Origin of the sequence: Streptomyces puniciscabiei, assembly GCF_006715785.1 — a bacterium.
Taxonomy (GTDB): Bacteria; Actinomycetota; Actinomycetes; order Streptomycetales; family Streptomycetaceae; genus Streptomyces; species Streptomyces puniciscabiei.
The window spans coordinates 1-54,163 of the sequence record NZ_VFNX01000003.1; the positions used below are offsets into that span (position 1 = coordinate 1).

Here is a 54,163-nt window from a genome sequence, read left to right on the forward strand (position 1 = left end):
TCCCTGCGTGTCGCGCAGAACGACAGCCCCCGCTACGACCACCGCACGTACGCGATGCCGAAGCGTCCGGGAGCGGACGTCACCCTGGACGTGCCGGACTCCGCTCGATCGGCACAGGCCTTCACGGCCGAGGCGACGGTGCGGGTGCCGAAGGACCGACCGGCCGCCTCCCGGCTGACGGCATCGCTCGCCGCGCCCGACGGCTGGAGCGTGAGTGCCACGAGCCCCACCTCGGTCAAGCGCGTGCACCCCGGCGGCTCGGCCACCTTCACCTGGAAGGTCCAGCCGCCGGCCGGGAAACTGCCCTCCGCGTCGGCACTCACCGCCACCGTGCACTACGTGCAGAACGGACGGCAGGCCGTCGGCGCTGACGAGCGCGTCGTCGGCGGGATCCCACCGGCTCCGCCGGCCGGGAGGAACGCGGTGAGCGACCTGCCGTTCCTGTCGTCCACCAACGGGTGGGGGCCGGTCGAGCGCGACACCAGCGTCGGCGAGCAGGCGGCCGGGGACGGCCGTCCGATCAGCATCGCCGGAGTCCGTCACGCCAAGGGCCTGGGCACCAACTCGGTCAGCGACGTCGAGCTCTACCTCGCCGGAAAGTGCTCGCGGTTCACGGCGGACGTCGGTGTGGACGACGAGACGGGTGGGGCGGGAACGGTGACGTTCTCCGTGATCGCCGACGGCAAGACCCTCGTCACCACGCCGACGCTGCGCGGCGGACAGGCCGCGCAGCCGATCGACGTCGATGTCAGCGGCGCCCAGGTGATCGACCTCAAGGTCGGTGACGCCGGCGACGGCAACGGAAACGACCACGGCGACTGGGCGATGCCGACGCTGACGTGCGGCTAGACGCTCGCTTGGACAGAGGGTGGCCCACCTCTGTCACGGTGCCTGGCGACGGCGGCCGCTCCCGCCGTCGTCGTCCGGCTCGTCCCTGGTGCGTTCGGTGGCCTCGACGCCTTCGAGTGGGTTGCCCGCCGTCGTACCGTGCTCGGGCAGGTAGCCCTCCTCGGCGCTCGCCGTACCCGGCACGGATCGCTCCCGGGCCTGGCTCTCGGCGCCCGAGTGCGCCCCGGGCTCGTCGCTGCGCGCCCGGTCGTAGCGGTCCTCTCCGTGGTCCTTCTGGTCGGTCATGTCCGCCCTGGTGATCGACGTGCGGGGCGTCAGCGGGTGGCGTGATGGCTGAGGGCCGCGTGCGGATCGCCGCTGCCGGGCGTGGGGTGCGGGTCGGTGTGCACGGTGGCGGCAGTCAGCCGGGGCACCGCATGGATCAGGGCGTGTTCGGCTTCGACAGCGATGGCGTGGGCCCGGGCGACGCTCAGCCGCGGGTCGACGACGATGTCGGTCTCGGCGCGCAGGCAGTGGCCGATCCAGCGCATCCGCACCGAGCCGACGTGTTCGACGCCCTCGACGGTGTGCAGGGCCCGCTCCGCGCGGTCGATCAGGGCGGGGTCGACGGAGTCCATCAGGCGCCGGCAGACCTCGCGGGCGGCGTCCTTGAGCACCATGAGGATCGCGGCGGTGATCAGCAGCCCGACGGCCGGGTCGGCCCAGCGCAGGCCGAGGGCGGCGCCGCCGGCGCCGAGCAGGACGGCGAGGGAGGTGAAGCCGTCGGTGCGGGCGTGCAGGCCATCGGCGACCAGCGCGGCCGAGCCGATCCTGCGGCCGGTGCGGATGCGGTAGCGGGCCACCCATTCGTTGCCGGCGAACCCGGCCAGCGCGGCGAGGGCGACGGCCCACAGATGGCTGACGTCGCGAGGGTGCAGCAGACGGTCGACGGCCTCGTGGGCGGCCAGCGCGGAGGAGGCGGCGATGGTCAGCACGACGGCGATGCCGGCCAGGTCCTCGGCGCGACCGTATCCGTAGGTGTAGCGGCGGTTGGCCGCCCGCCGCCCGAGCAGGAACGCGATGCCGAGAGGCACGGCGGTGAGCGCGTCGGCCGCGTTGTGGATGGTGTCGCCCAGCAGCGCGACCGACCCCGATACGGCCACGATCACCGCCTGCACGACGGTGGTCGCCCCCAGGGCGGTGAGCGACAGCCACAGCGTGCGCATCCCCTCGCGGGAGGTCTCCATCGCCGGGTCCACCTTGTCCAGCGCCTCGTGGCTGTGCGGAGTGACCAGGTGAGCGAGCCGGTGCCGGACTTCCGACCACCGCCCGCCTCCGCGGCTTTGATCATGATCATGCCCGTGACCATGACCGTGTCCGTGGCCGCCGTGGTGGTGCCCGTGCGGCTCATGGGTGTGCGTCTGCTCGTTCACGGTGCACCTTTCACGGACGGCGGGCTGGCCGAAGGTGGACGTCGGTGGACGTCGGTGGACGTCGGTACTGCGCTCCCCCCATTATGTGCACATGAACGCACGCATGCATCTGTCAGGTGCGCACCCCTCGCAACAGGCGGACGACGGCGAACGCCTCGCGGTCGCCGTGGAGGTGCTCGGCCTGCTCGCCGACCGCACCCGGCTGGCGCTGCTGCGGCGGCTCGGCGAGGGCGAGGCCGACGTCACGACGCTGACGCAGGCGACCGACGCCGCGCGGACGTCGGTCAGCCAGCATCTGGCCCGGCTGCGTCTGGCCGGGCTCGTGACCACCCGGAAGGAGGGGCGCCGGGTCGTGTACGCCCTGCGGCACGGACATCTGCGCCGCCTGGTCGACGAGGCGCTGAACATCGCCGACCACCAGATCGGCCACCTGCCGCCGCACGACTGACGCCCCGCCGCGAGGGGCCCGTCGGCCGGAGACGCTCAGGCTCCGGCGGCGGTGACCACTGCGTCCGTGGCGAAGCCGAGGAGCAGACCGAGGAGGACGCACCAGGTGGTGAGCGTCTTCAGCTGGGCCTTGCGGGCCACGGCGAGCAGTTCGATCACGACGTACAGGATGGAGCCGGCGGCCAGGCCGAGGAAGGCGATGGAGAGAGTGTCGTTCACGAGGTGCTGGCCGACGAGGGTGCCGAGGAAGGTGGGTCCGCCGCCGATCAGACCGAGCCGGAAGAGGGTGGGCCAGGTGGGGCGTTCGCCCTCGGCGGCGAGCGGCGCGACGATGCCGAAGCCCTCGGTGGCGTTGTGCAGGCCGAAGCCGATGATGAGCAGCACGGCGAGGGAGAGTTCGCCCTTGGCGGCCGAGTTGCCGATGGCCAGGCCCTCGGCGAAGTTGTGCAGGCCGATGCCGGTCGCGATCATCAGGGCGAGGGAGGCCGCCTGGCTGCGGGGGGCCGGCGCCAGCTCCGTCGCCGCGGCGGCGCCGGGACCGGCGGGACGCTCGGCGGCTGCCCGGCGGCGGGCGGTCCAGGCGTCGTAGTACACCAGCCCGGCGAGTCCGACGGTGAGTCCGGCCGCGAGGACCAGTCCCCCGGAGGCGACCGTCGCCCACTGGTGGTCGCTCAGCGCCGCGTCGACCGGTTCCCAGGCGTGGGTGAGGACGTCCCAGACGAGGAAGACCAGGATGCCGATGGCGACGGCGTTCAGCCCGGCCTTCAGGCGGGGCGTCGGGGTGCGCAGCCGGCCGAGCGGAAGGCCGAGGTAGATGGTGAAGCCCGCGATGGCGCCGAGCAGGGCGATGTTGCCGCTGGACATGGGGAGAACTCCGGGTCGTGCTCAGGTGGCGACCCGGTGGGGGCGGGCTGCCTGGGGACCAGCTCAGCATAGGTTAGGTGTGCCTTACCTAAGGGTCCCCTGTGCGGCGCTTGGCTGAATCTTGACGGACCCGTTGCCGGGCGGTGTCCCGGCCACCCGGCCGTACCCGGTCCTCCGTACCCGGTCCTCCTTCACTCGAGGCATCCCGTGAGCCGCTCGTAGGCGTGATGGGCGGTGCTGATCAGGTGTTCGGCCTCGGCACGGCTGCCGCAGTCGGTGACCTCGCCCGCGTCCAGGTGCTGCAGGCGGGCCAGCACGGCGGCCCAGGCGTCGCCCTCGGCATGCCAGCGGGGCAGGTCGCCGGTGTCGACGAGGCCGATGAAGGAAGGGTCCTCGGCCACGCACAGCAGCACGGGGGCGGCGGGCACGGCCTGGTTCACGAGGCGATGCAGGACGCCCAGCGGCCATGCGGGCACGGTGGCGCCGGCCAGGGCTGGTTCGGGCATCAGTACCAGGGCGTCCAGGGGCGACCCGTCGGCGTCGAGGGTGTCCGGGATCCGTCCGTGTCCGACCGGCCAGCCCGTCGAGGTGAGGCGGCCGGAGGCGCCGTCCTCGGACGTCCGGATGGTGGAGGAAGCGGTGGCGTCGATGTCGACGGTGATCCGGGGCATGACCCTGACCTCCTCGGACGTGAGCATGGTCAGCGGGTAGAGGCCATCGGCACCGTGTCGGTGCGGCCGGCGGCGCGCCCCGTCGCCGGATACCAGCAGTCTCCTGCCGGACGACCGCGGCGGCAACCAACCGGGGCCGTGGGCGGCAGGTGCTCCGACGGCAGAGCAACGGTGCACCGCCCCGCTGCCTCGGCATTCGCATCCCGCCCGCGGGCGGCCCTTGTGTCAGCGGCCGTCGGCCCAGGTGACCAGCAGCAACACCACGGACAGGGCCTGGATCGCGACCACCACCGTGATCAGCGCGGGGATCGAGTAGCCGTACAGCCCGCCGGTCAGCGCGCCGCCGGCCAGGCTCGCCGCGCCGACGACGCCCGCGAAGAGTCCGTACGCGGTCGCCCGCCGCCCGCTGGGCACCAGGTCCGCGACCGTCGCGCGCAGGGTCGACTCCTGGATGCCCATGGCCGCGCCCCACACGAGGGACCCGAGCACCGCGACGGCGACCGTGTCGGTGAACGCCAGCGCCACCACGCCCGCCGCGAGGACGGGCAGGGCGATCAGCACGCGGGGGCCGAGCCGGTCGTACAGCCAGCCGGTGGCCAGCGCGGCGACCGCGTCCACGGCCATCGCCGCCGCGTACAGCACCGGCACCCACGCGGTGGACAGCAGATGGCGCTGGACGAGGTGGTAGGAGAGCACGCCGAAGGTGGCGAAGCCGGTCGTGGTGGCCGCGGTGAAGGCGGCGTAGGTCCAGAACGCCCTCGGCAGCCGCCCCTCCCGCCCGGCCGGTGTCCTGGGCGCCGCGGCCGTCATCTCGCGCTCGTAGGCCTCCGGGTCCGGCACCCGGGCCCGCAGCCGGAACAGCAGCAGGAGTACGGCGATGCCGGGGACGGCGAGCACACCGAGCGCGGGGCCGTAGTCGTTCCCGGTCAGCGCGAGCACGCCCGCCACCAGCAGCGGGCCGACCAGGGCGCCGATCTGGTCCATCGCCTCGTGGACGGCGAAGCCGCGGCCCCGCCCGGTGGCGGCGGTGGCATGCGACAACAGCGTGTCCTTCGCCGGTGAGCGCACCGCCTTGCCGACCCGCTCGGCGATCACCAGCACGCACGCGGCCCACAGCACCCCGGCCACGCCCAGCAGCGGGACCGAGGCGACCGTCAGGGCGTATCCGGCGATCGCCAGTCCCCAGAAGCGGCGGGTCCGGTCGGCCATCGGCCCGGACACCAGCCGCAAGCCCAGCGCCGCGGCCTCACCGGCGCCGGTGACCACTCCGACGACGAGGGCGGACGCGCCCAGCGAGGCCAGCAGCGGGCCGGTGATCGAACGGGCGCCCTCGTAGACGACATCGGCGAGCAGGCTGACCGTGCCGAACCAGACCACGAACCGCCACGGCCCCATCCGGACCGACGGCTGATCCGCCCCCCGCTCTCCGGACACCGGCTGATTCATCCCCACAGCGCCTCCGCGTTCACGGACGTGACGAGCCCTGCCGCCGTGCCACCGCTGCTTCCCAGCCACCATGCGGCGCGTCGCCGTCGCTGGGCACCCTACCGCCCAGGGACGTTGCGAGAATGCCCGGATGACAGCCGGGACCGCGTACCACGGTGAGATGGGCGAACAGTTCGCGTCGCAGGCCACGGACAGCACGTACCACGCGCATACGGACCGGCCGGCCATGCTGAGGCTCGCCGGTGAGGTGACCGGACTCCGGGTCCTGGACCTCGGGTGTGGGGCCGGCCACTACCTCGCGGAATTCCTGGACCGGGGAGCCGCTCAGGTCGTGGGCGTGGACGGGAGCGAGACCCTCCTGCACCGCGCGCGGGAGCGGATCGGGGCCGATGCCGTCCTGCACCGTCACGACCTGGAGGAGCCGGCGGCCTTTCTGGCGGACCAGTCGTTCGACCTGGTCGTCATGGCACTCGTGTACCACCACATCGACGCGCGCCCACAACTCCTCGCCGAGATCCGGCGCGTCCTGCGGCCGGGCGGCACCCTGCCCGTGTCCACGACCCATCCCACCGGCGACTGGGGCTACTTCGGCGGCTCCTACTTCGCTCACGAACGCGTGGAACTGCCTTTCGGCGACGGTTTCGCCCTGAGCTACTGGCGGATGACGCTGGAGCAGTTCCTCGGTGAGCTCTTGGCGGCCGGGTTCGTCCTGGAGGCTCTGGAGGAGCCGCGCGCGCAGGAGTCTGCACGGCAGGCCGATCCGCGTCGCTACGAGAAGACCCACCGCCGGCCGCACTTCCTGGCCCTCAGGCTCCGTCGCCCCTAGAGGCGGTCACGGTACGCGTCTCGTACTACGTGACAAGTAGTATCGCGGTTCGTAGTATGCAGACCGGAGGAAGGAGGCTCATGCACAGCAACGACGCCCAGATGCTCGTGCTCACCGTCCTCGCGGACGGCCCGCGGCACGGATACGCCATCAACACCGCGATCGAAGAACTCACCGGCCGCAGACTCGGCCCCGGCAGCCTCTACGGCGCGCTGTCCCGCCTGGAGGGACGCGGGCTGATCCAGCCCGCGGACGAGGCGCCCGAGACCCGGGAACGCCACCGCACCATGCGCATCACCGACCCGGGCCGCGACCAACTGCGCGCCGAGCTCGAACAGTTGGCCCGCATCTCCGCCGCCGGCCTGCGCGCGCTCGGCATCACCCCGGCATGAACGCGGCCACGCTCCTGACCCGGCTCTACCCACCCGCCGTACGCGAGCGATGGGGCGAGGACATCCACCACGAGGTGTCCGCAGCCGGCATCCGCTGCTGGCCCGACACCCTCGCCGGAGCCGCACGGCTGTGGCTCCACCCCGGCGACTGGCCCGAGACGTCCAGCGGACAGACCCGCCGCGTGCTGACCGTCGCCCTGTTCGCGCTCACCGCCGCCACCGCGCTGCTGCTGCGCTCGGCCGAACCCTCCACCACCCTCACAGCCGACATCCACCACCCCCCGACCAGCCTCTGGCCCGTCCCGCTCCTGCTGGGCATCGCCCTCGCAGCGCCGCTCCCACCGCTGAGCGGCTCAGCACTCCGCGGCCTGACCGCCGCAGCGGTCCGCACCCTGGCCGCCCCGACCGCCGCGGTCGTCGCCCTGTGCCTGACGGCCTGGAGCGGCATCACCGAACACCTCACCGGCTTCGCCGACGCCGCCGCGGTCACCTCCTACTGGCTCACGCTCGGGTTCCTCGCACTCCGCCTGTGCATCCTCGTCGCCCGCATCTCCCGCACCGCCCACCTGCCCAGCACACGCCGGCTGTCCACGGCCCTCCTGTGCATCGGCACCGGACTGACGCTCGCGGCGAGCCAGAACCTCCTCGCCGCCCTCCACACCGCCGTCAGCCCCGGCTCCCTGGCCGAGAGCACGGCACTGGGCCTCCTGGCCGCCACGGCCCTCAGCGCCGGCCGGGATCTACGACGGAACAGGGCGTAGCTCCATGGCCCTGACCAAGCGGTGGACTTCCCGGGTTCTCCTCGTGGACGACGACGATCGTCTGCTGCTGCTGTGCGGCCGCGATCCGCGCAGGCCCGGAGCGAGATGGTGGTTCACCGTGGGTGGCGCCGTGGAGGAGGGCGAGAACTACCTCCAGGCCGCGGTGCGTGAGGTCTGGGAGGAGACGGCGCTGTCCCTGTCCACGGGACGGTTGAGCCCCGTCGTCTGGACCCGGCAGGCGATCTTCGGAGTCGACGGCCGAGTCTTCGACCAGTACGAGGAATACCGTCTCGCCCGCGTCACACCGGACGAGGCTCGCGCGATCAACATCCGGACGGAGGAGGCCCGTTACGGGCATCACTGGTGGTCCACGGCCGAACTGGCCATCACCGCGGAGACCGTACGGCCGAAGAGGATGGCAGATCTGCTGCCCGATGCCCTGGCCGTCGGCGCCCTCGACCGACAGCCCGTGCACCTGGGCGATTTCAACGAAGACACCGATCCGGAATAACGCGTACGGAGAGTTGACCTTGCCCCCAGGGGCAAGGTCTACGCTGCCATGGGCTGACGCTGGAACAGCTCGTATGCCGACCTGCCGATCATGGAGTCAGTGTGCCTGACCTGAACGCCACAGCCCTGCGTGGCGCCACCCTCCACTACGACGATCTCGGGCCCTCGACCGGGCTGCCGGTCCTGCTGATCCACGGGCACCCCTTCGACCGCACCCTGTGGGCGCCCCAGGCCGAGGCGCTGATCGCAGCCGGATACCGGGTCATCACCCCTGACCTGCGCGGGTACGGCCGCAGCAGCGTCACCCCCGGCAAGGTCCTCCTCTCCGACTTCGCCGACGACCTCGCCGCGCTCCTCGACCACCTGGGCATCGGGCGAGCGGTGGTCGGCGGTGTGTCCATGGGCGGTCAGATCGCCATGGAGTTCCAGCGCCGTCACCCGCGGCGGGTGCACGCCCTCGTCCTGTCCGACACCTCCGCCCCCGCCGAAACCGATGAGGGCCGGGAGTTCCGCAACCGGCTGGCCGACCGGCTCCTCGCCGAGGGGATGGACGGCTACGCGGGCGAGGTGATCGACAAGATGCTCGCCCCGTACAACGTCACCGCGATGCCGGACGTCGCCGAGCGAGTCCTCGGCATGATGCGCGCCACCGACCCCCGCGGCGCGGCGGCGGCGCTGCGCGGGCGGGCCGAACGCCCCGACTACCGGGACACGTTGGCCGCCGTACGGGGACCGGTGCTGATCCTGGTCGGGGCGGACGACGTCTACACGCCGGTCGCGGACGCCGAGGCCATCCACCGTCTCGTCCCCCATGCCACCCTGGTCGTCATCGAGAAGGCGGGTCATCTGCCCGGCGCCGAGCAGCCCGGGGCCTTCAACTCCGCCCTGCTGGACTTCCTCGCCGCACAACTCGCCCAGCACACCGGCACGGAGGGATGACCAGTGGGTTTCACGCTCGAGGGCCCGGTTCTCGAGGGGTCGCTGGTGCGCCTGGAGCCCCTGGACCAGCGCCATGCCGCGGACCTGGCGGTGGCGGCCGAGGAGGACCGGGCTCCGTATGCGTTCACCTGGGTGCCGCGGGCGGCCGAGGTCGAGGGGTACATCGACATGCAGCTCGCTCGTGCCGCCGCCGGGAAGCTGGCTCCGTACGCGCAGGTGGAGACGTCGTCGGGGCGGGCCGTGGGTGCCACCGCCTACTGGGATCCGCGCCCCTGGCCAGGCGGTGACGGTCTCGGCGCGATCGAGGTCGGTTTCACCTGGCTGGCGGCCTCGGCCCAGGGCACGGGGCTGAACACCGAGGCCAAGTTCCTGCTGTTCCGGCACGCCTTCGACAACTGGGGTGTCGCGCGCGTCGACTTGAAGACGGACGCGCGCAACGGCCGCTCACGGGCGGCGATCGAGAAAGTGGGGGCACGGTTCGAGGGAGTGCTGCGGAACTGGTCCCGGTCGTGGGCACCGGGTGAGGACGGCCTGCTCCGTGATTCCGCGATGTTCTCGATCACCGCGGAGGAGTGGCCCGGCTGCCGTACGAAGCTGGAACAGCGACTTGCCCGGATCCGGGCCGCCACCACGGCACCGGTGTCCCGACACTGACGGCATCACCTCGTCCTGAGGCGGGCTGCCCGCTGAACCGTCCCGCCGGAGCTCCACCGTCGCGGTGGCCCGTGGGTCACGGAGGCGGGATCCACGGGCCGGCACCCGGGCGGCGAGTTCGGCCTGGGGATCGAACTCAAGTGACGTCAGGGGACGTTCCAGGCGGAGATGCACGGCTGCCCGTCCTCAGTCGCCAGGAAACCGAGCGTGCCCGGATGCGGATGGCCGAGCAGCCGGGCGGCGGACGCGTCGAGGCCGAGCCAGCGCACGGCGAGCACGCGCGCCAGATGGCCGTGGGCGACGACCGCGACATCGCCGTCGTCGAGCAGCGGCCGGATCCGGTCCAGCACCGCGTCCGTGCGCGCGGCCACCTGCGAAAGCTGCTCGCCGGGATGGTCGGCGTCACCGGGCACGACGCCGTCCCGCCACAGCTCCCAGCCGGGCCTCACCTCCCGGATCTGTTCCGCGGTCAGGCCCTCGTAGCCGCCGTAGTCCCATTCCAGCAGGTCGGGATCCGGCTTGACTCCGGTCAGGCCCGCCAGCTCGGCGGTCCGCATGGCCCGGCCCAGCGGACTGCTGAGGACGGCGACCGGACGGCGTCGGGCCAGCCTGGCAGCGAGCGCCCTGGCCGCGGCCTCACCGGCGGCGGTCAGCGGCACGTCGGTACGCCCGGCGTGCCGGCCCGACAGGCTCCATTCGGTCTGGCCGTGCCTGATCACTGTCAACTCCCCCATGATCGGCACGGTAGCGCATGATCGGGACCTGTCACCGGCAAAAGTTAGTGGAATATTGAACAAGTGCGTTCCGTTGTGGCCACCGAAGGAGGTCACGAGTGGAGACGCAGGTGGAGACCACGTACTACGACCACGGCACCCCCGCCGAGCGCTGGGACCGAGCGCAGCGGTTCTTCGACGCCAAGGACTACGCGGGCGCGGCACGGGTGCTGACCGGGCTGGTCGAGGAGGTGCCGGAGCAGACCGGACCCCGGCTGCTGCTCGCCCGCGCCTACTACCACTCGGCCCAACTGAGCCGCGCCGAGGCGGAATTGAGGCGCATCGTCGAGCGTGACCCGGTGGAGCAGTACGCCCGGCTGATGCTGGGCCGCACCCTCCAGCGGCAGGCCCGGCAGGAGGAGGCGGAGCGGCACCTGCGGATCGCCTCGGCGCTCGCCGGGGGCTTCCCGCAGGAGTGAGCCACGGGGCGAGGGCCCGGTTCCCGGCAGGGGGGCCGGGCCCTCGGCATGTCTCATGCGGACGGCCGTACCGTGCGGTGGACCACGCGGTGCACGAAGAAGCAGGTGATCCGCCAGTCGGGCGGGACAGGGGCGGCCGCCTCGCAGGCGCGGCGGTGTTCGATCCGGGCCAGCTCGGCGGTCGGGCGAACCGGCACCAGCCGACGCAGTGGGGGCCGTCGTCCACAAGGGCCGCGTGTGTCCTGCCCTCGCGGACCCGCGCCTCCTTGTCCGTCCGGTTCTGCTCGGGCGTCCTGGTGCGGCCCACGCCCTCCGCGTGGAACGCCCTGCACCATCAGCCGCCCCGGGCCCCGTCGTGCTCCGCCACCAGCCGGGCGAAGCCGGGCCAGGTGTCCGGGATCAGGGACCGTACGGAGAACGACGTCTTCCTCTCCTCGATGTCGGAGCGTCGAGCAGGGCGCGCGGCACCCGTTCGTCGTCGGGCGGCAGGGCGGTGACGAAGCCGGCGAGAACCGCCTCACGGTCCCGCCCGCCGTCCAGCAGGCGGCGCAATGCGCAGGGTGGCGAGGCGGCCCACGTCGGCGGTCGGCGTCCACGGGAAGGAGCGGCCCCGGCGTGCACGGGCGACGACCTCCTTGGCCGGCAGCCGGGTCAGGACGGTGACGACGGTAGTGGGGGCGAGCTCCCCGCCGAGGCGCTGCGGCACCCAGGCCGCGGTGACCGGGCCGTCCGCCTAGTGCAGCGCGCCGAGGACCCGGCCCTCCAGCTCGCCCTGGCCGCGCCGTCGGGCGCGGCCGCCCTCCCGCGGCGCGTCCCGTTCTCCCTCTCGTGCAGCTCTGTTCGTCTCCTGGGCGCCGGAGCCGGCGCCGGCCTGTGGGAACACTCTGCTTCACGGCGTCATGGCCAGGATGCGCCCGTCGGCGGCCGGGCGGCATGGCATGCTGACGCGATGGCCCCTCTCCGTGATCACGCACCGCTCGCCGAGCGGGTCGAGGAACTCCTCGCCGCCGGCGGCCCCTTGCCCATCGTCGCCGCCGGGCAGCCGGTGCTGCGGCGCGGTACCGAGCCGTACGACGGTCAGCTCGGTCCCGCCCTGCTGGCCCGCTTCGTCGAGGCCCTGCGCGTCACCATGCACGCCGCGCCCGGGGTGGGCCTCGCCGCCCCACAGGTCGGCGTGGCGCTCAGGATCGCGGTCATCGAGGATCCGGCGCCGGTGCCCGAGGAGGTCGCCGTGGCCCGGGGCCGGGTGCCGCAGCCGTTCCGGGTCCTGGTCAACCCGGTGTACGAGCCGGCCGGCACCGCTCGTGCCGCGTTCTACGAGGGCTGCCTGAGCGTGCCGGGCTGGCAGGCGGTGGTGGCCCGGCACGCCGAGGTGCGGCTGCGCGCCGAGGACGAGCAGGGGCGCGCGGTGGACGAGGTGTGCACCGGGTGGCCCGCCCGGATCGTCCAGCACGAGACGGACCACCTGGACGGCACCCTCTATCTGGACCGCGCCGAACTGCGCTCGCTGTCCACGAACGAGGCGGTCGCCGCCCTGTGGAACCGGCCGACACCGGAGGCGGCGGCGGAGGCGCTCGGCTTCGAACTGCCGTAACGTCCTTCCACCGTCAACTTCCTTCCGCCGTCGGTCATTTGTCGCGGTAGACCTCCAGCAGCCGCAGCCACACCTCGCTCAGCGTCGGGTACGACGGGACGGCGTGCCACAGGCGGCCGACCGGGACGCGGCCGGCGACGGCGACGGTCGCCGAGTGGATGAGCTCGCCGACGCCGGGGCCGACGAAGGTGACGCCGCGCAGGATCTCGTCCTCGAGGTCGACCACCATGCGGGCGCGGCCCTTGTAGCCGTCGCCGTACAGGCCCGCGCCCGCGACGGCGGAGAACTCGACGTCGACGGCGCGGACGCGGTGGCCGGCCTGTTCGGCCTCGGCGAGGGAGAGGCCGACCGCGGCGGCCTCGGGGTCGGTGAACACCACCTGGGGTACGGCGTGGTGGTCGGCGGTGGCCACGTGCGCGCCCCAGGACTCGGCCAGCAGCGGGTCGCCGGCCGCGCGGGCGGCGATGGCGGCGCCCGCGATGCGGGCCTGGTACTTGCCCTGGTGAGTGAGGAGGGCCCGGTGGTTGACGTCACCGACCGCGTACAGCCAGTCGGTGCCGGTGACCCGGAGGGTGTCGTCGACGTCCAGCCAGGATCCGGGTTCCAGGCCGACGGTGTCGAGGCCGATGTCGTCGGTGTGCGGGACGCGGCCGGTGGCGAAGAGGATCTCGTCGGCCTCGACCCGGTCGCCGGCGGCGGTGACGGCCACGACCGTGCCGTTCTCGCGGGTGACGGACTCCACGGAGGTGCCGGTGCGGACGTCGGCGCCCGCCTGGGTGAGCGCCTCGGCGACCAGTTCCCCGGCGAACGGCTCCATCCGGTTCAGCAGGCCCTTGCCGCGCACCAGCAGGGTGACCCGGGAGCCGAGGGCCTGCCAGGCGGTGGCCATCTCGGTGGCGACGACACCGCCGCCGACGACGATCAGCCGGCCGGGGGCGGCCTCGGCGCTGGTGGCCTCGCGGCTGGTCCAGGGCTTCACTTCGGCGAGGCCGGGCAGGTCGGGCAGCTGGGCACGGGTGCCGGTGGCGACGGCGACGGCGTGCCGGGCGGTGAGAGTGGTGACAGTGCCGTCGGGGGCGGTCACGGTGACCGTGCGTGGGCCGGCGAGACGCCCGTGGCCGCGGTACAGATCGGCGCCGATGCCGTCCAGCCAGCCGACCTGGCCGTCGTCCTTCCAGTGGGAGGTGTACTCGTCCCGGCGGGCGAGGACGGCCGGGGTGTCGAGCGGGCCCTGGACCGCCCGGTCGAGGCCGGGCAGCCGGCGGGCGTCCGCCTGGGCGATGACCGGCCGCAGCAGGGCCTTGCTGGGCATGCACGCCCAGTACGAGCACTCGCCGCCGACCAGTTCGCTCTCCACGACCGCGGTGGTGAGACCTGCCGCGCGGGTGCGGTCGGCGACGTTCTCCCCCACGGGACCCGCCCCGAGCACCACGACGTCGTACGCGATGGATTCCGTTTCCCTCGTTTCCGTCATGAGGTCAGTCTGGTGGGTGGTGTGCGCGACGGCCACATGGGTACGCGCGCCGAACACAGACGTGCGCGTGTGGAATAGGCGGTCCGGCGGCCGTGTTTCCGCCGTCGGCACACCCCCACCCCAGGAAGAGGGACTCACGCCATGAGCAGCACCGTGGAGCTGACCAAGGACAACTTCGACCAGACGGTCACCGACAACGACTTCGTGCTGATCGACTTCTGGGCCGCCTGGTGCGGGCCGTGCCGCCAGTTCGCACCCGTGTACGAGAAGGCCGCCGTGGACAACCCGGACCTGGTGTTCGCCAAGGTGGACACCGAGGCCCAGCCGGAGCTGGCCCAGGCCTTCGGCATCCAGTCGATCCCGACGCTGATGATCGTCCGCGACAAGGTCGCCGTCTACGCCCAGCCGGGCGCCCTGCCCGAGCCCGCCCTGGCGGACCTCATCGGTCAGGCCCGGAAGCTGGACATGGACGAGGTCCGCAAGAGCATCGCGGCCCAGGAGGCCCAGGGCGGCGCGGGCCAGTAGTCCCGGGAAGGGCCGAGGTCCTGTCGTCAAACTCCCGTCGTCGCCCGGAGGGCGGCCCTGCGGCGTCAGGTGCGTGCTCTCGGCGTGCCGGGCGCTGACCCTCGTACTGGATGTACTTGGGTCTGCGCCCGGTGCGGCGAGAGTGCGTGCATGGCGTCGCGGGGCAGACGGGAGTTTGACGACAGGGCCTAGAACGGGTACGGCGCCACGTCGCCGCGTACGGTCGTCCAGCGCAGCGCGGTGAAGGCGTCCAGGTTGGCCTCACCGCCGAAGCGGGCGCCCGTCCCGGACGCGGCGACGCCGCCGAACGGGGCCACCGCCTCGTCGTTCACGGTCTGGTCGTTGACGTGCACGATGCCGGTCGGAATCCGCTCGGCCAGGTCCAGGGCGCGGGCGGTGTCCCGGGTGACGATGCCGAGGGAGAGGCCGTACGGGCTGTCCGCGGCGAGTGCCGCCGCCTCGTCGGCACTGGTGAAGGAGCGGACCGGCGCGACCGGGCCGAAGACCTCCTCGGTGTAGGCCGGGGTGTCGTCGGCCGCGTCGGCCAGCACGGTCGGCCGGTAGAAGAGCTGTTCGTGGGTGCCGCCCGCGGCGAGTTTCGCGCCGCGGGCGGTGCTGGTGCGCACCAGGCCGTCGATCTTGGCGAGCTGTCCCGCGTCGATGACCGGCCCGAGGTGCACCTGCTCGCGGTGGGGGTCGCCGACCGTCAGCGAGTCGGCCTTGGCGGCGAGCCGTTCGACGTACTCGTCGTAGAGCGAGGCGTGCACGAGATGGCGGCCGGTCGTCATGCAGATCTGGCCCTGGTGGAAGAACGAGCCCCAGGCCGCCGTGGAGATCACGGCGTCGAGGTCGGCGTCGTCGAGCACGATCAGGGCCGAGTTGCCGCCGAGTTCGAGGTGGGCCCGCTTCAGATGACGGCCGGCCGCCTCGCCGACGGCGCGGCCCGCCGCGGTGGAGCCGGTGAAGGAGATGACGGGGACGAGCGGGTCCTCCACCAGCGCCCGGCCCGTCTCCGCGCCACCGGGCAGCACGTGCAGCAGGTCCTCGGGCAGGCCGGCTCGCGCGAAGACGGCGGCGAGGGCGAGGCCGCCGCAGACGGCGGTGCGCGGATCCGGCTTGAGGACCACGGCGTTGCCGAGCGCGAGGGCCGGCGCGACGGAGCGGATGGACAGGATCAGCGGCGCGTTGAACGGGGAGATCACGCCCACCACCCCGACCGGGACCCGGCGGGTGTACGACAGCCGGGGGGCCTCGCTGGGCAGCACCTGCCCGGTCGGACGGGAGGCGAGGGCGGCGGCCTCGTAGCACTCCTGGGCGGCCACATGCAGCTCGAAGTCCGCCTTGCCCGGGATGGAGCCGGACTCGCGCACCAGCCAGTCGCGCAGTTCCTCGGCATGCTCGGTGAACAGGTCGCCCGCTCTGCGCAGCACCTGGGCGCGCTGGACGTGCGGTGCGCTGGCCCAGTCGCCCTGGGCGGCACGTGCGGCGCGTGCGGCGTCACCCACGTCCCCGGGCGCGGCGAGGGTGACGGTGCCGAGCGCGTCACCGGTGGCGGGCTCGGTGACGGTGTGGGCGGGTCCGGCAGGACGGCGGTCCTGCCAGGTCTTCGGGTCGAGCAGCGGCATACGGCTCTCCGATCGATCGCCGGGCGGTGAGGAACTCCCCCTGACACTAATTGGTTGAGCGCGAAACTACATCGTGGTGACGCCGCTCCGGAACCCCGTCACCACCAGGAGGTGTACCCCGCCGGCGTCACCTGCGCCACCTGCGCTCCGGCCCGCGCGGATGCCCGCCGTCAGGTGGACTCACGCTGGACCACCGAGGCGCCCAGGACCTTGTGCACCTCCGGCTCGGCGCCGGGGTCGCGGACGGCCCGGTCGACCAGTTCGGCCAGGTCGCGGCCCGAGGGCAGTTCGATGTGCACCGTGCTCAGGCGGGGCCGCAGCAGCCGGCCGAGCATCAGGTCGTCGGCGCCGATCACGGCCACGTCGTCGGGGATGCGCACACCCGCGTCCTGCAGGGCGCGCATCAGGAGCATCGCGTACTCGTCGTTGTAGGCGAACACCGCGTCCAGCCCCGACTCGCGCCAGCGGGCGGCCAGTTGGGCGGCCGATTCCTCCGTGTACGCGAGCGGCAGCCGCGTGACGACGGCGTCCGTGCCCTGCAGCGCCCGTCGGACACCGGCGAGCCGGGGCCGGGAGTACGCCTCCAGGCCGGACTCCTCGGGCACCACGACACCGATCCGTCGTCGCCCCCGGGCGTGCAGATGGGCACCCGCGCACTCACCGACGGCGGCGTGGTCCATGAGCAGGGCATGCGCGCCGTCGACCCGTTCGGGGCCGAGGGTGAGCACGGCCCGGGCACCGGAGCGCTTGAGGACGCCGACGCCCTGCGGCCCGAGTTCCGCACCCGGCACCAGGACGGCGACCGGCCGCAACTCCGCCCAGGCGCGGGCGGCTTCGTCACCCTGGAGGCCGACGCTGCCGTACTGCACGACGGTGTAGTCGAGCCGGCCGAGCCCCCACTGCAGCTCGTTGAGGAACCCGCTGTAGAGCGGGCCCACCGGGATCGCCGGGGCGGGCATGAGGACCATACGGCTGTGTCCGGCGCGCAGGCTGCGGGCGGCGGCGTGCGGGACGTACCCCAGTTCCCGCGCGGCCTCGCGCACGCGGCGGCGCGTCGGTTCGCTGATCCGTACGGCGCTGGTGTTGTTGAGGACGTAGGACACGGTCGCGCGCGAGACGCCCGCCAGGCGGGCCACATCGGCACTCGTGGGCGTGTTCGGTATCTGCACCATGACAGACCGCATCTTGGCAGAGGGGCGGGGGCCGGGAAGAGGCGGGGCAGCGTGGTTCACCGTTCGACGGAATCCGCCGCCGGAGCAGTCGCCGGAGCACCCGGAGCAGTCGGCTGTGCGAACGCGTTCGTGACGAACTTGTTCGCTACGAACACGTTCGTTACGCTGGCGGCATGACCGCTTCTCCCCGCTCCCGCCGCGAGCGCCCCGCCAAGCCCGCCCTGACCCGGGAGGGCATCGTCGCCGCCGCCGTCGCGATCCTGCGCGCGGAAGGGCTGCGGAAGGTGACCATGCGGCGGCTGGCACAGGAACTCGACACCGGCCCGGCCTCGCTGTACGTCTACGTCCGCAACACCGACGAACTGCACGCGGCCGTCCTGGACGAGCTGCTCGGCGGGCTCGCCCCGGCCCCGGCCGAGGGCACCTGGCGGGAGCGGCTGGAGCAGGTGCTCACCGGCTACACCGCGATGCTCCTGGAGCATCCGAGCCTGGCCCGCTCGGCGCTCACGGCGTGGCCGAGCGGGCCGCACTATCTGCGGCTCATCGAGACCCTGCTGGGCCTGCTCCAGTCGGGCGGGGTGCCCCGCGCACAGGCCGCGTGGGGCGTCGACCTGCTGCTGCAGCACGCCGCCGCGACCGCCGCCGAGCACGCCGGGGAGGACACCCCGGGCGGCTTGCAGGCTCTGGCCCACGCCCTGCGCGAGGCACCGTCCGGCACCCATCCGCACATCGCCGCGAGCGCCGAGGCACTGCTCTCCGGCGCCCCCGAGGCCCGCCTGTCCTGGGCCTTCCAGACCCTGATCAACGGCATCGAGCGCACCGCCGTACCCGACTGACCCGCCAGGAGGCCCCCATGACCACCAGCCACCCCCACCACCCGATCGCCGTCGTCGGCGCGGGCCTCGGCGGGCTCGCGCTCGCCCGTGTGCTGCACGTGCACGGCATCGAGGCAGCCCTCCTCGACCTGGACCCCGCGCCGACCGCCCGGACCCAGGGCGGCATGCTCGACATCCACGACGACTCCGGGCAGGAGGCGCTGCGGGCGGCCGGGCTGCACGAGGAGTTCCTGAAGCGCGTCCATCCCGGGGGCCAGGCCCTGCGCGTCCTGGACCGGCACGCCACCGTCCGGCTCGCCGAGGACGACGACGGCTCCGGCGGGCGGCCCGAGATCGACCGCGGCGACCTGCGCGAGCTGCTGCTCGGCTCCCTGCCCGAGGGCACGATCCACTGGGGCGCCAAGGTCACCGGCGCGCGCCCGCTGGGCCACGGCCGGCACGAGGTCGCGCTCGCGGACGGCACCATCTTCACGACGGACCTGCTCGTCGGCGCGGACGGCGCCTGGTCCCGGATCCGCCCGCTCCTCACCGCCGCCCGGCCCGCCTACACGGGCGTGTCCTTCGTCGAGGCCGACCTGCTCGACGCGGATCTGCGGCATCCGGCGAGCGCGGCGGTCGTCGGCGGCGGGATGCTCTTCGCTCTCGACGCGGGCCGCGGATTCCTCGCGCACCGCGAGACCGACGGCAGTCTGCACGTGTACGCGGCCGTCGAGGCACCGGAGGACTGGCTGGACGGCATCGACTTCGGCGACACCGAAGCGGCGAAGGCGGCGGTGCTGAAGGAGTTCGACGGCTTCGACGAGAGCCTGCGGGCCCTCGTCGCCGACGCGGACGGGGCGCTGGTGCCCCGGCGGATCCACGCGCTGCCGGTCGGCCACCGCTGGGACCGGGTGCCCGGGGTCACCCTGCTCGGCGACGCGGCCCATCTGATGTCGCCGTTCGCGGGCGAGGGCGCCAATCTGGCCCTCCTCGACGGCGCCGAACTGGGCCTCGCCGTGACCGCGCACCCCGGCGACACCGAGGCCGCGCTGGCCGCCTACGAGGACCGGATGTTCCGGCGCGCGGAGGCGTCCGCGGCGGAGTCCGCGCACAGCGCCGCCCTGCTGTTCCGCGCGGACGCGCCCCAGGGGCTGCTCGACATGTTCGGCGGCCGGGACGGCTGACGGACGCGGAGCAGGGCTCCGACCGGCAGGAGCACGGGGTGGCGACCGAACCGCGGCCCAGCGGGAAGCCCCGTGCGAATCGCCGCGCCGCAGTACGGCACGGCGGCCACGCCGATCGGACCACGCGCCCAGCAGACCGACCGCGCCCGGATCCCCGCGGGGCGGCCGCGTGACGGGTCTGGGCCGAGGCTGGTTGAACCCATGAGGGGCGTAGGCCCCCGCTCGGCCGGGCGGCCGGATGGGTCGACGCTCAGCCGGCCGAGCCTGCGAACGGGCTCGGCCGGTACCACGACAAGGCGGCCGCATGACGGATCCCTGCCCGGCGCAACGAGCGAGCGCCCCGGGGTGGTCGATGGCCGGCAACAAAAAGGGACCCGCGGGGCATCGGCCACCGGCGCAACGCCTGAGCGGCCTGGCAGGCCTCGATCACCCGCCCAACGCGCGAGTGGCCCGGCCGGCTTCGATCGGATGCGACGCATCACTGACCCGCAGGCTTCGACCACCCACGCAACACCCGGGCAAGGCCACACGCGCCGAGCCCTGCACCGAGCCCCCTGACGATCGCCGACCCGAGCTCAGCGGGGCGGTCTCGTGCCGGTGACCCGGGCGACCAGGTCGATCCAGCCGGCCTCCAGCCGCTCCATGGGCATCCCGCACTGCCTGGTCTGGTGGTGGATCAGGGCCGGGTCGAGCGAGTTGAGCAGGGTCTGGGACAGCAGTTCGCAGTCGGCGTCCGGCACGATCTGCCGCAGCAGCATCGTGACGTGGGTGCGCAGCGCGGTGACCGCAGGGTGGGAGAACCGGCGGGTCGGCTCCGTCTGGGCGCCCAGGAACAGGTCGAGCTGCTCGACCCTGCGGTACAGCACCGCCACGCCGAACGCCCGCAGACGCTCCAGGGGCAGCGCTCCTGGCCCCAGCGGCGGGGGCCCGCCCAGGAAGTCGGCCTGCAGCTTCCGGTCCGAGTGGTCGAGCAGGGACATCAGCAGTCCCGTCCGGTCGCCGAAGCGGCGGAAGACCGTCCCCTTGCCCACCTGGGCCGCCGCCGCGACCGCTTCCATGGTCACCCCGGCCACTCCGTGCTCCGCGATCAGCCGCGCGGCGGCCTCCAGCAGCCGGGCCCGGTTGCGCGCCGCGTCGGCCCGCAGGGAAGGCTCCTCGGGCCCCATGCCGACCTCGAGCAACTGAGGGGCGTCGAGGGGTTCTTGAGGCGGCGGGAAGGGCGGCAGGGCGCTGGACATGAAGACAGCGTAAAGCATCGGGAACAAAACTGGACCAGGGTCCGGTTAGAGTCGTACAACATAACCGGACCTCGGTCCGGATCGTAACGGCGATGTTTCAGCCTCCTTGGAGTTCCCCATGTCGGTTCGCATCCTCGCGCTCGTCGGCAGCCTTCGTGCCGGTTCGGCCAACCGCCAGCTCGCCGAGGCCGCCGCCAAGCTCGCTCCGGCGGGAGCCGAGGTCGTGGTCCACGAGGGCCTGGCCGACGTCCCCTTCTACAACGAGGACATCGACGTCGAGGGCAGCGTCCCGGCCGCCGCCGCCGAGCTGCGCGAGGCCGCGCGGGCCGCCGACGCCTTCCTGCTCTTCTCCCCCGAGTACAACGGCACCATCCCGGCCGTCCTGAAGAACGCCATCGACTGGCTGTCCCGCCCGTACCGCGCCGGCGCCTTCGGTGACAAGCCGGTCGCCGTGATCGGCACCGCCTTCGGCCAGTACGGCGGCGTCTGGGCGCAGGACGAGGCCCGCAAGGCCGTGGGCATCGCCGGCGGCAGGGTGATCGAGGACATCAAGCTGTCCATCCCGGGCTCCCTGACCCGCTTCGCCGAGACCCACCCGGTCGACGACGCCGAGGTCGCCGCCCAGCTGACCGAGGTCGTCGCCCGGCTGAGCGAGTTCGTCGCCCGGCCGCACGGCGACGCTGGCGAGGCCGCGGCCGCCTGAGCCGTACGTCGAGCGTGCCCGGGGGCGACGTGACCCCGCCCGGCCCCGGAACCGGGGAGCCCCGCGCTCCCATCGCGTGACCGGCATCCGGGCGAAACCCGTACGGCAGCCCGATCGTGACGTTACCGTTCGGTAGACACAGGTCCCGGAGTCTCCCGGAGGTGCCCGCCCATGACGCACGATCGTTCCGCCGGACTCGTGGAGACGTGGAGTGCGCTCGCCGACGGGGAGGTGACCTCCCGTGCGCTGGTGGAGCGGGCGCTGGCCCGGATCGAGGCCGGCCAGGGCACGTTGAACGCCTTCCGGGTCGTGCGGGCCGAGGCCGCGCTCGCCGAAGCGGACGCCGCCGACCGGGAGTTGGCCACCGGGGCGCGGCGTCCGCTGCTCGGGGTGCCGGTGGCGGTGAAGGACGACATGGACGTGGCCGGGGAGCCGACCGCGTTCGGCTGCCCCGGCGAGTTCCCCGCGGCCGCCGAGGACGGCGAGGCGGTACGGCGGCTGCGCGCGGCCGGCGCCGTGATCGTCGGCAAGACCAACACCTGCGAGCTGGGGCAGTGGCCGTTCACCGAGGGGCCCGCGTTCGGGGACACCCGCAATCCCTGGCACCCCGGGCACACGCCCGGGGGTTCGTCCGGGGGCTCGGCCGCCGCCGTCGCGGCCGGGCTCGTCCCCGCGGCGCTCGGCTCCGACGGCGCCGGCTCGGTGCGCATTCCGGCGGCCTGGACCGGTCTGGTCGGCATCAAGCCGCAGCGGGGCCGTGTCTCCACCTGGCCGCGCGGTGAGGCCTTCCAGGGCATCACGGTCAACGGCACCCTCGCCCGGACGGTCGCGGACGCGGCCCTGCTGCTGGACGCGGCGAGCGGCAACCACGACCGCGACCCGCACCGGCCGCCCGCGCTGACAGTGGCGGACGCGGTCGGCCGCGACCCGGGCCGGCTGCGCATCGCCCTGTCCCTGAAGCCGCCGTTCACCGCCGTACCGGCCCGGCTGCACCCGGAGATCCGCGCCCGGGTCGTCGAACTCGCCGGGAAGCTCGCCGAGCTGGGGCACGACGTGGAGGAGGCCGACCCGCCGTACGGGCAGATCGGGCTGACCTTCGTGCCACGCGCCACCGCCGGTATCGCCGAGTACGTCCGCGAGGTGCCCGACCCGGCACTGCTCGATCCGCGCACCAGGGACGCGGCCCGGCTCGGCCGGCTGCTCGGCGGGGCCCCGCTCCGGGCGGCCCGGCGTGCGGAGGCGGTGCTGCACCGGCGGATCGGCCGGTTCTTCGCGTCGTACGACGTGATCCTCGCGCCCACGACGGCCGCTCCCCCGCCCCGGATCGGCGCCTTCTCCCGGCTCGGCGGGCTGGCCACCGACCGGGCGATGATCGCCGCCTGCCCGTACGCCTGGCCGTGGAACGTGCTGGGCTGGCCGGGTGTGAACGTGCCCGCCGGGTTCACCGGGGACGGTCTCCCGGTCGGCGCCCAGCTGCTCGGCCCGGCCAACAGCGAACCGCTGCTGGTTTCCGTCGCCGCCCAGCTGGAGGCGGAGCTGCGCTGGCACGACCGGTGGCCGCCGGAGCCCGCCTCGGCGACACGCGCCGCCTGACGGCCGTGTCGCAGGGACCGTGCGGCCACGGACGACGACGCGTCGATGGCCGGGCTCTCGTGGGGCGGGTGACGCGCCCGGTTGCGCCCCCGGGCCGGCGGCCTCACGCCGTCACACCGTGAGCAGGCCGATTCCCAGGGCGATCAGCGCGAGGACCTTCAGGAGCTCCAGCCCCACGTACCAGAAGTGGCTGCGGGAGCGGGGCACTTCCTCACCGGCGAGGATCCGGTCGGAACGGCGGTTGAGGCAGGGCCGGACGGCGGCCAGCTGGGCGAGGAGCAGTACGGCGACGACCGCGGTCAGCGCCGTGATCCGGGCCGGGGCACCGCCCACGGCGATCGCGGCGATGACGACGACGGCCAGCACCGCCTCCACGGTGTTCAGCGCGCGGAAGACCAGCCGGCCTATGCCCAGGCCGACCGGGATGGTCACGCCCGGTGCACGGAACTTCAGCGGCGCCTCCAGAAAGGAGATCGCCAGCACCATGCCGAGCCAGACGAAGGTGACCGCGCTCGCGGTGGCGGCGGACGTGACGTTCATGCGCGGGGCCTTTCTCCGCCGGGGGCGGCGGTGCGGTACGTGAAGGAGGGGGCAGCAACCTCGGCTATGCGGCCCGGGCCGCGGCCAAGTGGGCCACGCAGGAGTCGGGTTCGGCGAAGGGCTCCAGGCCGGTGGCGGTCAGCGGGGCGTCCAGCCGGGCCAACGCGCCCTGCATCAGGCCCAGATGGAGCGGACACACCAACGTGCCGTGCTCCTCGGCCAGTTCCAGGAAGGGACAGTGCCGCAGCCGGATCCGGCGGGGCGGCCCCCCGGGGTCGTCCGCTCCCTCCGCCTGTGGGGCGAAGCCCAATTCGTCCAGCAGAGCGAGAAGTGCGGCCACCGAGCCGTCTGCCGTCGATGCCTCGGAGGAGGGCGGCGGCTTGACGAGGTGGCCGCCCCAGGCCTGGCCCGTCCGCAGGGCCTCCTCCCGCGCCGCCGCCGGGTCGGCGGACGCCCACCGGCTGAGCAGGATGCGCGCGAGCAGCCGGTAGTCACGCACGCCGCCGCGGTCCATGCCGGGACGCGCGGTGTAGACGGTGCGGGGCCGGCCCGGTCCCGGGGACGGTTCGGCGCGGCGCTCCACCAGGCCCTGGGCCACCAGGGTGTCCAGATGGAACCGCACGGTGTTCGGGTGGACGCCCATCCGCTCGGCCGTCTCCGCGACGCCGAGCGGCGACGGTGCGGCGCGCAGGACGTCCAGCACCTCTCGGCGGCGCGGGCTCTCCCGCGTGGTCATCGGCGAACACCTACTCCCACCTGCGCCGATTTTTCACGAAGCCTACATGTAGTAATTGTAGGGTGGGCAGGGGGGCCGGCAGCGGGTACCTGTCCTCAGGGAAACGGAAGAGTCGAGGGGGACACCAGATGACGTCGCGTTCCGCGACCGGCACCGGGCCGGCCGGCCGCACCGCGCGCGAGGCGGACGAGGCACGGGTGCTGTGCGACACCCGGGCCCTGGCCGAGTCTCCGCCGCTGCCGGGCGGAGTGCTGTGGAAGCTCGCCGAGAGCGGACGGCAGCTGGACGCCAACGTGGTCCGGCTCGCCCCCGGCGACCGGATCACGGCGCACACCGAGACACAGCTGGATGTGATGCTCCTGGTCGTGTCCGGGGACGGCGTGCTCGGCGCGGGCCCCGCCGACGAGCCGCGGCCCCTCACGGAGGGCGCCCTGGCCTGGCTGCCGCACGGCGCACCGCGCAGCATCACCGCCGGGGAGACGGGCCTGACCTATGTGACCGTGCATCCGCGCCGCCCGGGAATGCGGATCGGCACCCGCCCCGGCACCTGACACGGGCTGCACCGGACTGCACCGGCCCGCGCCTTCCAGGGCCGTGGGCCACCAGGTCTTCATCGCATCCCCGCCGTCCACGGCCCGGCCACCACGTCCTCACCGGCCGTCGCGGTACGGCCGCCTCGACAACGCCCCCATGGCAGGCACCCCTTGCACCCCGGGAGCCGCCCATTAGGGTGCCCCCCGTGACCACGTTTACCGATGAGAACGTCCCCGGCCGCTACGGCCCCCACGCGACCTCCGAGGCCGACCCGCGCGCGGTCGGCCGGGTGCGCACCGAGTACTCCCCGGCCCACGACGGCGACCCGGACCCCGGCGAAATCGTGTGGACCTGGGTGCCGTTCGAGGAGAACGACGGCCGGGGCAAGGACCGCCCGGTGCTGGTCGTCGCCCGGGAGGCCACCGGCACGCTGCTGGCCGTACAGCTGTCCAGCAAGCGACACGACGGCGACCGGGAGTGGGTCGCGATCGGCAGTGGGCCGTGGGACCGGTCGGGCCGGGACTCATGGGTGGACGTGGACCGCGTGCTGCGGCTCCACGAGGAGGGCATGCGCCGGGAGGCGTGCGCGCTGGACCGGATGCGCTTCAACCTCGTCCGGCAGCGGCTGCACGAGCGCTACGGCTGGACCTGACCCGCGCACGGGGCGCCGGTCGCGGTCGGGAACGCCTTGACGAACGCCTCCCGCACCGCCGTCCCCGGTGTCCTGTCCAGGATCCCGAACACCACGTGCTCGAACGTCCCGGCGAACCGGCCGCCGGGCCCGAGCAGGGCCCGGAACGCGCCCGCGACCTGCGCCGGTTCGTTCCGGAACACCCCGCAGCCCCAGGCGCCGAGCACCAGGCGGCCGTAGCCGTGGGCGGCGGCCGTCTCCAGGACGCGCTCGGCCCGTACGGCGAGCGCGCCCGGCAGCTCGGCGGCCCGCTGCGGTTCCGTGCGCCGTACGACGCCCGCGTTGGGGGCGGCGGCGGTCAGGAAGCCCGCGGGGTACGGCTCGGCCAGCAGCCGGCCCCGGTCGTCGCGGAAGACCGGCACGGCCGGGGAGTGGATCACCCGGTCCGTGTAGAAGGGGTCGCGGTGGGCCCGGTGGTGGTCGTAGAAGGGGCGGGCCGTCAGCAGGCAGGTGTACAGCGCGGAGGCGCGGCACAGGGCCTCCTCCTGCGCCTGGGCGCCATTGAGATAGCCGCCGCCGGGGTTGCGCGCGGAGGCGAAGTTCAGGACGGCTACCGGGGCACCGGCCAGTCGGCGGGCGGCCTCCAGGCTGCTCTCCCCGGTGACCTCGAAGACGGTGCCGACGGCCGGCCCGGAACCCGGTTCCGGGACGGGGACCGGTTCCGGACCGAACATCCGCGTACCGGCCCGCGCGGCCTCGATCTGCGCCGCGAGGGACGCCTCGCGGCCGTCCGGCGCGCGATACCGGCCCGCGGCCACGATCGCTTCCGTCTCCGCGGCGATCCCGCGCAGGCGCGCGCTCATGGCGCCACCCCCGTGGGCGCCGTGTCCGCGGCCTGCGCGGTCTCCCCCGTCGTGCTCATGCACGCATCCTGGGTGATGCTGGTGATGCGGTGCAACGGAGTTTCCCGCCCCGGAACGGTCCGGAGAACGCATACGGAAACGGAGATGACCGAACCGGAACGTACCTAGGGGCACCCTTGTGCGAATCGGCTCGAGGGTCTTGGGTGGAACGCGCGCCTGACCGACCCCACGTCCGAACGGGGCCGGTGGCATGGTGGAATCTCAGGAGGATCCCGACATGTCCGATTCACAGAGCGACGGTGGCGACTGTAAGCACCACCGCACCGCCGTCGCCGAAGCCGAGGTGGAGGCCCTGGTCCGGGGCATCTGCTTCAAGACCGGGCCGCCCCGCGCGCTCGGTGTCGAACTGGAGTGGCTCGTCCATGAGCTGCGCACGCCGCAGCTCCCCGTGACACCCGAACGACTCCAAGCGGTGTACGCCGCGCTGCGGGCCCTGCCCCTGCGCTCGCCGCTCACCGTGGAGCCCGGCGGCCAGCTGGAGCTGAGCTCGCCGCCCGCCGCCTCCCTGATGGAGTGCATCGGCACCGTCTCCGCCGACCTCGCCACCGTCCGCGCCGTCCTCGCCGAGGAGGGCCTCGGTCTGGTCGGCATCGGCCACGACCCGTGGCACACACCCCGCCGGTTCCTGCACGAGCCGCGCTACGACGCGATGGAGGCCTGCCTGGACCGCACCGGTCCGGCCGGCCGGCACATGATGTGCGCCTCCGCCTCCGTGCAGGTCTGCGTGGACGCCGGCCACGAGGAGCCGGGCCCGCTCGGGTACCGGCGCCGCTGGTGGCTGGCCCATCAGCTGGGGGCGGTCCTGGTGGCCGCGTTCGCCAACTCCCCGCTGATCGGCCGCGAGCCCACGGGCTGGCGGTCCAGCCGGCAGCTGATGTGGATGGAGATCGGTGCCGGGCGCGCGGGCGCTCCCCCGCTGGACGGCGAGCCGCGCGCCGCCTGGGCCCGGCACGTGCTCGACTCCCCGGTGATGTGTGTGCGCCGGGACAGCGGGCCGTGGGAGGTGCCCGAGGGGCTCACCTTCCGGGAGTGGACCCGTTCCCGCTCGCCCCGGCCGCCCACCCGGGCGGACCTGGACTACCACCTGACCACGCTGTTCCCGCCGGTCCGGCCGCGGGGCCACCTGGAGCTGCGGATGATCGACGCGCAGCCTGGCGACGACGGCTGGATCGTGCCGCTCGCGGTGACGGCGGCGCTGTTCGACGACCCGGCGGCCGCCGAGACGGCGTACCGGAGCGTCAAGCGCCTCGCGGAACGGGCCCTGAACCTGCCCGCCCCGCACAATCCGCTGTGGACCGACGCGGCCCGGCTGGGTCTCGCCGACCCGGAGCTGCGCGAGGTCGCCGCCGTGTGTTTCGCGGCGGCGCTCCAGGCCCTGCCCCGGCTCGGCGCCACCGCCGAGGTGACCGGCGCGGTGGCCGCGTATCTGGACCGCTATGTCGCCCGGGGCCGCTGCCCGGCCGACGACCTGCTGGACCGGCCGGCGGGCAGGGACCTGCCCCCGCACCGGCCCGGCCGCACCGCCCACGGGAGGAAGGACATCCGCACATGAGGGCCCCCGAGACCGACACCGCGACGACCGAGGCGGACACCGAGACGCTGCGCGAGCGGGTGCTGGCCTCCCTCACCGCCGCCCGGGACCGCACCACGCTGCTGACCACCTGCGTCGAGGAGCCCGATCTCACCGCCCAGCACTCGCCGTTGATGTCCCCGCTGGTGTGGGACCTCGCGCACATCGGCAACCAGGAGGAGCTGTGGCTGCTCCGGGCGGTCGGCGGCCGGGACGCCATGCGGCCCGAGCTCGACAGCCTGTACGACGCCTTCGAGCACCCGCGGGCCGAGCGGCCCTCACTGCCGCTGCTGCCGCCCGCCGAGGCCCGGCACTACGCGGCCGAGGTGCGCGGACGGGTCATGGACCTGCTGGCGGGCGCGGACTTCCACGGCACCCGGCTGACCGAGGCGGGATTCGCCTTCGGGATGATCGCCCAGCACGAACAGCAGCACGACGAGACGATGCTGATCACCCATCAGCTCAGGAAGGGCCCGCAGGCCCTGACGGCTCCGGACCCGGCGCCGGCCCCGCTGTTCACCGGACCGGCCGAAGTCCTCGTACCCGGCGGGCCGTTCATGATGGGAACCTCGGCCGAGCCGTGGGCGCTGGACAACGAACGCCCGGCGCACGCCCGGGAGGTGGCACCCTTCTGGATCGACACCACGCCGGTGACGAACGCGGCGTACCAGGCGTTCATCGAGGACGGCGGCTACGACACCGAGCGCTGGTGGACCCCGGAGGGCTGGGCGCACATCAAGCAGCACGCGATCACCGCGCCGCTGTTCTGGCGCCGGGACGGCGACCACTGGCTGCGGCGCCGCTTCGGGCTCACCGAGGCCGTCCCGCCCGACGAGCCGGTGCTGCACGTGTGCTGGTACGAGGCCGACGCCTACGCCCGCTGGGCCGGGCGGCGGCTGCCCACCGAGGCGGAGTGGGAGAAGGCCGCCCGGCACGACCCGGCCACCGGCCGCTCGATGCGCTACCCGTGGGGCGACGCGGACCCGGCCCCGGAGCACGCCAACCTGGGCCAGCGGCACCTGCGGCCCGCACCCGCGGGCAGCTATCCCGCCGGTGAATCACCGCTCGGCGTACGCCAGTTGATCGGTGACGTGTGGGAGTGGACGGCGAGCGACTTCCTGCCGTACCCGGGCTTCCGGGCCTTCCCGTACAAGGAGTACTCGGAGGTGTTCTTCGGCTCCGACTACAAGGTGCTGCGCGGCGGCTCGTTCGCCGTGGACCCGGTGGCCTGCCGGGGGACGTTCCGCAACTGGGACCACCCGATCCGGCGGCAGATCTTCTCCGGGTTCCGCACCGCCCGCTCGGAGGCCGTCTGATGTGCCGTCATCTGGCCTATGTGGGGCCCGAGGAGCCGCTCGGCCGGCTTCTGCTGGAGCCGGAGCACAGCCTGGTGCGCCAGTCGTGGGCGCCCCGGCGGCAGCGCTACGGGACGGTCAACGCCGATGGCTTCGGGGTCGGCTGGTACGCCCAGGACGACCCTCTCCCGGCACGCTACCGGCGAGCCGGGCCGATCTGGGCGGACCTGTCCTTCGCGGACCTGGCGCGGGTGGTGCGCTCCGGCTGCGTGCTGGCCGCCGTACGGGACGCGACGCTCGCGGGCGCCGACGCCGAGGCCGCAGCGGCGCCCTTCGCCTCCGGCCGGTGGCTGTTCAGCCACAACGGCGCCCTCGCGGGCTGGCCCGACTCGGTGGCCCCGCTGGTGTCCGCCCTGCCCCCGGTCGAGCTGCTGTCGCTGCAGGCCCGTACCGACTCGGCGTTCGTGTGGGCGCTGGTCCTGCACCGGCTGCGCTCCGGCGACGAGCCGGAGCAGGCCCTCGGCGAAACGGTTCTCCGGCTGGCCGGGGCGGCCCCGGCCTCGCGGCTGAACCTGCTGCTGACGGACGGCACGACGATCGCCGCCACCGCCTGGGGGGACACCCTCTGGTACCGCACGGAGCCCGGCCGGAGCACGGTCGTCGCCTCCGAGCCCTACGACGACGACCCCCTCTGGCAGGAGGTCCCCGACCGCACCGTGCTCACCGCGAGCCGCGCCGGCGTGCTGCTCGCACCGCTGGAGGATCCGGCGTCCTCCCCCACTCTCGACTCCGCTCGAGCGGGGGGACACCCGTCAACGAAGGAGCCCTGTACGTGAGCCCCCTGCACGTCACCCGCACACTCCCCGAGGACGCGACGGAGGCCGCGCTGCGCGCCGACGTCCTGAGCGGCCTCACCGTCACCCCCAAGTGGCTGCCGCCCAAGTGGTTCTACGACGCCCGCGGCAGCGAGCTGTTCGAGCGGATCACCGAGCTGCCCGAGTACTACCCCACGCGCGCCGAGCGGGAGATCCTCGCCGGCCGGTCCGGCGAGATCGCCGCGGCGAGCGGTGCCCGCACGCTGGTCGAACTCGGCTCGGGCTCCTCGGAGAAGACCCGCCATCTCCTCGACGCGCTCTCGCCCGTGTCATACGTCCCCGTCGACGTCAGCGAGAGCGCCCTCACCCAGGCCGGGCAGGCGCTCGTCGCGGAGCGCCCGGACCTCGACGTCCATGCGCTGATCGCGGACTTCACCGCCCCGCTGGCCCTGCCCGCGACGCCCGGCCCCCGGCTGGTGGCCTTCCTCGGCGGCACGATCGGCAATCTGCTGCCCGCCGAACGGGCCGGCTTCCTGGCCTCCGTACGCTCCCTGCTCGCTCCCGGCGACGGGCTGCTGCTCGGCACGGACCTGGTCAAGGACGAGCGGGTGCTGGTCCGGGCGTACGACGACACGGCCGGGGTGACGGCCGCGTTCAACAAGAACGTGCTGGCCGTCGTCAACCGTGAACTGGACGCCGACTTCGACCCGGACGCCTTCGACCACGTGGCGCTGTGGGACGCCGAGCGCGAGTGGATCGAGATGCGGCTGCGCTCCCGTGTCGCGCAGACCGTGAAGGTGCCCGCGCTGGACCTGGCCGTGGACTTCGCGGCCGGCGAGGAGCTGCGCACCGAGGTGTCCGCCAAGTTCCGGAAGGAGGGCGTGACCCGGGAACTGTCTGGTGCGGGGCTCGAGTTGACCCACTGGTGGACGGACGCGCAGGGCCGCTTCGCGCTGTCGCTGAGCGTGGCTCGGTGAGTGTGGGGGCCGCCTGCCCGTGCGCCGCGCCCTCGGCCACGGGGGCGGCCCCCACAGTGTGCCGTTCTATGTCCGGCCGACCATGGCGGCGGGCCGGACGATGCGGTCGAAGTCCGCGGCGCTGATGTAACCGGAAGCCAGTGCAGCGGAACGCAGGGTGTCGATCTGGTCGCGGTTGAGCTCGGTGCCCTCGATGCAGTACTCGCGCATCTTGGTGCAGGCGTCGGCGAGGATGGTCGCCGCGTGCAGGAAGTTGTTGATGACGACCGGGCGCATGGCGTTGAGTTCGAAGTTGCCCTGGGTGCCGGCGAAGGCGATGGCCTCGTCCTCTTCGGGACGGCCGCTCGCCGACGCGCGCGGCCCGGCGGGCCCACCCCACACATCGACGGGGACGTCATCAGTGCCGGAGTATGAATTCAGGCTGACGACTGGCCGACGGGGCGCGCGACTTCGCTCTTCGTCGCGTCGGAGGACCAGCACCGCCACATCGTCGTGGTGGTCCACCACGGACGCGGCATCGAGAACGAGGTCCGCGGTCGCGCCTCGGCGTCCAGCAGGCCGCGCAGTGCTTGCGCGGCCGTCCGGCCCGCTCCGGTCCGGCGGCGGGCGACAGGCGCGGGCCCTCGGCGACACCGGCGGTGACGGCAGCCGCGCACCTCGTAGCCACCGTCGCCGTGTGCGGGCAGCAGCGACAGACGGCCGGCGCCGGTGACCCTTTTGGCTGCGGTCTGCAGGCCCGGCAGGTGCTCGGGCACCGAGCAGGTCTCCGACCGGGTTGAGGGGAAAGATCGGCATCGCGAGGTCATGGCCGTACCGGGACACAGTGACGTCCTGAGCCGGGCGGCGGACGTATTCCTCCCGATGCGGAAGCTGCTGCGCCTTGCCGGTGCGGATGGCCTCGGAGAGGGCGCTCGGCGCACCGACAGGCCCTGCACGGCGTCGGCCCGCTCCGGCGGGATCCCGCCATCGAAGGAAAGGCGAAGCCGCCCTTCGTCGACCAACACCGGTGAGCTGGTCGGCGGCCCACGCCAAAGCAGGCTGGAGCCGCCGGGCCCGAGCGCGCGAGCCGTCGCGGCGACTCCCGGTCGACCGGGTGGAGTCGTCGGACCACCCGGTCCGACGGCACCGAGGCCGCCGAGACTGCGCAGGTCGTTTTCCGCGTTCAGGGGCGCACACCGACTGACCACTGGTCCGCCCGGCGTCACGGCAGTCGTGTGGCTCGCGTCAGCTCGTCACGACGCCGTACAGGAGCAGGTCGATGAGTCTGGTGGCCAGGTCGCGTCGTTCCTCGCTGGCGGCCATGAGGCTGATTCCGCCGAGGGCCATCAGCACGTCCTGCGCCTCGACCCCTGGCCGTGCCACCGACTGCCCCTCCGCGGCGCCGAGCAGATGGGCGATGGCGGCGGCGAGCAGCGACCGGGTGTGCGTCTTCTCGCTCTCGTCGGTGAGGACCACGGCCAGCGCGTCGGCCATGCCCTGCTTGGCGGCCATGAAGTCGATGAAGCGCTCCATCCAGGTCCGCAGCGCGTCCACCGGTGACTGTGTGGCGGTGAGGTGCTGTGCCGCCTCGCACAGGAGCTGCACTTCTTGCCGGTAGATCGCCTCGATCAGCAGCTCCTTGGAGGGGAACCGGCGGTAGAGAGTGCCGACGCCGACACCTGCCGCACGGGCGATGTCCTTGACCGACGCACTCGCTCCCTCACGGGCGAACGCGGCCGCTGCCGCCTCCAGCAGCCGGTCCTCATTGCGTTGCGCGTCGGCGCGCAGCGGCCTGCTGGACCGCGCCGGGCCCCCCTCGATGCCGGTCACCGCCGACTCCCTTCCTCGTCACCCTTGCAACCGGAACCGGTTCCGCTTAATCTCGGAGAGGTAACCGGAACCAGTTCCGGATATGAGGGTACGACACCCCCTGGCTGTGCGCCATCGGACGCGCCCTCGCCTCCCGACCCCGTCGCCTTCCTGGAGAACCCATGACCGACAGCCTCCTCACGACCCCGTTCGGGTCGCAGACCACCGCCGCCGAGGTACTGGCAGGCATCGACCTCAGCGGCCGGCGCGCCATCGTCACCGGGGGCGCTTCCGGCATCGGACAGGAAACCGCCCGAGTCCTGGCCGCCGCCGGCGCCGAGGTGACCATCGGCGTCCGCGACCTGGCCACGGGCATGCGGGTCGCGGAGGAGATCGCACCGGCAAACGGTCGGGGAACGGTCGACGCCGCGCCGCTCGACCTCGCCGACCAGAAATCGGTGCACGCCTTCGTGGCGGCATGGCGAGGGCCGCTGCACATCCTGGTCCTCAACGCCGGCGTGATGGCCTCCCCGCTGGAACGGACGAAGGAGGGCTGGGAAATGCAGTTCGCCACCAACCACCTCGGCCACTTCGCCCTCGCCACCGGCCTGCACAGCGCCCTGACAGCAGCCCACGGTGCACGCGTGGTCGCCGTCAGCTCGGTCGGCCACGTCAACGGCGGCGTGATCTTCGACGACATCAGCTTCGAGCAGCGCCCCTACGACCCGTGGGCTGCCTACAGCCAGTCCAAGACCGCCAACGTCCTGTTCGCGGTCGAGGCGGGCCGCCGCTGGGCAACCGACCTCATCGCCGTCAACGCCCTCAACCCGGGCCGCATCACCAGCACCCGGCTCGGCCGCCACATCGGGGACATCTCCAACAGCCCGGCCTCGTTCGACCCCACCAGCACCGACGTGTCCTGGAAGAACATCGAGCAGGGCGCCGCGACCTCGGTGCTGCTCGCCGCCTCTCCGTTGGCCGAGGGCGTAACCGGCCGGTACTTCGAGGACTGCAACGAGGCCGGCCCGCACCGGCCCGGTGTGCGCCGGGGAGTCGCCGCCCACGCGGTGGACCTGCACAACGCCGCCCGCCTGTGGCAGATCTCCCTCGACATGCTCGCGGCCGCCTCCACGGCCGCCTGACGGAACCGTCCACCACCATCAGCCGCGAGCCCGCAACGGGCACCGCGCGGCCGCCTCCGCGTTGCCGCCCTCACGCCTTCCCACCCCAGCTTCGATCTCGATCCAGATCAAGGAGACAGTCATGTCCGCACGTCTGCAGAACACCGTTGCCCTGGTGACCGGCGCCAGCAGCGGCATCGGCGAGGCAACCGTCCTGAGCCTCGCCGCCGAGGGCGGGGCGGCCCTCGTGGCGGAGGCCGACATCACGGAGCGGCAACAGGCGACGGCCGCCGTGGAGCGTGTGGCGGTCGAACTCGGTCGCCTGGACATCCTCGTCAACAACGCGGGTGTGGGCATGCCCGGACCGGTCCTGAACGCGCCGGCTCAGGAATGGGAGCGCATGCTGACGGTGAACCTCCAGGGCCTGCTCCATGTCACCCACGCGGCGCTGCCGCACCTGCTGCGCGCGGCGCAGGACTCGCCCCGCCGGGTCGCGGACCTGGTCAACATCAGCTCCACCGCGGGGCGTGTGGCCCGGCCGGGCACGGCGGTCTACAGCATGACCAAGTTTGGTGTGAACGGGTTCACCGAGGCCCTGCGCCAGGAGGTCATGCGGCAACGCCTGCGCGTGAGCGTGGTCGAACCCGGGACGGTGGACACCGAGTTCGTCACGCACTCGCGAGACGAGATCAGAGCGTCGCTGGACCAGCAGCCGGCCGGGATGGAGATGCTGCGCCCCGAGGACATCGCGGACACGGTCGCCTTCGTCGTCACGCGCGACCGCCGGGTGTCCGTCAACAAGGTCCTCGTCCGCGCTTCCGAGCAGACCTGGTAGGTCCCTCGCGGCGCCGCACCGGTCAGAACCCGTCGACCTCCACGACAGCCGCCGCGAACCCCTGCGGGTCCTCCTGCGGAACGTTGTGCCCCACGTCCAGGGTCCGGTGCGCGTACGTGCCTGCGAACTTCTTGCGATACGCGGACCCGTTCCCCGGAGGGGTGAACGGATCGTGCGCTCCGTCGATGGTGATCGTCGGCACCTTGATGACCGGCGCCGCGGCCAGACGCCTTTCCAGCTCGTCATACCGCGGCTGACCCTTCGCGAGCCCAAGGCGCCAGCGGTAGTTGTCGATCACGATACTGACGTAATCGGGGTTGCTGAATGCCGCTGCGGTCCGATCGAAGGTCGCTTCGTCGAAGTTCCAGGTCGGAGAGTTGAACTTCCAGACGAGTTTGGCCAGATCGCGCCGGTACTCCTGGAGGCCGAGTACGCCTCTTTCGGTGGAGAAGTAGTACTGATACCACCACGCCCATTCACTCTTCGGTGGCGTCGGTATCTTGTTGGCTTCGACATTCACAATGAGATAGCCGGTCACCGAGATCAGCGCTTTGCAGCGCTCCGGCCAGAGGGCCGCAATGATGTCGCCCGTTCGCGATCCCCAGTCGTACCCGGCGAGAATGGCCTTGTCGATCTTCAAGGCGTCCATCAGCGCGACGATGTCGACGGCGAACGCCGACTGTTGTGCGTTCCTGGGCGTTTTGCTCGACAGGAATCGCGTGGTGCCATGGCCGCGCAGATAAGGGACGATCACACGGTACCCCTTGGCTGCGAGCAACGGCGTGACCGCCTCGTAGCTGTGAATGTCGTAGGGCCAGCCGTGCATGAGCAGGACCGCCTGCCCATGGGTCGGTCCGGCTTCGACGTACCCCACGTCGAGTTCCCCGGCGTGGATCTGCTTCACCGGACCAAAGGATGTCCGCTTCGCAGGATCGACCCCGGGATGAGCCATATGCTCTGGCGATTCCGACTGCGCCTGCGCACTGTCCCCCATGCCGAACTGGGCCGTCACAGCACTTGCGGCTGCGGCTCCAAGGAATTGACGACGGCTATGCATGGATCCGCGCATTTCCATCGCTGAATCTCCCTGTTCGAGGAGGGCGCCGGCAGGCCACGGACGGCGTGACCCCGAGGGCGTGGGCCGGCAATCACATGTGTCTCATCTCCGTGGTCGAGGACCTTCACGGGTGGGCCCTCACGCCGCTTCGCTCCTCTGCCATGCAACACTCGTGTGGCTGACGGCGCAACGTGACGATCCAGGTACGCATTGCTCCATCCGGGCGATTCCAGCGGTCGCCCCGGCGTGCATGCGACATAGCGCGTACGCGCGCACCGGCCCACCACCTGGCTGCTCAACTCCTGGTCATGTCGGTCCGGTTCACCGCCATCGGCGCGGACCTCACGCCGCGCGTCATGGCCCTGGACGCGGACACGCGCCCCGGCTGACGATCGATCCCGCGCGCACCGGGGCTCCTCGCAGACCGCGGTCGACACCGTGCCCGTGCCCGTCTGCGACGGCTCAGACGTCCGGCGTGAGTTCCTCGGTGATCCTCGCGGAGGCCCGGCGGGCCTCCGTCGCCGGGTCCGCGCCCTGGAGCACCCGGGTCATGTACCCCTTGATCGGGTTGTCGGACTCGACGTCGGCCCACTGAGGGGTGCTGGGGGTCGCCCGGCCGTGTGCCGCGCCCGCGGCCATGGCGGCGACCCCCTCCTCGCCCGCGACCGCGCCCGCCAGGGTGCTCTTGTTGGGCACGTAGTTCATGGTGCGGGCGAGTTCGGTGTCCCACTTGGCGCCGACGAGCGCCCCGACGACCGCGGTCGCGGCGAACTGGTCCCTGGTGTTCTCCGGGACGACGAGGTCGGAGCCGCCGGTGAAGACGGTGCCGGGCCGCGCGGCGGTCTTGCCGGGCACCGGGAAGTATCCAAGCTCGCCCCGCAGATCGGGGTTCTGCCGCACGATCGACTGGGCGAGCCCCGGTACGGCGATGATCTGCGCCACCCTGCCGCCGGCGAACACCCGGGCCTGGGGCGGGTGTTCCTCGTCGGCGCCGACCGGGCCCCGGCCCAGCGCCTGCAGCCGCCGGTAGAAGTCCATGCCGCGCAGCGCGGCGGGGGTGTCGAGGGCGCCCTCCCACTTGTAGTCCTTCTGCCGGGCGAGGTCGCCGCCCTCGTCCCAGATGAACCCCGAGAGGGTGTACCAGTCCTGGCCGGCCAGGTAAATTCCCTGGTTGCCGCGGGAGTTCAGCCTCTCGGTGTCGGCGAGCCACTCCTCGCGGGTCTTCGGCACCCGGGTGATGCCGGCCGCCTCGAACAGGTCCTTGCGGTAGATGACGACGCGGTTGGCCGCGTACCAGGGGATGCCGTACTGCGCGTTGCCGTCCTTGCCGGGCTGGGCGAGGGCAGGCAGCCAGGTGTCCTTGCCCCAGTCGCGCATCGACTCCAGCGTGAGGTCGGCGAGCTTGCCGCCGTCGGCGTACAGCGGCACCTGGGTGTTGCCGACCTCGATGACATCGGGTCCGTGGCCGGAGTCGTCCTTCAGCGCCGTGCGGACCTTGTCGACGATGCCGGTCCATTGCTGGATGCGGATGTCGAGGCGCAGGTCCTTGTGGGTGCGCTCGAAGTCCTCGGTGAAGCGCTGGAGGAACTCCCTGGAAGCGCTGTCCTTCATCAGCCACACGGTGACCGTCTTGCGTTCGTGGCCGCCCGGGAGCACCCCGCACGCGCTCACGAGGGAACCGGTGACACAGACGAGGGCGAGCAGGCGACGTCTCACGAGGGGTCCTGTTCTGTCTGGCGGGGATGCGGACAGGTGTGGGGGCCCGGCGTGGGGGACGAGCGGTACCGCTCGTACGGGTGTGCTGGATTTTGGTATGGACCAATGCGGAGGTCAAGGGGCGGCCGTGGCGGGGATGGGGCACGGTGGAGTACGGCGTGACACGAGAGGAGCACCCTCATGACGAACCACACCTACCGGGTCACCGAGATCGTCGGCACGTCGCACGAGGGCATCGACCAGGCCATCCGCAACGGCATCGCCCGCGCCGACCAGACACTGCGCAACCTGGACTGGTTCGAGGTCACCCAGGTCCGCGGCCAGATCGAGAACGGACGGATCGAGCACTACCAGGTGGGGCTGAAGGTGGGCTTCCGCATCGAGGACACCTGACGGGCGCAGGCCCGTTCGCGGCTCAGGTGCGGCCCTCCCGCTCCTGAGCCTCCTGGAGCGCCGCGGACTTCGCGGCCCAGCGGGCGCGTACGACGGTGAACCCGGCGCGCTCGGCGTCCTCGCAGACCAGTTCGTCGTCGTCGACGAGGACACGGATCTCACGGTCCTGGGCCAGCCCGCGCAGGATCTCCAGCTTGGTGAACCGGGCGGGCCTGCGGTCGGCGTTGCGCCGCATGTACAGGCGCCCCTCGGGCAATCCGTGGGCCGCGAGCCAGTCCAGCGTGTCGCGCCGGCAGCGCTCGGGGCGGCCGGTGAGATACAGCACCTCGCACTCGCGGGCGCTCTCCACGGCGAGCGCGATGCCCTCGGCGAGGGGCGGGTCCGCGGGCGCGGCGGCGAAGAACGCGGCCCAGTCCTTCGGCCGTACCTCCAGGAAGTGCTGCCGGTGCGCGGTGTCGGCCAGGGTGTTGTCCAGGTCGAACACGGCGAGCGGGCGGCTGCTGCTGTCGGTCACGGAGCCACCTTAGCCAGGAGCCGGCGAGCCAGGAATTCCGGGCTCGCCAGGGCGTTGAACCTTCTGTGAGCAGCACAGTGATCGCCCGGACCCGCGTCTCCGTCCTCGACCGTTCCCGCACCCGCGAGGGGCATCCGCCCGCCGAGGCGCTGCGGGACACCGTCGCACTGGCGCGGGAGGCGGAGGCGCTCGGCTATCACCGTTTCTGGGTGTCGGAGCACCACGGGGTGCCCGGTGTCGCGGGTTCCGCGCCGACCGTGCTGGCCGCCGCGGTCGCCTCGGCCACCCGGACGATCCGGGTCGGCACCGGCGGCGTGATGCTGCCCAACCACCAACCGCTCGTCGTCGCCGAGCAGTTCGGCGTCCTGGAGTCCCTGTTCCCCGGCCGGATCGACATGGGGCTCGGGCGTTCGGTCGGCTTCACCGACGGGGTGCGCAAGGCTCTCGGCCGGGACCGGGAGGTCGCCGAGGACTTCGCGGCCCAGCTGGGCGAGCTGCTGGGCTGGTTCGAGGGCGGCTCGCCGACCGGGGTGCGGGCACGTCCCGCCGAAGGGCTGCGGGTGCCGCCGTTCGTGCTGGCCATGGGCGAGGGCGCGCGGATCGCGGCACGTGCCGGAGTGCCGATGGTGGTCGGCGATCTGCGCGGCCGGGAGAGGATGCTGCGCGGCATCGACCAGTACCGCTCCCTGTTCCGCCCCTCCCGCTGGGCGTCGGAGCCGTATGTCGTGATCTCCGGGACGGTCGCGGTCGCCGGCACCGAGGAGGAGGCGCGGCGGCTGCTCGCCCCCGAGGCCTGGTCCATGGCCTACTCACGCACCCACGGCACCTTTCCGCCGCTCGCCCCGGCCGAGGAGATCGAGGCCCGCCCGATGACCGCGAAGGAGCGCGACTTCTACGAGGCCTCGCTCGCCGGGCACATCGCCGGCACCGAGGACCAGGTCGCACACGAGCTGGAGACGGTGCTGAAGGAGACGGGGGCCGACGAGGTGCTGGTGACCACCAGCACCTACGACCGTACGGCCCTGCTGGACTCCCACCGGCGGCTCGCCGCGCTGTTCGCACCGGGCCGCTGAGGCGGGGCGGCTCAAGGCCCCACGGCCCCGCGGCCCCGAGATGCGGACCCGGCCGGGGCCGGTGACCCTGGGAGGGGAAGCCGCGAGCGACGAGGAGGGCTGCCATGTCCTTCATGGACAAGATCAAGGGCATGCTCAAGGGCCATGAGGGCATGGCCGACAAGGGCATCGACAAGGGCGGCGACTACATCGACCAGCGGACCGGGAACACGTACCAGTCGCAGGTCGACGCCGGGCAGGACAAGCTGAGGGACGAGTTCGGCACCCGGCCGAACCGGGACAACCCGCCGCAGTCGTAGCGCACGGGGGCGGATAGAGTGTCCCCCCATGCACAGCCCGCACGAGCCGTACGACCCCTGCGTCCGGGTCCGTGGCGCCCGTGAGCACAACCTCAAGGGCGTCGACGTGGACATCCCGCGGGACGTACTGGCCGTGTTCACCGGCGTGTCCGGATCGGGCAAGTCCTCCCTGGCGTTCGGCACGATCTACGCCGAGGCACAGCGGCGGTACTTCGAGTCGGTCGCGCCATATGCGCGCCGGCTGATCCACCAGGTCGGGGCGCCCCGGGTCGGCGAGATCACCGGGCTGCCGCCCGCGGTCTCGCTGCAGCAGCGCCGGGCGGCCCCCACCTCGCGTTCCTCGGTGGGCACGGTCACCCATCTCTCCAACTCCCTGCGCATGCTGTTCTCCCGGGCCGGGGACTACCCGCCGGGCGCCCAGCGGCTCGATTCGGACGCGTTCTCGCCGAACACGGCGGCCGGTGCCTGCCCGGAGTGCCACGGCCTGGGGCAGGTGCACGACACCACGGAGGAGTTGCTGGTCCCGGATCCCGCGCTGTCCGTCCGTGAGGGCGCGATCGCCGCCTGGCCGGGTGCCTGGCAGGGCAAGAACCTGCGCGACATCCTCGATGCGCTCGGCCACGACGTGGACCGGCCCTGGCGCGAGCTGCCCGCGCAGGCGCGGGAGTGGATCCTGTTCACCGACGAGCAGCCCGTCGTCACCGTGCACCCCGTCCGGGACGCCGACCGCATCCAACGGCCGTACCAGGGCACGTACATGAGCGCCCGCCGGTATGTGCTCAAGACGTTCTCCGAGACCAGGTCGGCGTCGCTGCGGGCGAAGGCGGAACGGTTCCTCACCAGCGCGCCCTGCGCGGTGTGCGGGGGCAGCCGGCTGCGGCCGGAGGCGCTGGCCGTGACCTTCGACGGCCGGACCATCGCCGAACTCGCCGCGCTGCCGCTGACCGACCTGGCGGCGCTGCCGGCCGGCCGCACCGAGACCGCACGGGTCCTCACCGAGGACCTGAAGTCCCGGATCGCGCCGGTCGTCGAACTGGGCCTCGGCTATCTCAGCCTCGACCGCTCCACGCCCACCCTGTCGGCGGGCGAGCTGCAACGGCTGCGCCTCGCCACACAGTTGCGCTCCGGGCTGTTCGGCGTCGTCTACGTCCTGGACGAGCCGTCCGCCGGACTGCACCCGGCGGACACCGAGGCGCTGCTGACCGTGCTGGCCCGGCTGAAGGCAGCGGGCAACTCGGTGTTCGTGGTCGAGCATCACCTGGAGGTGGTGCGCGGCGCCGACTGGCTGGTGGACGTGGGCCCCGGCGCGGGCGAGCACGGCGGCCGCGTGCTGTACAGCGGGCCGCCGGCCGAGCTGGCGTCGGTCGAGGAGTCGGCCACAGCGGCCTTCCTCTTCGACGAGTCACCGGGGCCCGCCCGTGAAGTGCGCTCCCCACGCGGCTGGTTGACGGTGGGCCCGGTGACCCGGCACAACCTGCGCGCGGTGACGGCCGAGTTCCCGCTCGGCGCGTTCACCGCCGTCACCGGGGTCTCCGGTTCCGGAAAGTCCACGCTGATCGGCGAGTTGACGGAGGACCTGACGGGCGTGGACCGGCTGGTCCGGGTCGACCAGAGGCCGATCGGGCGCACCCCGCGCTCCAACCTGGCCACCTACACCGGCTTGTTCGACGTCGTACGCAAGGTGTTCGCAGGCACCGAGGAGGCGCGGGCCCGCGGGTACGGCGTCGGCCGGTTCTCCTTCAACGTGTCCGGTGGGCGCTGCGAGACCTGCCAGGGCGAGGGCTTCGTCAGCGTCGAGCTGCTGTTCCTGCCGAGCACCTACGCACCCTGCCCGGGCTGCGGCGGGGCCCGCTACAACCCCGAGACCCTGGAGGTCACCTACCGGAAGCGCACTATCGCCGAGGTGCTCGATCTGACGGTGGAGGCCGCGGCGGAGTTCTTCGCCGACATCCCGGCCGCCGCGCGCAGTCTCGGCACACTCCTCGACGTCGGCCTGGGCTATCTGCGGCTCGGGCAGCCGGCGACCGAGCTGTCCGGCGGTGAGGCGCAGCGGATCAAGCTGGCGAGCGAGCTGCAGCGCGGCCGGCGCGGCCACACCCTCTACCTGCTGGACGAGCCCACCACCGGGCTCCACCCGGCCGACGTGGAGGTACTGATGGACCGCCTGCACGGGCTGGTCGACGCCGGGCACACCGTCGTCGTGGTCGAGCACGACATGACCGTGGTCGCGGGCGCCGACTGGGTCATCGACCTGGGCCCCGGCGGCGGCGACCGGGGCGGCCGCATCGTGGCGTCCGGCCCGCCGGAACGGGTGGCGCGTGCGGCGGGCAGTGCGACGGCGCCTTATCTGGCGCGGGTGATGCCCTGAGACCGGACAGGGCGCCAGCGGGTGGCGGGTCGGTGTCTCAGGTACTGAGCAGGCGGTTGAAGAAGGAACGGTAGCGCCGCAGCGCTCCGCGGAGTTCCTCCGTGTCCACCTTATCGCCCCGGCTCCACTGCCCTTCCAGATCCTTCTTGTGCTGGGCGAAGGTGGAGGCCAGGGTCTGCATGACGTCCGCGACCAGAGTGTCGGCGTCGTGCACGGCCTCGCGGGGATCGTCCACGAACCTGTTCTGGATCGTCTGCCAGCGGTCGCGGAAGGCCCGCTCGTCGTCGTCCGTCAGCAGCTGCGGGGTCTCGTCGTCCGACGCGCCGGTGGTCTGCGGGGCCTCGGACGCCGCGACCTCGGCATCGGCTCCACCGGTGACGGACGTGTCGCCCTCGCTCGGCGTCCCGGTGCCCTCACCCGGGTAGACAGGGGCTTGCGGGGAGGTGTCCTCCGGCTCGGCACCCGCGCCGGTGTCGGCCGGCTGGGCCAGGTCCTCGGTGGACAGGCCACCGGTGGTGCGGTCCGGGTCCTCGTTTCTCTGCATGGCGTTCCGCTGCGGGTCGTGATCGCGGTCAGGTCCGGGCGGGTCGCGCCCGGCCGCCGCCGTCGGAGAGCAACTCGTCGAACAGGGAGCGGTAGTGCACCATGGCACCCCGCAACTGCTCGGTCGTCGCCTGCCTGCGGGTGGAGAGGGTCTCCACCTCGTGCGCGGCCCGGTAGTGCTCCAGCGTGGCGCCGTGCTCCACCGACAGGTCCTTCATCTGTTGCTCGAACCCCTCGGTCGGGTATCCGCGCTCGTGCATGAGGGACGTCACCAGCCGGTCGGCGTCGTGCACCGCGTCCTCCGGCCGGTCGACGAACTCCTCCTGGACACTGGTCCACTCCCGCGCGTAGCGGTCCCGTGAGACGGGGGGCAGTGGTTTGATCTCCAGCGAGTCGTGTCGCCTCTCGCGCTCCCGGAGCTCACGCTCGGCGGCGAGTCGGCTGTCGGATCCCTCGACCGTCCGTTCGTACTCCGGACCGAAGCGCTCGCGGAGGTGACGCCGTCGCATCAGCAGTGCGACCGCCACAGCGGCCAGCGCGATCACCACCACGATCGGAATGATGATCGCCAGAAGCGTTCCCGTCGACATGGGCACACGCTCCTCAGGGAGTAGTAATGTGCACTCTCCGCGTTCCCACTTCCCTCATATCTACTCATACCCGGCATTCTGTCGTGAGTTGGGTGACCATGGCCGCGTGGGTCCAGGCCGACTCCGCGGCCACCGGCTGGGCGGCACGGGCGAGGGCTCGGCGGTCGGGGTGGGCGCCCGCCGGGATCGCCGGCCGCACCTCCACCTCCGCGATCAGGCCCCGGAAACGGGCCACCCGCCACAGGGAGGCCAGCAGGGTGTCCTCGCCGACGAACGCGGCGGCCGTACTGGCCGTTCCGCCCTCCTGCGTGTAGCGGAGCCGCACGGGCTGCACAGGCACCCCGGCGTCGAGCGCCGCCTGGAAGACGGCCCGGTGGAAGCGGCCGTGGGCCCGGCCGCACCAGGTGCTGCCCTCGGGGAACGCGGCGACGGCCGCGCCCTCGCGCAGCGCCTCGGCGATCCGGGCGACCGTCTCCGGCAGGGCGCGGATCCGGTCCCGCTCGATGAACAGGGCCCCGCCACGCGCGGCCAGCGGGCCCGCGACCGGCCACTGCCGGATCTCGGTCTTGGCGAGCATCCGGGCGGGGCGTACGGCGGCCAGCAGCGGGATGTCCAGCCATGAGACATGGTTGGCGACCAGCAGCAGCCCGCCGTCCGGTGCGGCGGTGCCGGTGATGCGGACCCGGACTCCCATGGCCCGTACGATCCCCCGGCACCACCGCCTGACCCACGCGGCGGGGATCCTCCCGCCGAGCGGGGACAGCACCAGCCCGGCCAGCACCAGGACCGCGACCGCGGTCAGCCGCAGCACGGCCCGGGGTACGGCCGCGGCGGTCCGGGCCCCCTCCACGCAGGCGCCCGGGGTGCAGGGCGCGCTGGGCAGCCAGACGCTCATCAGGCCGGCGCGAGGGAGAGGAAGTGCCGCAGATAACGCGGGTTGACCCGGCGCATCGACAGCAGCACGTACAGGTCGGCGACCCCGAAGTCCGGGTCGTGCGCGGGCGCGCCGCACACCCAGGCGCCCAGGCGCAGGTAGCCGCGCAGCAGGGCCGGCAGCTCGCTGTGCCCGGCCGGGGTCTCGGCGTTCGGGATCCACGGCAGCAGCGGCCGTACCCGGAACCCCTCGGGCGCGAGGTGCTTGGCACGCACCCGCTCCCAGGTGGCCGTCGCGAGGGCGCCGCCGTCGGCGAGCGGTACCGAGCAGCAGCCCGCCAGCCACTCGTGGCCGCGGTCGGTCATGTAGCGGGCTATCCCGGCCCAGATCAGGCTGATGACGGCGCCGTCGCGGTGGTCGGGGTGCACACAGGAGCGGCCGACCTCGACCAGGCCCGGCCTGATCGCATCGAGCGCGGTGAGCTCGAACTCGCCCTCCGAGTAGAGCCGGCCGGCGACCGCGGCCCGCTCCGGCGACAGCAGCCGGTAGGTGCCGACGACCTGCCCGGTGACGGTGTCGCGGACGAGCAGGTGGTCGCAGTAGGCGTCGAAGGCGTCGACGTCGTGTCCCGGCTGCGGCGTGGCCAGCAGGGCCCCCATCTCACCGGCGAAGACGTCGTGCCGCAGCCGCTGCGCGGCACGTACCTCGTCCTCGTCACGGGCGAGGGTGACGGTGTAGCGCGTCGGCGCCGCGGGCTGTGGGGGGCGGTCGAGGGTGGAAACGCCGGTCATGGCTCTCTCCTGGTCACGGGCCGGTTCGGCGACGGGGGCGGCGGGCAGGTGGCGATACGGCCGCCGTACCTGTTCTTCCGACGCCGGTTGGCCTGCGTGTGACCGCCGGCAGGAGAGCGGATGTGGGAATGCTGAACGCCGGGCTCCCGGCGATCACGGAAAGCCAGACGGGGCCGGTGAGCACCATCGCCGGCCCCGCCCGTTCGCCTGTGCGACGAACGTTTCCTCCTCAAGGGGGCGCTACCTCTTCGCCACCTTCCGGGTGGCCCTCAGCCACTCCTTGTTCATGTTCGTGATGGACACCAGCGGAATCCCCTTGGGGCAGGCGGTCGCGCACTCACCCGTCAGCGTGCATCCGCCGAACCCCTCCTCGTCCATCTGCGCCACCATGTCCAGCACCCGCGTCTCCCGCTCGGGTGCCCCCTGGGGCAGGACGTTGAGGTGGTTGACCTTGGCGGAGGTGAACAGCATGGCCGCGCCGTTGGGACAGGCGGCGACACACGCGCCGCAGCCGATGCACTCCGCGTGCTCGAACGCGAAGTCGGCGTCGGCCTTGGGCACCGGCGTGGCGTGCGCCTCCGGCGCGGACCCGGTCGGCGCGGTGACATAGCCGCCGGCCTGGATGATCCGGTCGAACGCGGACCGGTCGACGACCAGGTCCTTGATCACCGGGAAGGCCGCCGCCCGCCACGGCTCGATGTCGATCGTGTCGCCGTCCTTGAAGGACCGCATGTGCAGCTGGCAGGTGGTGGTGCGCTCCGGCCCGTGCGCGTCGCCGTTGATGACGAGCGAGCACGCGCCGCAGATGCCCTCGCGGCAGTCGTGGTCGAAGGCGACCGGGTCCTCGCCGGCGAGGATGAGCTGTTCGTTGAGGACGTCCAGCATCTCCAGGAAGGACATGTCGGACGAGATGCCGTCCACCTCGTACGTGGACATGGCGCCTTCGGCGTCGGCGTTCTTCTGGCGCCAGACGCGCAGGGTGAGCTTCATGCGTAGCTCCGCTGGGTGGGGTGGACGTACTCGAAGACCAGGTCTTCCTTGTGCAGGACGGGCGCCTCACCGGTGCCGGTGAACTCCCAGGCCGCCGCGTAGCCGAACTCGTCGTCCCTGCGGGCGGCCTCGCCGTCCGGGGTCTGGGACTCCTCGCGGAAGTGGCCGCCGCAGGACTCGGCGCGGTGCAGCGCGTCGAGGCACATCAGCTCGGCCAGCTCCAGGTAGTCGACGATCCGGTTGGCCTTCTCCAGCGACTGGTTGAACTCCTCGCCGGTGCCGGGCACCTTGATGCGCCGCCAGAACTCCTCGCGGATCTGCGGGATGCGCTCCAGCGCCTTGCGCAGTCCGGCGTCGGTGCGGGCCATGCCGCAGAACTCCCACATCAGCTCGCCGAGTTCCCGGTGGAAGGAGTCGGGGGTACGGTCGCCGTCGACGGACAGCAGCAGGTTCAGCCGGTCCTCGGTCTCGCCCAACGCCTCCTGGACCGCGGGGTGTTCGGCCGTCACCGTCTCCTGATGCGGGTTGCGGGCCAGGTAGTCGTTGATGGTGGCCGGGAGCACGAAGTAGCCGTCGGCCAGGCCCTGCATCAGCGCGGAGGCGCCGAGCCGGTTGGCGCCGTGGTCGGAGAAGTTGGCCTCGCCGATCGCGAACAGGCCCGGAATGGTGGTCTGCAGGTCGTAGTCGACCCACAGGCCGCCCATCGTGTAGTGCACGGCCGGGTAGATCCGCATCGGCACCTCGTACGGATCCTCGTCGGTGATCCGCTGGTACATGTCGAAGAGGTTGCCGTACTTGGCCTCGACCGCCTTGCGGCCCATCCGCTTTATGGCGTCGGCGAAGTCCAGGTAGACGCCCTGGCCGCCGGGGCCCACTCCCCTGCCCTCGTCGCAGACGTTCTTCGCGGCGCGGGAGGCGATGTCCCGCGGGACCAGGTTGCCGAAGGACGGGTAGATGCGCTCCAGGTAGTAGTCGCGCTCGTCCTCGGGGATCTGGTTCGGCGGGCGGGTGTCGCCCTTGGCCCTGGGCACCCAGATCCGGCCGTCGTTGCGCAGCGACTCGCTCATCAGCGTCAGCTTGGACTGGTGGTCGCCGGTGCGCGGAATGCAGGTGGGATGGATCTGCGTGAAGCAGGGGTTGGCGAAGTACGCGCCGCGCCGGTGCGCCCGCCAGATCGCGGTCGCGTTGGAGTTCATGGCGTTGGTCGACAGGTAGAAGACGTTTCCGTAACCGCCGCTGGCGAGTACGACGGCGTCGGCGAAGTACGTGTCGACGCGCCCGGTGATCAGGTCGCGGGCGACGATGCCCCGCGCCCTGCCGTCCACGACGATCAGGTCCAGCATCTCGGTCCGCGGGTGCATCTCCACGTTGCCCGCGGCGATCTGCCTGCTGAGGGCCTGGTAGGCGCCCAGCAGCAGCTGCTGGCCCGTCTGGCCGCGGGCGTAGAAGGTGCGGGAGACCTGGACGCCGCCGAAGGAGCGGGTGTCGAGCAGGCCGCCGTACTCGCGGGCGAAGGGCACGCCCTGGGCCACGCACTGGTCGATGATCTCGACCGAGATCTGCGCGAGACGGTGGACGTTGGACTCGCGGGCGCGGAAGTCGCCGCCCTTGACGGTGTCGTAGAAGAGGCGGTGGATGGAGTCGCCGTCGTTGCGGTAGTTCTTCGCCGCGTTGATGCCTCCTTGCGCGGCGATGGAGTGGGCCCGGCGCGGCGAGTCCTGGTAGCAGAACTGGACGACGTGGTAGCCCTGTTCGGCCAGGGTGGCACCCGCCGAGCCGCCGGCGAGGCCGGTGCCGACCACGATGACCGTGTGCTTGCGCCGGTTGGCGGGGTTGACCAGCTTGGCCTCGAAGCGGCGCTTGTCCCAGCGCTCGTGGATCGGTCCGGACGGGGCCTTGGAGTCGGTGACCGGCTCGCCCGTCGCGTAGTTCACGTATTCGGTCATGTCAGCTCACCACTCCGGTCATGACGCCCACGGGTACGGCGATGAAACCGGCCGTGAGCAGCAGCGCGAGGACGTTGGCGATGGTCTTCAGGGCGCGGTCCCGGGCGCGGCTGCCGACCCCGAGGGTCTGCGCGGCACTCCAGAAGCCGTGCCGGATGTGCAGGCCGAGCGCGAGCATCGCGACGATGTAGATGACGTCGCCGTACCAGGTCGAGAAGGTGTCGACCACGTTCTGGTACGGGTGGCCCGCCTGGAAGCCGCCGGAGTGCACGGTGCCGGTGGTCAGGTCCAGGATGTGCCAGACGATGAACAGGCCGAGGATGATGCCGCCCCAGCGCATCGTGCGGGTGGCGTAGCTCGCCCGGGGCTTGGTGTGCACGTACTTGCTGGGCCGCGCCCTGATGTCGCGGCGGCTGAGCTGGTACGCGGAGGTGGCGTGGGCGACCACGGCGACGACGAGGACGATCCGGATGAGCCAGAGCGTCCACTCGTAGTGCATGAAGGGTTCGCCGATGGTGCGCAGCCAGTGGGCGTAGTGGTTGAACTCGCCCGCCCCGAAGTAGATCTTCAGGTTCCCGATCATGTGCGCGACCAGGTACAGCAGCATGATCAGGCCGCTGACGGCCATCACCGTCTTCTTGCCGACGGAGGAGTCCCACATCGTGCGCGCCATGGACGGCCGTCGGTCCGTCCGCGTTGCCAGAGCCATGGCCAGCACGCTAGGGCGGCAGAACCCCATCAGTCCAAGACATGGTCCGGCTCGTTTCCATAGACAGGAGCTATCGTTGCAGGATGCAGTTCCAGCAGCTCCAGTACTTCGTCGCCGTCGCCGAGACCCGGCACTTCACCCGGGCCGCCGAGCTGGTGCACGTCGCCCAGCCATCGCTGTCCCAGCAGATCAAGGCGCTGGAGCGGGAGCTCGGCGCGGATCTGTTCCTGCGCGCCCGGGGCAACATCACGCTCACCGACGCCGGCGAGGCGCTGCTGCCGCTGGCCCGGCGGATCCTGGCCGACGCCGACACCGCCCGGTACGAGGTGCAGGAGCTGGTGCAGCTGCGGCGCGGCCGGGTGCGGCTGGGGGCGACGCCGAGTCTGTGCACGGGCCTGCTGCCGGATGTGCTGCGCGCCTTCCACGACCGCTACCCCGGCATCCAGCTCCTGATCGAGGAGGGCGGCTCGCACGACCTGGTGCGGGAGCTGGCGCGCGGCGCGCTCGATCTCGCGCTGATCGTGCTGCCACTGCCGACTCCCGCGCCCGCGCTGTCGACGGTGGAGCTGCTGCGGGAGGAGCTGGTGGTGGTGTCCTCGCCCGAGGCACCGGCTCCCGGGCGGGGCGGGCGGGTGGTGCACATCGCCGACCTGGAGGGCGAGCGGCTGGTGATGTTCCGGCACGGGTACGACCTGCGGGAGCTGACCGTGGCGGCGTGTCGCGCCGCCGGGTTCGAGCCGGAGTTCGGTGTCGAGGGGGGTGAGATGGATGCGGTGTTGGGGTTCGTGCGGGCGGGGCTCGGTGTCGCTGTGGTGCCGCGGATGGTCGCCACCCGGGCGGGCCAGGGGCTGCGGGTCACGCCGTTGGCACGGCCGGGGTTGCAGCGGGTCATCGCCTTGGCTCACCGCAGCGATGTGGCTCCGCCTCGGGCTGCGCGGGAGTTGCAGCGGATGCTTCTTGAGCGGTGAGGGTGTTTATTTTCGGATGCGTCTGCCTTCGAATCGCCGTTTCGGGCTTTCCGTTCGTCGTGGTTGTTCGCGCAGTTCCCCGCGCCCCTCGGGGAACTGCGCTGCCCCTCTTTGAAAGGCTCAGCCCGTTGCGTCCACCAAGGCCAGGTCGTGCAGGCGATCCGGTGGGCCCGGCCTGGCGTAGTACCAGCCCTGGGCCGTGTCGCAGCCCAGTATCCGGAGTTGTTCGGCCTGGGCGCCGGTTTCCACGCCCTCGACGGTGACCGCGAGGTCGAGGCTGTGGGCGAGGGTGACGATCCCCTCGACGATCTTGAGGTCGACGGGGTCGGCGGGGAACTGCTGCATGCCCCGGGTGAAGGAGCGGTCCAGTTTGAGGATGCGCACCGGGAGGCGGCGCAGATTCGCCAGGTTCGAGTAGCCGGTGCCGAAGTCGTCCAGGGCGATGTCGACGCCCATCTCGGCCAGCCGGTGCAGGGGTTTGAGCAGGTCGTCGTCGGCGCCGATGAGCGCGGACTCGGTGACCTCCAGGCACAGGGCGTCCGGGGCGACGCCCGCGCGCTCGAGGATGTCGACGGTGTCCTGCACCAGGCCCGGATGGCTGAGCTGGCACGGCGAGAGGTTGACGTTGATGCGCAGCGGACCGGCGGTGGTCTCCTCACCGTGGCGTTCTCGCCAGGCGCGGGCCTGGCGGATGGACTCCTCCAGGACCCAGCGGCCGAGCGGGACGATCAGGCCGGTGTGCTCGGCGAGCGGGATGAAGCGGTCGGGGCCGAGGACGCCGTGCTGCGGGTGCAGCCAGCGGACGAGGGCCTCGGCGCCCCGGACGCTGCCGTCGCCGAGGTGGACCAGCGGCTGGTACTCGATGAAGAACTCGCCGCGCTCCAGGGCCGTGGGCAGGGCCGTGGTCAGGCCGTGGCGGGTGATCGCGCGGGCGTCGGCCTCAGGGTCGGCGAGTTCGGAGCGGTTGCCGCCCGCCGATTTGGCCCGGTACATGGTGATGTCGGCACTGCGCAGGACCTCCGCCGCCGTGCGCTCGCCCGCCGGGCCCTCGACGATGCCGAGGCTGCCGCGCACCAGCAGGTCACGGCCGTCGATGCTGACGGGCGTGACGAGGGCGTTCATGATGCGCTCGGCGAGCTCGTCCACCTTGCGCTCGGTGCCCGGACCGGTGGTGAGGGCCACGAACTCGTCGCCGCCGAGCCGGGCGACCATCTCACCGGGGGCGGTCGCACAGGACTGCAGCCGGTCGGCGACCTCCACCAGCAGCCGGTCGCCGGCGGCGTGCCCGAGGCTGTCGTTGATGGTCTTGAAGCCGTCCAGGTCGAGGTAGCACAGGCCGAAGCGCTGGCCCTCACCCGCGTTCAGGGCCTTCTCCAGGCGCTCGAAGAACAGGCTGCGGTTGGGCAGTCCGGTGAGCGCGTCGTGGGTGGCCTCGTAGCGCAGCCGGAGGTTGAGCAGCCGGCGCTCGGTGGTGTCCTCCATGAGGGCGAGCTGGTACTGCGGGGCGCCGTCGGCGTCGCGCAGCAGGGAGACCGTGAGGTTGGTCCACAGCACCGTGCCGTCGGGGCGGTTGAAGGCCTTTTCGAGGTGGTAGTGCTCGCGCTCGCCGCGGACGAGTTCGTCGTAGAGCTTCCAGGTCTGCGGCGCGTCCTCGGGGTGCACCCAGTCCTGGACGCGGCGGCCGCGCAGGGCGTGGTCGGTTTGCCCGAACATGCGCAGCAGCGCCTGGTTGACCTGCAGGACGTTGCCGTCGAGGTCGGCGATGCCGATCCCTATGGCGGCGCCCTCGAAGACCGCGCGGAAGCGGGCCTCGCTTGCGTGCAGCGCCTGCGCGACCACGCCCTGGGCCCGGAGCGCGGCCTGGGCGATGGACTCCTGCTCGGCGAGGGTGCGTTCGCGCAGCGCCTCGGCGTATCCGGCGGCCATCGCGTGCTGCAACCGCGAGCAGCGCAGCCGCGGTTCGTCCTGGGGGCCGTCCTCGGCGCAGTACAGCACCAGGTAGGCGTCCACGCAGTCCAGGGTGCGGGTGAGTGCCTCGGGGTCGGTGCAGTGCGCGCCGACCAGGGCGGCGCCGACCGCCTTCGCGCCGTCCGCGTCGAAGCCGTGCGCCCGCAGCAGCCCACTCAACCGGCGTGCGAGCGGAAGCAGTTGTTCCTCGAACTCGGCTCGGGTCAGCGACGTGGAGGTCACGGGGTAGACCGCCCGGCTCCAGATCGTCGTGAACCGGCGCAGTCTGTCCTCCGGCCCGTCCGGCTCGGCGCTCACGCCGTACGCCCCACGCCGGCGAATCCGGAGAAGGCGAACGGGTCCTCGTCCTGAGGCGCCGACTCCGGCCGCCAGTGCGGCATCGGCACCAGTCCCGGTTCCACCATGTCGTACCCCTCGAAGAACCGCGCGATGTCGTCGCGCGAGCGCATGATGAGCGGATTGCGAATGTCCTTGTATACGTCCACCGCGCCCTCGGCCCGCTCGGCGGGCACCGGGATTCCCTCGTACGAGGCATGGGTGAGGATCAGCAGGCTGCCGGGCGCGAGCGCGTCGCGCAGCTCGGCCACCGCACCGTAGGGGTCGTCCGCGTCTTCCACGAAGTGCAGTATGGCAACGAGAAGGAGGGCAACTGGCCGGTTCCGGTCGATCAGCCGCTCCACCTGGGGGCTGGAGAGGATCTCCTGCGGCTTGCGCAGGTCCGCCGCGACCACGTCCGCCTCGTCGTTCCCGGCCAGCACCGCCTGGCTGTGCGCGACGGCGACCGGGTCGTGGTCGACGTAGACCACGTGGGCGCCCGGTACGGCGGCCTGGGCCACCTCGTGGACGTTGCCGAAGGTCGGGATGCCGGAGCCGACGTCGAGGAACTGGGTGATGCCCTCCCCGGCCGCGAACCGCACGGCACGGCGCATGAACGCCCGGTTGGCCTGCATGATCTTCGGCAGGCCCGGCATGAACTCCATCGCCTTGCGGGCCGCTTCCCGGTCCACCTCGAAGTTGTGCGAGCCGCCCAGGTAGTAGTCGTAGATCCGCGAGACGCTCGGCACCGTGATGTCGATGCTCCGTGGGGCCCAGGCGGGGCGCTCCATGTATCTCTCCAAGGGTAGGGGACAGGGACAGGCGATCCGGTGTTCGAGCTGAGGCTACTGATCGCCCGGCGAAGGAGCGACCCAAAACGGAAATTGACCGTCCGTTCCCCGCCACTGCCTGCGGCAAGTTCCCGTATGACACCGCTGCGTGACGGATTTCCGGCACAAAACAACGGTCCGCCCCCTCCGTGCGGTGCGGAGGGGGCGGACCTTCGGTGGCGCTCCGGGCCGGGCGGGGCGATCGACCCTGGGGAGGTGATCTAGTTGCCCGGCGCGCCGACCGGCTTGCCGTCGGGCGAGACGGCGTACCAGGTGCCGCCGACGCCCTGACCGTTGGTGTCGCCGGGGGCCTTGTCCCCGGAGAAGGTGTAGATCGGCCAGCAGTTGACCGTCATCTGCTTGACGCCGTCGGGCCGGGTGAAGCCCATCAGCCCCTTCTTCTTGACGCCCTGGGTGTCCTCGGGCTTGACGATGCCGACGGCCGGCCACTTCTGCAGGCAGGCCCCGGTGCAGTTGGAGACGGACTTCGGCCAGGCCTTGTCCTTGAGGAAGCGGTAGACCGTCATGCCGTTCTTGTCGACGACGATGTCGCCCAGCTTGGGGTCCTTGCGGACGGACAGACCGGGCAGGGCGGCCAGGGAGGCCTTCTTGCCGTTCGGGGCCAGCGCGAACCACTTGCCGCCCACGCCCTGGCCGTTGACGTCCCCGGCGTTGACGTCCTTGGCGTAGCGGTAGGCGGGCCAGCCGCCGATGGTGAGCTGCTTGCTGCCGTCGGCGCGGGTGACCTCGCCGAGCAGCGCCTTGTCGATGCCGGCGCCGGCCGTGGCGTCGTCGGCGGGCACCGGCGGCCAGGTGGTGGCGCAGTCGCCGGCGCAGTTCGACTTGGGCGGGTTGGCGGTGTCCTTGTCGAACCGGTAGAGGGTGAGGCCGGAGCCGTCGGTCACCACGCTGCCCAGGTCGGGGTTGGTGGCCACGGTGAGCTTGCCCGCGGGGGCGGCCGGGGTCGGGGAGCTGGAGCTCTGGTTGCCGTCGGCGCCGTAGCCGTTGCCCGATCCGGTGCCGACACCGGCGCCGGTGGTCGGGCTGCCCGCGGGCGCGGTGGCGCCGACGTTCTGGGCCGCCGATGCCGGGGTGGTGCTGTTGTCCTGACCGCACGCCGTCGTCAGCGCCAGCACCGCAGCGGCTGTGGCCACCAGTGAGGCGGTCCGCCAGGAGGTCTTCATGTCCAACTCCCCATATTCGCCTGGATGTTGCAGCGCTCTGCCGCGCCGCCGCACGGCCATGGGTACGCACGGAGGGGGCCGGAGCGTTCAACGGGGAGGGGAAGTTCTTCGGGAAATTCTTTCCGCATGCTGTGATCCGTGCCGCCGCACGTGCCGGTGAGCGGGTCTCGTACGGGCGTGTGTACCGCACCAACAGCGCCTTTCTTCGCGTCAAACCACGGATCGCACTATGTCCTCCCTTCGGAGCAATCCCGGCGCACTACGGCGTACGACCGGGTTCCGCACCCCATGATCTTGGCGTGCATGGACCCGAAGTGACCCGATGCGCGCCCGCCGCACGGGCGTTGGCCCTGGCGGCGCTGACCTGGACCCTGGTGGGCTGCC

General features: G+C 72.5%; 58 protein-coding genes and 1 pseudogene (1 of these 59 cut by a window edge). 29 read left to right on the forward strand and 30 right to left on the reverse strand.

Going from position 1 to position 54,163, the window contains the following annotated elements; all coding sequences use genetic code 11:
• Window positions 1-849: NPCBM/NEW2 domain-containing protein (locus FB563_RS35765; protein WP_208766331.1), on the forward strand; the 849-nt coding region annotated here is incomplete at its 5' end.
• A gap of 33 nt (window positions 850-882) precedes the next feature.
• Here the strand turns inward: FB563_RS35765 and FB563_RS35770 are convergent.
• Complete coding sequence (locus FB563_RS35770; RefSeq protein WP_055705601.1) at window positions 883-1,134, reverse strand: hypothetical protein; 252 nt, start codon at window positions 1,132-1,134, stop codon at window positions 883-885.
• 29 nt (window positions 1,135-1,163) lie between these two features.
• Window positions 1,164-2,261 (reverse strand): cation diffusion facilitator family transporter, encoded by a 1,098-nt coding sequence (locus tag FB563_RS35775; RefSeq protein ID WP_055705602.1) that lies wholly within the window; start codon window positions 2,259-2,261, stop codon window positions 1,164-1,166.
• A 91-nt stretch (window positions 2,262-2,352) separates the two neighbouring features.
• On the opposite strand from FB563_RS35775, the gene FB563_RS35780 reads away from it, so the two are divergent.
• Window positions 2,353-2,709, forward strand: a complete 357-nt coding sequence (locus tag FB563_RS35780) for an ArsR/SmtB family transcription factor (RefSeq protein ID WP_055705603.1) — start codon at window positions 2,353-2,355, stop codon at window positions 2,707-2,709.
• Between the two features lie 35 nt (window positions 2,710-2,744).
• Here FB563_RS35780 and FB563_RS35785 read toward each other — a convergent pair whose 3' ends face one another.
• The 3 genes from FB563_RS35785 to FB563_RS35795 all read right to left on the reverse strand — a co-directional run bounded on the left by FB563_RS35785 (window position 2,745) and on the right by FB563_RS35795 (window position 5,689).
• Complete coding sequence (locus FB563_RS35785; RefSeq protein WP_055705604.1) at window positions 2,745-3,572, reverse strand: ZIP family metal transporter; 828 nt, start codon at window positions 3,570-3,572, stop codon at window positions 2,745-2,747.
• Window positions 3,573-3,763: 191 nt separating this feature from the next.
• Window positions 3,764-4,270 (reverse strand): inorganic diphosphatase, encoded by a 507-nt coding sequence (locus FB563_RS35790; RefSeq protein ID WP_055705605.1) that lies wholly within the window; start codon window positions 4,268-4,270, stop codon window positions 3,764-3,766.
• Between the two features lie 198 nt (window positions 4,271-4,468).
• Window positions 4,469-5,689 (reverse strand): MFS transporter, encoded by a 1,221-nt coding sequence (locus tag FB563_RS35795; RefSeq protein WP_055705606.1) that lies wholly within the window; start codon window positions 5,687-5,689, stop codon window positions 4,469-4,471.
• Window positions 5,690-5,819: 130 nt separating this feature from the next.
• Between FB563_RS35795 and FB563_RS35800 the strand changes: the two genes are divergently transcribed.
• From FB563_RS35800 to FB563_RS35825, 6 genes are all read left to right on the forward strand, one after another.
• Window positions 5,820-6,515 (forward strand): class I SAM-dependent methyltransferase, encoded by a 696-nt coding sequence (locus FB563_RS35800; protein ID WP_055705607.1) that lies wholly within the window; start codon window positions 5,820-5,822, stop codon window positions 6,513-6,515.
• A gap of 80 nt (window positions 6,516-6,595) precedes the next feature.
• Window positions 6,596-6,907: a PadR family transcriptional regulator gene (locus FB563_RS35805; protein WP_142219171.1), complete on the forward strand. Its 312-nt coding sequence runs from the start codon at window positions 6,596-6,598 to the stop codon at window positions 6,905-6,907.
• Window positions 6,904-7,668 carry a hypothetical protein gene (locus FB563_RS35810; RefSeq protein ID WP_055705685.1) on the forward strand — a complete coding sequence of 255 codons (765 nt, stop codon included), beginning with the start codon at window positions 6,904-6,906 and terminating at the stop codon, window positions 7,666-7,668. The genes FB563_RS35805 and FB563_RS35810 overlap by 4 nt, the downstream gene beginning before the upstream one ends.
• 4 nt (window positions 7,669-7,672) lie before the next feature.
• The gene (locus tag FB563_RS35815) at window positions 7,673-8,179 is read left to right on the forward strand and encodes an NUDIX hydrolase (RefSeq protein ID WP_055705686.1); all 507 of its coding nucleotides are present in this window, start codon (window positions 7,673-7,675) and stop codon (window positions 8,177-8,179) included.
• A 110-nt stretch (window positions 8,180-8,289) separates the two neighbouring features.
• Window positions 8,290-9,117 carry an alpha/beta fold hydrolase gene (locus tag FB563_RS35820; RefSeq protein WP_055705722.1) on the forward strand — a complete coding sequence of 276 codons (828 nt, stop codon included), beginning with the start codon at window positions 8,290-8,292 and terminating at the stop codon, window positions 9,115-9,117.
• Window positions 9,118-9,120: 3 nt separating this feature from the next.
• Window positions 9,121-9,771 carry a GNAT family N-acetyltransferase gene (locus tag FB563_RS35825; protein ID WP_055705687.1) on the forward strand — a complete coding sequence of 217 codons (651 nt, stop codon included), beginning with the start codon at window positions 9,121-9,123 and terminating at the stop codon, window positions 9,769-9,771.
• Window positions 9,772-9,917: 146 nt separating this feature from the next.
• Here FB563_RS35825 and FB563_RS35830 read toward each other — a convergent pair whose 3' ends face one another.
• Window positions 9,918-10,505 carry a histidine phosphatase family protein gene (locus FB563_RS35830; RefSeq protein WP_055705723.1) on the reverse strand — a complete coding sequence of 196 codons (588 nt, stop codon included), beginning with the start codon at window positions 10,503-10,505 and terminating at the stop codon, window positions 9,918-9,920.
• 110 nt (window positions 10,506-10,615) lie between these two features.
• Between FB563_RS35830 and FB563_RS35835 the strand changes: the two genes are divergently transcribed.
• The gene (locus FB563_RS35835) at window positions 10,616-10,963 is read left to right on the forward strand and encodes a tetratricopeptide repeat protein (protein WP_055705724.1); all 348 of its coding nucleotides are present in this window, start codon (window positions 10,616-10,618) and stop codon (window positions 10,961-10,963) included.
• 53 nt (window positions 10,964-11,016) lie between these two features.
• Here the strand turns inward: FB563_RS35835 and FB563_RS43615 are convergent, their stop codons facing one another.
• Complete coding sequence (locus tag FB563_RS43615) at window positions 11,017-11,160, reverse strand: hypothetical protein (RefSeq protein WP_159045493.1); 144 nt, start codon at window positions 11,158-11,160, stop codon at window positions 11,017-11,019.
• 202 nt (window positions 11,161-11,362) lie between these two features.
• Window positions 11,363-11,729, reverse strand: a pseudogene (locus tag FB563_RS35840) (BlaI/MecI/CopY family transcriptional regulator).
• Between the two features lie 183 nt (window positions 11,730-11,912).
• Here FB563_RS35840 and FB563_RS35845 point away from each other — a divergent pair.
• Window positions 11,913-12,557 (forward strand): peptide deformylase, encoded by a 645-nt coding sequence (locus FB563_RS35845; RefSeq protein ID WP_055705688.1) that lies wholly within the window; start codon window positions 11,913-11,915, stop codon window positions 12,555-12,557.
• Window positions 12,558-12,591: 34 nt separating this feature from the next.
• Here FB563_RS35845 and FB563_RS35850 read toward each other — a convergent pair whose 3' ends face one another.
• Window positions 12,592-14,031: a dihydrolipoyl dehydrogenase family protein gene (locus tag FB563_RS35850; protein ID WP_055705725.1), complete on the reverse strand. Its 1,440-nt coding sequence runs from the start codon at window positions 14,029-14,031 to the stop codon at window positions 12,592-12,594.
• A gap of 141 nt (window positions 14,032-14,172) precedes the next feature.
• Between FB563_RS35850 and trxA the strand changes: the two genes are divergently transcribed.
• Entirely contained in the window at window positions 14,173-14,556 is a 384-nt protein-coding gene (gene trxA / locus FB563_RS35855; RefSeq protein WP_055705689.1) for a thioredoxin, read from the forward strand.
• A gap of 188 nt (window positions 14,557-14,744) precedes the next feature.
• Here the strand turns inward: trxA and FB563_RS35865 are convergent, their stop codons facing one another.
• The gene (locus tag FB563_RS35865; RefSeq protein ID WP_055705690.1) at window positions 14,745-16,181 is read right to left on the reverse strand and encodes a benzaldehyde dehydrogenase; all 1,437 of its coding nucleotides are present in this window, start codon (window positions 16,179-16,181) and stop codon (window positions 14,745-14,747) included.
• 170 nt (window positions 16,182-16,351) lie between these two features.
• The gene (locus tag FB563_RS35870) at window positions 16,352-17,353 is read right to left on the reverse strand and encodes a LacI family DNA-binding transcriptional regulator (RefSeq protein WP_055705691.1); all 1,002 of its coding nucleotides are present in this window, start codon (window positions 17,351-17,353) and stop codon (window positions 16,352-16,354) included.
• 173 nt (window positions 17,354-17,526) lie between these two features.
• Here FB563_RS35870 and FB563_RS35875 point away from each other — a divergent pair, with 173 nt between their 5' ends.
• Both FB563_RS35875 and FB563_RS35880 read left to right on the forward strand, forming a co-directional pair.
• Window positions 17,527-18,189 carry a TetR/AcrR family transcriptional regulator gene (locus FB563_RS35875; protein WP_055705692.1) on the forward strand — a complete coding sequence of 221 codons (663 nt, stop codon included), beginning with the start codon at window positions 17,527-17,529 and terminating at the stop codon, window positions 18,187-18,189.
• A gap of 17 nt (window positions 18,190-18,206) precedes the next feature.
• Window positions 18,207-19,352: an FAD-dependent oxidoreductase gene (locus tag FB563_RS35880; RefSeq protein ID WP_055705693.1), complete on the forward strand. Its 1,146-nt coding sequence runs from the start codon at window positions 18,207-18,209 to the stop codon at window positions 19,350-19,352.
• A gap of 575 nt (window positions 19,353-19,927) precedes the next feature.
• On the opposite strand, the gene FB563_RS35885 is transcribed toward FB563_RS35880, so the two are convergent.
• A complete protein-coding gene (locus FB563_RS35885) occupies window positions 19,928-20,608 on the reverse strand; it encodes a TetR/AcrR family transcriptional regulator (protein WP_199832786.1) in 681 nt (226 codons plus the stop codon).
• A gap of 100 nt (window positions 20,609-20,708) precedes the next feature.
• Between FB563_RS35885 and FB563_RS35890 the strand changes: the two genes are divergently transcribed.
• The gene (locus FB563_RS35890; RefSeq protein ID WP_055705695.1) at window positions 20,709-21,293 is read left to right on the forward strand and encodes an NAD(P)H-dependent oxidoreductase; all 585 of its coding nucleotides are present in this window, start codon (window positions 20,709-20,711) and stop codon (window positions 21,291-21,293) included.
• 171 nt (window positions 21,294-21,464) lie between these two features.
• Window positions 21,465-22,886, forward strand: a complete 1,422-nt coding sequence (locus FB563_RS35895; protein ID WP_055705696.1) for an amidase — start codon at window positions 21,465-21,467, stop codon at window positions 22,884-22,886.
• A 111-nt stretch (window positions 22,887-22,997) separates the two neighbouring features.
• Here FB563_RS35895 and FB563_RS35900 read toward each other — a convergent pair whose 3' ends face one another.
• On the reverse strand, window positions 22,998-23,426 hold the full coding sequence (locus FB563_RS35900) for a hypothetical protein (RefSeq protein WP_055705697.1): 429 nt from the start codon (window positions 23,424-23,426) through the stop codon (window positions 22,998-23,000).
• 64 nt (window positions 23,427-23,490) lie between these two features.
• Window positions 23,491-24,162: a helix-turn-helix transcriptional regulator gene (locus FB563_RS35905; protein ID WP_055705698.1), complete on the reverse strand. Its 672-nt coding sequence runs from the start codon at window positions 24,160-24,162 to the stop codon at window positions 23,491-23,493.
• Between the two features lie 128 nt (window positions 24,163-24,290).
• Between FB563_RS35905 and FB563_RS35910 the strand changes: the two genes are divergently transcribed.
• Together FB563_RS35910 and FB563_RS35915 are read left to right on the forward strand one after the other, a co-directional pair.
• Window positions 24,291-24,713, forward strand: coding sequence for a cupin domain-containing protein (locus tag FB563_RS35910; protein WP_055705699.1), 423 nt, complete (start codon window positions 24,291-24,293; stop codon window positions 24,711-24,713).
• Between the two features lie 188 nt (window positions 24,714-24,901).
• Complete coding sequence (locus tag FB563_RS35915) at window positions 24,902-25,348, forward strand: type II toxin-antitoxin system PemK/MazF family toxin (protein WP_055705700.1); 447 nt, start codon at window positions 24,902-24,904, stop codon at window positions 25,346-25,348.
• Here the strand turns inward: FB563_RS35915 and FB563_RS35920 are convergent.
• Window positions 25,333-26,190 carry a TIGR02452 family protein gene (locus FB563_RS35920; protein ID WP_055705701.1) on the reverse strand — a complete coding sequence of 286 codons (858 nt, stop codon included), beginning with the start codon at window positions 26,188-26,190 and terminating at the stop codon, window positions 25,333-25,335. The two genes, FB563_RS35915 and FB563_RS35920, sit on opposite strands and share 16 nt — an antisense overlap.
• 277 nt (window positions 26,191-26,467) lie before the next feature.
• Between FB563_RS35920 and egtA the strand changes: the two genes are divergently transcribed.
• Genes egtA through egtD form a run of 4 tightly spaced genes read left to right on the forward strand, consistent with a single transcriptional unit; the run spans window position 26,468 to window position 30,907 of the window.
• Window positions 26,468-27,802 (forward strand): ergothioneine biosynthesis glutamate--cysteine ligase EgtA, encoded by a 1,335-nt coding sequence (egtA, locus tag FB563_RS35925; RefSeq protein ID WP_055705702.1) that lies wholly within the window; start codon window positions 26,468-26,470, stop codon window positions 27,800-27,802.
• Window positions 27,799-29,136: an ergothioneine biosynthesis protein EgtB gene (gene egtB, locus FB563_RS35930; protein WP_055705703.1), complete on the forward strand. Its 1,338-nt coding sequence runs from the start codon at window positions 27,799-27,801 to the stop codon at window positions 29,134-29,136. The genes egtA and egtB overlap by 4 nt, the downstream gene beginning before the upstream one ends.
• Window positions 29,136-29,951, forward strand: coding sequence for an ergothioneine biosynthesis protein EgtC (gene egtC, locus FB563_RS35935; protein ID WP_055705704.1), 816 nt, complete (start codon window positions 29,136-29,138; stop codon window positions 29,949-29,951). Before egtB ends, egtC begins: the two co-directional genes overlap by 1 nt.
• A complete protein-coding gene (gene egtD / locus FB563_RS35940; RefSeq protein WP_055705705.1) occupies window positions 29,948-30,907 on the forward strand; it encodes an L-histidine N(alpha)-methyltransferase in 960 nt (319 codons plus the stop codon). The genes egtC and egtD overlap by 4 nt, the downstream gene beginning before the upstream one ends.
• A gap of 66 nt (window positions 30,908-30,973) precedes the next feature.
• Here egtD and FB563_RS43620 read toward each other — a convergent pair whose 3' ends face one another.
• Entirely contained in the window at window positions 30,974-31,414 is a 441-nt protein-coding gene (locus tag FB563_RS43620; RefSeq protein ID WP_208766332.1) for a hypothetical protein, read from the reverse strand.
• A gap of 717 nt (window positions 31,415-32,131) precedes the next feature.
• Complete coding sequence (locus FB563_RS35950) at window positions 32,132-32,716, reverse strand: TetR/AcrR family transcriptional regulator (protein ID WP_234357705.1); 585 nt, start codon at window positions 32,714-32,716, stop codon at window positions 32,132-32,134.
• A 161-nt stretch (window positions 32,717-32,877) separates the two neighbouring features.
• Here FB563_RS35950 and FB563_RS35955 point away from each other — a divergent pair, with 161 nt between their 5' ends.
• The gene (locus tag FB563_RS35955) at window positions 32,878-33,837 is read left to right on the forward strand and encodes an SDR family NAD(P)-dependent oxidoreductase (RefSeq protein WP_055705707.1); all 960 of its coding nucleotides are present in this window, start codon (window positions 32,878-32,880) and stop codon (window positions 33,835-33,837) included.
• Between the two features lie 121 nt (window positions 33,838-33,958).
• The gene (locus tag FB563_RS35960; RefSeq protein WP_055705708.1) at window positions 33,959-34,651 is read left to right on the forward strand and encodes an SDR family NAD(P)-dependent oxidoreductase; all 693 of its coding nucleotides are present in this window, start codon (window positions 33,959-33,961) and stop codon (window positions 34,649-34,651) included.
• 22 nt (window positions 34,652-34,673) lie between these two features.
• On the opposite strand, the gene FB563_RS35965 is transcribed toward FB563_RS35960, so the two are convergent.
• Window positions 34,674-35,708: an alpha/beta fold hydrolase gene (locus tag FB563_RS35965; protein WP_055705727.1), complete on the reverse strand. Its 1,035-nt coding sequence runs from the start codon at window positions 35,706-35,708 to the stop codon at window positions 34,674-34,676.
• Between the two features lie 462 nt (window positions 35,709-36,170).
• Entirely contained in the window at window positions 36,171-37,424 is a 1,254-nt protein-coding gene (locus FB563_RS35970; RefSeq protein ID WP_055705709.1) for an extracellular solute-binding protein, read from the reverse strand.
• A gap of 180 nt (window positions 37,425-37,604) precedes the next feature.
• Between FB563_RS35970 and FB563_RS35975 the strand changes: the two genes are divergently transcribed.
• A complete protein-coding gene (locus FB563_RS35975) occupies window positions 37,605-37,817 on the forward strand; it encodes a dodecin (RefSeq protein ID WP_055705710.1) in 213 nt (70 codons plus the stop codon).
• A 22-nt stretch (window positions 37,818-37,839) separates the two neighbouring features.
• Here FB563_RS35975 and FB563_RS35980 read toward each other — a convergent pair whose 3' ends face one another.
• Window positions 37,840-38,331, reverse strand: coding sequence for a phosphatase domain-containing protein (locus FB563_RS35980; protein WP_055705711.1), 492 nt, complete (start codon window positions 38,329-38,331; stop codon window positions 37,840-37,842).
• Between the two features lie 65 nt (window positions 38,332-38,396).
• Here FB563_RS35980 and FB563_RS35985 point away from each other — a divergent pair, with 65 nt between their 5' ends.
• From FB563_RS35985 to FB563_RS35995, 3 genes are all read left to right on the forward strand, one after another.
• Complete coding sequence (locus FB563_RS35985) at window positions 38,397-39,404, forward strand: LLM class flavin-dependent oxidoreductase (protein WP_055705712.1); 1,008 nt, start codon at window positions 38,397-38,399, stop codon at window positions 39,402-39,404.
• 104 nt (window positions 39,405-39,508) lie between these two features.
• Complete coding sequence (locus FB563_RS35990; RefSeq protein ID WP_055705713.1) at window positions 39,509-39,703, forward strand: antitoxin; 195 nt, start codon at window positions 39,509-39,511, stop codon at window positions 39,701-39,703.
• Between the two features lie 28 nt (window positions 39,704-39,731).
• Window positions 39,732-42,071 carry an ATP-binding cassette domain-containing protein gene (locus FB563_RS35995; protein ID WP_055705714.1) on the forward strand — a complete coding sequence of 780 codons (2,340 nt, stop codon included), beginning with the start codon at window positions 39,732-39,734 and terminating at the stop codon, window positions 42,069-42,071.
• A 37-nt stretch (window positions 42,072-42,108) separates the two neighbouring features.
• On the opposite strand, the gene FB563_RS36000 is transcribed toward FB563_RS35995, so the two are convergent.
• The 7 genes from FB563_RS36000 to FB563_RS36030 all read right to left on the reverse strand — a co-directional run bounded on the left by FB563_RS36000 (window position 42,109) and on the right by FB563_RS36030 (window position 48,478).
• Window positions 42,109-42,615: a hypothetical protein gene (locus FB563_RS36000; RefSeq protein ID WP_055705715.1), complete on the reverse strand. Its 507-nt coding sequence runs from the start codon at window positions 42,613-42,615 to the stop codon at window positions 42,109-42,111.
• A 28-nt stretch (window positions 42,616-42,643) separates the two neighbouring features.
• Window positions 42,644-43,204: a hypothetical protein gene (locus FB563_RS36005; RefSeq protein WP_055705716.1), complete on the reverse strand. Its 561-nt coding sequence runs from the start codon at window positions 43,202-43,204 to the stop codon at window positions 42,644-42,646.
• 64 nt (window positions 43,205-43,268) lie between these two features.
• The gene (locus tag FB563_RS36010; protein WP_055705717.1) at window positions 43,269-44,099 is read right to left on the reverse strand and encodes a lysophospholipid acyltransferase family protein; all 831 of its coding nucleotides are present in this window, start codon (window positions 44,097-44,099) and stop codon (window positions 43,269-43,271) included.
• On the reverse strand, window positions 44,099-44,869 hold the full coding sequence (locus tag FB563_RS36015) for a GNAT family N-acetyltransferase (RefSeq protein ID WP_055705718.1): 771 nt from the start codon (window positions 44,867-44,869) through the stop codon (window positions 44,099-44,101). Before FB563_RS36015 ends, FB563_RS36010 begins: the two co-directional genes overlap by 1 nt.
• Window positions 44,870-45,109: 240 nt before the next feature.
• Entirely contained in the window at window positions 45,110-45,859 is a 750-nt protein-coding gene (locus FB563_RS36020; protein WP_055705719.1) for a succinate dehydrogenase/fumarate reductase iron-sulfur subunit, read from the reverse strand.
• A complete protein-coding gene (locus tag FB563_RS36025; RefSeq protein ID WP_055705720.1) occupies window positions 45,856-47,805 on the reverse strand; it encodes a fumarate reductase/succinate dehydrogenase flavoprotein subunit in 1,950 nt (649 codons plus the stop codon). Before FB563_RS36025 ends, FB563_RS36020 begins: the two co-directional genes overlap by 4 nt.
• A 1-nt stretch (window position 47,806) precedes the next feature.
• Window positions 47,807-48,478, reverse strand: coding sequence for a succinate dehydrogenase (locus tag FB563_RS36030; RefSeq protein WP_055705721.1), 672 nt, complete (start codon window positions 48,476-48,478; stop codon window positions 47,807-47,809).
• A 119-nt stretch (window positions 48,479-48,597) separates the two neighbouring features.
• Here FB563_RS36030 and FB563_RS36035 point away from each other — a divergent pair, with 119 nt between their 5' ends.
• Complete coding sequence (locus FB563_RS36035) at window positions 48,598-49,482, forward strand: LysR family transcriptional regulator (RefSeq protein ID WP_142219172.1); 885 nt, start codon at window positions 48,598-48,600, stop codon at window positions 49,480-49,482.
• A gap of 120 nt (window positions 49,483-49,602) precedes the next feature.
• On the opposite strand, the gene FB563_RS36040 is transcribed toward FB563_RS36035, so the two are convergent.
• From FB563_RS36040 to FB563_RS36050, 3 genes are all read right to left on the reverse strand, one after another.
• Window positions 49,603-51,747 (reverse strand): putative bifunctional diguanylate cyclase/phosphodiesterase, encoded by a 2,145-nt coding sequence (locus FB563_RS36040; protein ID WP_055710538.1) that lies wholly within the window; start codon window positions 51,745-51,747, stop codon window positions 49,603-49,605.
• Window positions 51,744-52,556 carry an SAM-dependent methyltransferase gene (locus FB563_RS36045; protein WP_055710539.1) on the reverse strand — a complete coding sequence of 271 codons (813 nt, stop codon included), beginning with the start codon at window positions 52,554-52,556 and terminating at the stop codon, window positions 51,744-51,746. The genes FB563_RS36040 and FB563_RS36045 overlap by 4 nt, the downstream gene beginning before the upstream one ends.
• Before the next feature lie 260 nt (window positions 52,557-52,816).
• Entirely contained in the window at window positions 52,817-53,779 is a 963-nt protein-coding gene (locus FB563_RS36050; protein WP_055710540.1) for an SCO0930 family lipoprotein, read from the reverse strand.
• A gap of 299 nt (window positions 53,780-54,078) precedes the next feature.
• Here FB563_RS36050 and FB563_RS36055 point away from each other — a divergent pair, with 299 nt between their 5' ends.
• Window positions 54,079-54,163 carry the 5' end (the start) of a hypothetical protein gene (locus FB563_RS36055; protein ID WP_142219173.1) on the forward strand. The gene runs 479 nt beyond the window's last position, so 85 of the gene's 564 nt are visible here — the first part of the coding sequence; its start codon is at window positions 54,079-54,081; its stop codon lies beyond the right edge, outside the window.

What these genes read in the sequence shown, in the direction of transcription:
- FB563_RS35770 (WP_055705601.1), bottom strand. Translation starts at nt 1,134, where the DNA reads ATGACCGACCAGAAGGACCACGGAGAGGACCGCTACGACCGGGCGCGC.
- FB563_RS35780 (WP_055705603.1), top strand. Translation starts at nt 2,353, where the DNA reads ATGAACGCACGCATGCATCTGTCAGGTGCGCACCCCTCGCAACAGGCG.
- FB563_RS35785 (WP_055705604.1), bottom strand. Translation starts at nt 3,572, where the DNA reads ATGTCCAGCGGCAACATCGCCCTGCTCGGCGCCATCGCGGGCTTCACC.
- FB563_RS35790 (WP_055705605.1), bottom strand. Translation starts at nt 4,270, where the DNA reads ATGCTCACGTCCGAGGAGGTCAGGGTCATGCCCCGGATCACCGTCGAC.
- FB563_RS35795 (WP_055705606.1), bottom strand. Translation starts at nt 5,689, where the DNA reads ATGAATCAGCCGGTGTCCGGAGAGCGGGGGGCGGATCAGCCGTCGGTC.
- FB563_RS35800 (WP_055705607.1), top strand. Translation starts at nt 5,820, where the DNA reads ATGACAGCCGGGACCGCGTACCACGGTGAGATGGGCGAACAGTTCGCG.
- FB563_RS35805 (WP_142219171.1), top strand. Translation starts at nt 6,596, where the DNA reads ATGCACAGCAACGACGCCCAGATGCTCGTGCTCACCGTCCTCGCGGAC.
- FB563_RS35810 (WP_055705685.1), top strand. Translation starts at nt 6,904, where the DNA reads ATGAACGCGGCCACGCTCCTGACCCGGCTCTACCCACCCGCCGTACGC.
- FB563_RS35815 (WP_055705686.1), top strand. Translation starts at nt 7,673, where the DNA reads ATGGCCCTGACCAAGCGGTGGACTTCCCGGGTTCTCCTCGTGGACGAC.
- FB563_RS35830 (WP_055705723.1), bottom strand. Translation starts at nt 10,505, where the DNA reads ATGGGGGAGTTGACAGTGATCAGGCACGGCCAGACCGAATGGAGCCTG.
- FB563_RS35845 (WP_055705688.1), top strand. Translation starts at nt 11,913, where the DNA reads ATGGCCCCTCTCCGTGATCACGCACCGCTCGCCGAGCGGGTCGAGGAA.
- FB563_RS35850 (WP_055705725.1), bottom strand. Translation starts at nt 14,031, where the DNA reads ATGACGGAAACGAGGGAAACGGAATCCATCGCGTACGACGTCGTGGTG.
- trxA (WP_055705689.1), top strand. Translation starts at nt 14,173, where the DNA reads ATGAGCAGCACCGTGGAGCTGACCAAGGACAACTTCGACCAGACGGTC.
- FB563_RS35865 (WP_055705690.1), bottom strand. Translation starts at nt 16,181, where the DNA reads ATGCCGCTGCTCGACCCGAAGACCTGGCAGGACCGCCGTCCTGCCGGA.
- FB563_RS35870 (WP_055705691.1), bottom strand. Translation starts at nt 17,353, where the DNA reads ATGGTGCAGATACCGAACACGCCCACGAGTGCCGATGTGGCCCGCCTG.
- FB563_RS35875 (WP_055705692.1), top strand. Translation starts at nt 17,527, where the DNA reads ATGACCGCTTCTCCCCGCTCCCGCCGCGAGCGCCCCGCCAAGCCCGCC.
- FB563_RS35880 (WP_055705693.1), top strand. Translation starts at nt 18,207, where the DNA reads ATGACCACCAGCCACCCCCACCACCCGATCGCCGTCGTCGGCGCGGGC.
- FB563_RS35885 (WP_199832786.1), bottom strand. Translation starts at nt 20,608, where the DNA reads ATGCTTTACGCTGTCTTCATGTCCAGCGCCCTGCCGCCCTTCCCGCCG.
- FB563_RS35890 (WP_055705695.1), top strand. Translation starts at nt 20,709, where the DNA reads ATGTCGGTTCGCATCCTCGCGCTCGTCGGCAGCCTTCGTGCCGGTTCG.
- FB563_RS35895 (WP_055705696.1), top strand. Translation starts at nt 21,465, where the DNA reads ATGACGCACGATCGTTCCGCCGGACTCGTGGAGACGTGGAGTGCGCTC.
- FB563_RS35900 (WP_055705697.1), bottom strand. Translation starts at nt 23,426, where the DNA reads ATGAACGTCACGTCCGCCGCCACCGCGAGCGCGGTCACCTTCGTCTGG.
- FB563_RS35905 (WP_055705698.1), bottom strand. Translation starts at nt 24,162, where the DNA reads ATGACCACGCGGGAGAGCCCGCGCCGCCGAGAGGTGCTGGACGTCCTG.
- FB563_RS35910 (WP_055705699.1), top strand. Translation starts at nt 24,291, where the DNA reads ATGACGTCGCGTTCCGCGACCGGCACCGGGCCGGCCGGCCGCACCGCG.
- FB563_RS35920 (WP_055705701.1), bottom strand. Translation starts at nt 26,190, where the DNA reads ATGAGCGCGCGCCTGCGCGGGATCGCCGCGGAGACGGAAGCGATCGTG.
- egtA (WP_055705702.1), top strand. Translation starts at nt 26,468, where the DNA reads ATGTCCGATTCACAGAGCGACGGTGGCGACTGTAAGCACCACCGCACC.
- egtB (WP_055705703.1), top strand. Translation starts at nt 27,799, where the DNA reads ATGAGGGCCCCCGAGACCGACACCGCGACGACCGAGGCGGACACCGAG.
- egtC (WP_055705704.1), top strand. Translation starts at nt 29,136, where the DNA reads ATGTGCCGTCATCTGGCCTATGTGGGGCCCGAGGAGCCGCTCGGCCGG.
- FB563_RS35955 (WP_055705707.1), top strand. Translation starts at nt 32,878, where the DNA reads ATGACCGACAGCCTCCTCACGACCCCGTTCGGGTCGCAGACCACCGCC.
- FB563_RS35960 (WP_055705708.1), top strand. Translation starts at nt 33,959, where the DNA reads ATGTCCGCACGTCTGCAGAACACCGTTGCCCTGGTGACCGGCGCCAGC.
- FB563_RS35965 (WP_055705727.1), bottom strand. Translation starts at nt 35,708, where the DNA reads ATGCATAGCCGTCGTCAATTCCTTGGAGCCGCAGCCGCAAGTGCTGTG.
- FB563_RS35975 (WP_055705710.1), top strand. Translation starts at nt 37,605, where the DNA reads ATGACGAACCACACCTACCGGGTCACCGAGATCGTCGGCACGTCGCAC.
- FB563_RS35990 (WP_055705713.1), top strand. Translation starts at nt 39,509, where the DNA reads ATGTCCTTCATGGACAAGATCAAGGGCATGCTCAAGGGCCATGAGGGC.
- FB563_RS35995 (WP_055705714.1), top strand. Translation starts at nt 39,732, where the DNA reads ATGCACAGCCCGCACGAGCCGTACGACCCCTGCGTCCGGGTCCGTGGC.
- FB563_RS36000 (WP_055705715.1), bottom strand. Translation starts at nt 42,615, where the DNA reads ATGCAGAGAAACGAGGACCCGGACCGCACCACCGGTGGCCTGTCCACC.
- FB563_RS36005 (WP_055705716.1), bottom strand. Translation starts at nt 43,204, where the DNA reads ATGTCGACGGGAACGCTTCTGGCGATCATCATTCCGATCGTGGTGGTG.
- FB563_RS36010 (WP_055705717.1), bottom strand. Translation starts at nt 44,099, where the DNA reads ATGAGCGTCTGGCTGCCCAGCGCGCCCTGCACCCCGGGCGCCTGCGTG.
- FB563_RS36015 (WP_055705718.1), bottom strand. Translation starts at nt 44,869, where the DNA reads ATGACCGGCGTTTCCACCCTCGACCGCCCCCCACAGCCCGCGGCGCCG.
- FB563_RS36020 (WP_055705719.1), bottom strand. Translation starts at nt 45,859, where the DNA reads ATGAAGCTCACCCTGCGCGTCTGGCGCCAGAAGAACGCCGACGCCGAA.
- FB563_RS36025 (WP_055705720.1), bottom strand. Translation starts at nt 47,805, where the DNA reads ATGACCGAATACGTGAACTACGCGACGGGCGAGCCGGTCACCGACTCC.
- FB563_RS36030 (WP_055705721.1), bottom strand. Translation starts at nt 48,478, where the DNA reads ATGGCGCGCACGATGTGGGACTCCTCCGTCGGCAAGAAGACGGTGATG.
- FB563_RS36035 (WP_142219172.1), top strand. Translation starts at nt 48,598, where the DNA reads ATGCAGTTCCAGCAGCTCCAGTACTTCGTCGCCGTCGCCGAGACCCGG.
- FB563_RS36045 (WP_055710539.1), bottom strand. Translation starts at nt 52,556, where the DNA reads ATGGAGCGCCCCGCCTGGGCCCCACGGAGCATCGACATCACGGTGCCG.
- FB563_RS36050 (WP_055710540.1), bottom strand. Translation starts at nt 53,779, where the DNA reads ATGAAGACCTCCTGGCGGACCGCCTCACTGGTGGCCACAGCCGCTGCG.